This window comes from Stenotrophomonas sp. GD03877 (genome assembly GCF_029840555.1).
GTDB lineage: Bacteria > Pseudomonadota > Gammaproteobacteria > Xanthomonadales > Xanthomonadaceae > Stenotrophomonas > Stenotrophomonas geniculata.
This window is the reverse complement of record NZ_JAOCCT010000027.1, coordinates 1-54446: the sequence shown is the minus strand read 5'-3', so window position 1 is coordinate 54446 and position 54446 is coordinate 1. Positions and strand designations below refer to the sequence as shown.

54 protein-coding genes, 1 pseudogene and 1 riboswitch are annotated in these 54446 nt (G+C 67.2%); of the genes and pseudogenes, 29 read left to right on the top strand and 26 right to left on the bottom strand.

What is annotated here, in order from left to right:
- Window positions 1-79 precede the first annotated feature (79 nt).
- The 6 genes from glnA to N5D20_RS18070 all read left to right on the top strand — a co-directional run bounded on the left by glnA (window position 80) and on the right by N5D20_RS18070 (window position 6250).
- Window positions 80-1489 (top strand): type I glutamate--ammonia ligase, encoded by a 1410-nt coding sequence (glnA, locus tag N5D20_RS18095; RefSeq protein ID WP_005407550.1) that lies wholly within the window; start codon window positions 80-82, stop codon window positions 1487-1489.
- Between the two features lie 324 nt (window positions 1490-1813).
- Window positions 1814-2152: a P-II family nitrogen regulator gene (locus N5D20_RS18090; protein ID WP_004134334.1), complete on the top strand. Its 339-nt coding sequence runs from the start codon at window positions 1814-1816 to the stop codon at window positions 2150-2152.
- A gap of 21 nt (window positions 2153-2173) precedes the next feature.
- The gene (gene amt, locus N5D20_RS18085) at window positions 2174-3604 is read left to right on the top strand and encodes an ammonium transporter (RefSeq protein WP_049435399.1); all 1431 of its coding nucleotides are present in this window, start codon (window positions 2174-2176) and stop codon (window positions 3602-3604) included.
- Window positions 3605-3861: 257 nt separating this feature from the next.
- Window positions 3862-4608: an N-acetylmuramoyl-L-alanine amidase gene (locus N5D20_RS18080; protein WP_054170676.1), complete on the top strand. Its 747-nt coding sequence runs from the start codon at window positions 3862-3864 to the stop codon at window positions 4606-4608.
- A gap of 67 nt (window positions 4609-4675) precedes the next feature.
- On the top strand, window positions 4676-5851 hold the full coding sequence (locus N5D20_RS18075; RefSeq protein ID WP_197578549.1) for an MltA domain-containing protein: 1176 nt from the start codon (window positions 4676-4678) through the stop codon (window positions 5849-5851).
- A gap of 84 nt (window positions 5852-5935) precedes the next feature.
- Window positions 5936-6250, top strand: coding sequence for a hypothetical protein (locus tag N5D20_RS18070; RefSeq protein WP_049435403.1), 315 nt, complete (start codon window positions 5936-5938; stop codon window positions 6248-6250).
- Between the two features lie 63 nt (window positions 6251-6313).
- Here the strand turns inward: N5D20_RS18070 and N5D20_RS18065 are convergent, their stop codons facing one another.
- Both N5D20_RS18065 and N5D20_RS18060 read right to left on the bottom strand, forming a co-directional pair.
- Complete coding sequence (locus tag N5D20_RS18065) at window positions 6314-6610, bottom strand: HigA family addiction module antitoxin (RefSeq protein ID WP_088023180.1); 297 nt, start codon at window positions 6608-6610, stop codon at window positions 6314-6316.
- A 13-nt stretch (window positions 6611-6623) separates the two neighbouring features.
- Complete coding sequence (locus tag N5D20_RS18060) at window positions 6624-6905, bottom strand: type II toxin-antitoxin system RelE/ParE family toxin (protein ID WP_088023182.1); 282 nt, start codon at window positions 6903-6905, stop codon at window positions 6624-6626.
- 135 nt (window positions 6906-7040) lie between these two features.
- Between N5D20_RS18060 and N5D20_RS18055 the strand changes: the two genes are divergently transcribed.
- From N5D20_RS18055 to N5D20_RS18040, 4 genes are all read left to right on the top strand, one after another.
- Complete coding sequence (locus tag N5D20_RS18055; protein ID WP_049435405.1) at window positions 7041-8102, top strand: ATP-binding protein; 1062 nt, start codon at window positions 7041-7043, stop codon at window positions 8100-8102.
- Window positions 8095-9543 (top strand): nitrogen regulation protein NR(I), encoded by a 1449-nt coding sequence (ntrC, locus tag N5D20_RS18050; protein ID WP_197578550.1) that lies wholly within the window; start codon window positions 8095-8097, stop codon window positions 9541-9543. Before N5D20_RS18055 ends, ntrC begins: the two co-directional genes overlap by 8 nt.
- 93 nt (window positions 9544-9636) lie before the next feature.
- Window positions 9637-10206 (top strand): superoxide dismutase family protein, encoded by a 570-nt coding sequence (locus tag N5D20_RS18045; RefSeq protein WP_010487189.1) that lies wholly within the window; start codon window positions 9637-9639, stop codon window positions 10204-10206.
- A gap of 31 nt (window positions 10207-10237) precedes the next feature.
- The gene (locus N5D20_RS18040; RefSeq protein WP_019336498.1) at window positions 10238-10864 is read left to right on the top strand and encodes a superoxide dismutase family protein; all 627 of its coding nucleotides are present in this window, start codon (window positions 10238-10240) and stop codon (window positions 10862-10864) included.
- Between the two features lie 151 nt (window positions 10865-11015).
- On the opposite strand, the gene N5D20_RS18035 is transcribed toward N5D20_RS18040, so the two are convergent.
- Complete coding sequence (locus N5D20_RS18035; protein ID WP_049435410.1) at window positions 11016-11903, bottom strand: hypothetical protein; 888 nt, start codon at window positions 11901-11903, stop codon at window positions 11016-11018.
- Window positions 11904-11996: 93 nt separating this feature from the next.
- Here N5D20_RS18035 and N5D20_RS18030 point away from each other — a divergent pair, with 93 nt between their 5' ends.
- Window positions 11997-13292 carry an acetyl-CoA C-acetyltransferase gene (locus tag N5D20_RS18030; protein ID WP_029550824.1) on the top strand — a complete coding sequence of 432 codons (1296 nt, stop codon included), beginning with the start codon at window positions 11997-11999 and terminating at the stop codon, window positions 13290-13292.
- A gap of 50 nt (window positions 13293-13342) precedes the next feature.
- Here the strand turns inward: N5D20_RS18030 and N5D20_RS18025 are convergent, their stop codons facing one another.
- From N5D20_RS18025 to N5D20_RS18015, 3 genes are all read right to left on the bottom strand, one after another.
- Window positions 13343-14638, bottom strand: a complete 1296-nt coding sequence (locus N5D20_RS18025; RefSeq protein ID WP_197578551.1) for a heme biosynthesis HemY N-terminal domain-containing protein — start codon at window positions 14636-14638, stop codon at window positions 13343-13345.
- Window positions 14639-14644: 6 nt separating this feature from the next.
- Window positions 14645-15622, bottom strand: a complete 978-nt coding sequence (locus N5D20_RS18020; RefSeq protein WP_054170683.1) for a uroporphyrinogen-III C-methyltransferase — start codon at window positions 15620-15622, stop codon at window positions 14645-14647.
- 104 nt (window positions 15623-15726) lie between these two features.
- Window positions 15727-16536 (bottom strand): uroporphyrinogen-III synthase, encoded by an 810-nt coding sequence (locus N5D20_RS18015; RefSeq protein ID WP_197578552.1) that lies wholly within the window; start codon window positions 16534-16536, stop codon window positions 15727-15729.
- A gap of 35 nt (window positions 16537-16571) precedes the next feature.
- Between N5D20_RS18015 and N5D20_RS18010 the strand changes: the two genes are divergently transcribed.
- The 5 genes from N5D20_RS18010 to N5D20_RS17990 all read left to right on the top strand — a co-directional run bounded on the left by N5D20_RS18010 (window position 16572) and on the right by N5D20_RS17990 (window position 19656).
- Window positions 16572-17039: a YiiD C-terminal domain-containing protein gene (locus N5D20_RS18010; RefSeq protein WP_005407593.1), complete on the top strand. Its 468-nt coding sequence runs from the start codon at window positions 16572-16574 to the stop codon at window positions 17037-17039.
- Between the two features lie 32 nt (window positions 17040-17071).
- A complete protein-coding gene (locus tag N5D20_RS18005; RefSeq protein WP_159359645.1) occupies window positions 17072-17497 on the top strand; it encodes a hypothetical protein in 426 nt (141 codons plus the stop codon).
- 57 nt (window positions 17498-17554) lie between these two features.
- Window positions 17555-17992, top strand: a complete 438-nt coding sequence (locus N5D20_RS18000) for a rhodanese-like domain-containing protein (RefSeq protein WP_004153552.1) — start codon at window positions 17555-17557, stop codon at window positions 17990-17992.
- 99 nt (window positions 17993-18091) lie between these two features.
- Window positions 18092-18610, top strand: a complete 519-nt coding sequence (secB, locus tag N5D20_RS17995; RefSeq protein WP_004153553.1) for a protein-export chaperone SecB — start codon at window positions 18092-18094, stop codon at window positions 18608-18610.
- A gap of 20 nt (window positions 18611-18630) precedes the next feature.
- Entirely contained in the window at window positions 18631-19656 is a 1026-nt protein-coding gene (locus tag N5D20_RS17990) for an NAD(P)H-dependent glycerol-3-phosphate dehydrogenase (protein WP_010487166.1), read from the top strand.
- Between the two features lie 142 nt (window positions 19657-19798).
- On the opposite strand, the gene N5D20_RS17985 is transcribed toward N5D20_RS17990, so the two are convergent.
- Window positions 19799-20251: a nuclear transport factor 2 family protein gene (locus tag N5D20_RS17985; RefSeq protein ID WP_197578572.1), complete on the bottom strand. Its 453-nt coding sequence runs from the start codon at window positions 20249-20251 to the stop codon at window positions 19799-19801.
- Window positions 20252-20386: 135 nt separating this feature from the next.
- On the opposite strand from N5D20_RS17985, the gene N5D20_RS17980 reads away from it, so the two are divergent.
- Window positions 20387-21061: a hypothetical protein gene (locus N5D20_RS17980; protein ID WP_197578553.1), complete on the top strand. Its 675-nt coding sequence runs from the start codon at window positions 20387-20389 to the stop codon at window positions 21059-21061.
- A gap of 60 nt (window positions 21062-21121) precedes the next feature.
- On the opposite strand, the gene N5D20_RS17975 is transcribed toward N5D20_RS17980, so the two are convergent.
- From N5D20_RS17975 to N5D20_RS17955, 5 genes and pseudogenes are all read right to left on the bottom strand, one after another.
- The gene (locus tag N5D20_RS17975; protein WP_279914791.1) at window positions 21122-21496 is read right to left on the bottom strand and encodes a hypothetical protein; all 375 of its coding nucleotides are present in this window, start codon (window positions 21494-21496) and stop codon (window positions 21122-21124) included.
- Window positions 21497-21986: 490 nt separating this feature from the next.
- Complete coding sequence (arsB, locus tag N5D20_RS17970; RefSeq protein ID WP_279914792.1) at window positions 21987-23018, bottom strand: ACR3 family arsenite efflux transporter; 1032 nt, start codon at window positions 23016-23018, stop codon at window positions 21987-21989.
- Between the two features lie 13 nt (window positions 23019-23031).
- Window positions 23032-23535 (bottom strand): arsenate reductase ArsC, encoded by a 504-nt coding sequence (locus N5D20_RS17965; protein ID WP_049480513.1) that lies wholly within the window; start codon window positions 23533-23535, stop codon window positions 23032-23034.
- Window positions 23536-23571: 36 nt separating this feature from the next.
- Window positions 23572-23991, bottom strand: a pseudogene (arsN2, locus tag N5D20_RS17960) (arsenic resistance N-acetyltransferase ArsN2); the annotation flags it as partial.
- Window position 23992: 1 nt separating this feature from the next.
- Complete coding sequence (locus N5D20_RS17955) at window positions 23993-24322, bottom strand: metalloregulator ArsR/SmtB family transcription factor (protein WP_010487154.1); 330 nt, start codon at window positions 24320-24322, stop codon at window positions 23993-23995.
- A 17-nt stretch (window positions 24323-24339) separates the two neighbouring features.
- Here N5D20_RS17955 and arsH point away from each other — a divergent pair, with 17 nt between their 5' ends.
- Entirely contained in the window at window positions 24340-25068 is a 729-nt protein-coding gene (gene arsH / locus N5D20_RS17950; protein ID WP_049480467.1) for an arsenical resistance protein ArsH, read from the top strand.
- A 23-nt stretch (window positions 25069-25091) separates the two neighbouring features.
- On the opposite strand, the gene N5D20_RS17945 is transcribed toward arsH, so the two are convergent.
- The 3 genes from N5D20_RS17945 to N5D20_RS17935 form a co-directional block, all read right to left on the bottom strand.
- On the bottom strand, window positions 25092-25778 hold the full coding sequence (locus N5D20_RS17945; RefSeq protein ID WP_049480469.1) for a hypothetical protein: 687 nt from the start codon (window positions 25776-25778) through the stop codon (window positions 25092-25094).
- A 157-nt stretch (window positions 25779-25935) separates the two neighbouring features.
- On the bottom strand, window positions 25936-26208 hold the full coding sequence (locus tag N5D20_RS17940; protein WP_010487149.1) for a hypothetical protein: 273 nt from the start codon (window positions 26206-26208) through the stop codon (window positions 25936-25938).
- Window positions 26209-26420: 212 nt separating this feature from the next.
- Complete coding sequence (locus N5D20_RS17935; protein ID WP_099559720.1) at window positions 26421-27371, bottom strand: DUF2268 domain-containing putative Zn-dependent protease; 951 nt, start codon at window positions 27369-27371, stop codon at window positions 26421-26423.
- Between the two features lie 206 nt (window positions 27372-27577).
- Here N5D20_RS17935 and N5D20_RS17930 point away from each other — a divergent pair, with 206 nt between their 5' ends.
- The 5 genes from N5D20_RS17930 to N5D20_RS17910 all read left to right on the top strand — a co-directional run bounded on the left by N5D20_RS17930 (window position 27578) and on the right by N5D20_RS17910 (window position 31081).
- Window positions 27578-28153, top strand: a complete 576-nt coding sequence (locus N5D20_RS17930) for an Ax21 family protein (protein ID WP_004134798.1) — start codon at window positions 27578-27580, stop codon at window positions 28151-28153.
- A 123-nt stretch (window positions 28154-28276) separates the two neighbouring features.
- Entirely contained in the window at window positions 28277-29044 is a 768-nt protein-coding gene (locus tag N5D20_RS17925; protein WP_143993692.1) for a DUF6597 domain-containing transcriptional factor, read from the top strand.
- Between the two features lie 68 nt (window positions 29045-29112).
- On the top strand, window positions 29113-29481 hold the full coding sequence (locus N5D20_RS17920; RefSeq protein ID WP_019338378.1) for a VOC family protein: 369 nt from the start codon (window positions 29113-29115) through the stop codon (window positions 29479-29481).
- 121 nt (window positions 29482-29602) lie between these two features.
- A complete protein-coding gene (locus tag N5D20_RS17915; protein ID WP_010487139.1) occupies window positions 29603-30577 on the top strand; it encodes a Dyp-type peroxidase in 975 nt (324 codons plus the stop codon).
- 84 nt (window positions 30578-30661) lie between these two features.
- Entirely contained in the window at window positions 30662-31081 is a 420-nt protein-coding gene (locus N5D20_RS17910) for a hypothetical protein (protein ID WP_019338379.1), read from the top strand.
- Between the two features lie 106 nt (window positions 31082-31187).
- Here the strand turns inward: N5D20_RS17910 and pnuC are convergent, their stop codons facing one another.
- The 7 genes from pnuC to N5D20_RS17875 form a co-directional block, all read right to left on the bottom strand.
- A complete protein-coding gene (gene pnuC / locus N5D20_RS17905; protein ID WP_019338380.1) occupies window positions 31188-31757 on the bottom strand; it encodes a nicotinamide riboside transporter PnuC in 570 nt (189 codons plus the stop codon).
- 8 nt (window positions 31758-31765) lie between these two features.
- On the bottom strand, window positions 31766-33955 hold the full coding sequence (locus N5D20_RS17900; protein WP_019338381.1) for a TonB-dependent siderophore receptor: 2190 nt from the start codon (window positions 33953-33955) through the stop codon (window positions 31766-31768).
- A 70-nt stretch (window positions 33956-34025) separates the two neighbouring features.
- Window positions 34026-34121: riboswitch (TPP riboswitch) on the bottom strand.
- A gap of 43 nt (window positions 34122-34164) precedes the next feature.
- Window positions 34165-35289: a phosphotransferase gene (locus tag N5D20_RS17895; RefSeq protein WP_019338382.1), complete on the bottom strand. Its 1125-nt coding sequence runs from the start codon at window positions 35287-35289 to the stop codon at window positions 34165-34167.
- Window positions 35290-35417: 128 nt separating this feature from the next.
- Window positions 35418-35825, bottom strand: coding sequence for a glycine zipper 2TM domain-containing protein (locus tag N5D20_RS17890; RefSeq protein WP_049480481.1), 408 nt, complete (start codon window positions 35823-35825; stop codon window positions 35418-35420).
- A 246-nt stretch (window positions 35826-36071) separates the two neighbouring features.
- Window positions 36072-38063 (bottom strand): peptidoglycan-binding protein, encoded by a 1992-nt coding sequence (locus N5D20_RS17885; protein ID WP_029380126.1) that lies wholly within the window; start codon window positions 38061-38063, stop codon window positions 36072-36074.
- 111 nt (window positions 38064-38174) lie between these two features.
- A complete protein-coding gene (locus N5D20_RS17880) occupies window positions 38175-38945 on the bottom strand; it encodes a hypothetical protein (protein WP_279914793.1) in 771 nt (256 codons plus the stop codon).
- A gap of 378 nt (window positions 38946-39323) precedes the next feature.
- Window positions 39324-39962, bottom strand: coding sequence for a response regulator transcription factor (locus N5D20_RS17875; protein ID WP_010487129.1), 639 nt, complete (start codon window positions 39960-39962; stop codon window positions 39324-39326).
- A 74-nt stretch (window positions 39963-40036) separates the two neighbouring features.
- Here N5D20_RS17875 and N5D20_RS17870 point away from each other — a divergent pair, with 74 nt between their 5' ends.
- A complete protein-coding gene (locus tag N5D20_RS17870) occupies window positions 40037-43633 on the top strand; it encodes a transporter substrate-binding domain-containing protein (RefSeq protein WP_279914794.1) in 3597 nt (1198 codons plus the stop codon).
- Here N5D20_RS17870 and N5D20_RS17865 read toward each other — a convergent pair.
- Both N5D20_RS17865 and N5D20_RS17860 read right to left on the bottom strand, forming a co-directional pair.
- On the bottom strand, window positions 43627-44028 hold the full coding sequence (locus N5D20_RS17865) for a c-type cytochrome (RefSeq protein ID WP_019338385.1): 402 nt from the start codon (window positions 44026-44028) through the stop codon (window positions 43627-43629). The genes N5D20_RS17870 and N5D20_RS17865 overlap by 7 nt on opposite strands.
- 65 nt (window positions 44029-44093) lie before the next feature.
- Complete coding sequence (locus N5D20_RS17860) at window positions 44094-45770, bottom strand: electron transfer flavoprotein-ubiquinone oxidoreductase (RefSeq protein WP_279914795.1); 1677 nt, start codon at window positions 45768-45770, stop codon at window positions 44094-44096.
- Between the two features lie 257 nt (window positions 45771-46027).
- Between N5D20_RS17860 and N5D20_RS17855 the strand changes: the two genes are divergently transcribed.
- On the top strand, window positions 46028-47191 hold the full coding sequence (locus tag N5D20_RS17855; protein ID WP_043400717.1) for an acyl-CoA dehydrogenase family protein: 1164 nt from the start codon (window positions 46028-46030) through the stop codon (window positions 47189-47191).
- Window positions 47192-47491: 300 nt separating this feature from the next.
- Here the strand turns inward: N5D20_RS17855 and N5D20_RS17850 are convergent, their stop codons facing one another.
- Together N5D20_RS17850 and N5D20_RS17845 are read right to left on the bottom strand one after the other, a co-directional pair.
- Entirely contained in the window at window positions 47492-47971 is a 480-nt protein-coding gene (locus tag N5D20_RS17850) for a tRNA (cytidine(34)-2'-O)-methyltransferase (protein WP_005407625.1), read from the bottom strand.
- A 69-nt stretch (window positions 47972-48040) separates the two neighbouring features.
- Window positions 48041-48517 (bottom strand): hypothetical protein, encoded by a 477-nt coding sequence (locus tag N5D20_RS17845; protein WP_010487121.1) that lies wholly within the window; start codon window positions 48515-48517, stop codon window positions 48041-48043.
- A 414-nt stretch (window positions 48518-48931) separates the two neighbouring features.
- On the opposite strand from N5D20_RS17845, the gene N5D20_RS17840 reads away from it, so the two are divergent.
- The 4 genes from N5D20_RS17840 to N5D20_RS17825 all read left to right on the top strand — a co-directional run.
- A complete protein-coding gene (locus tag N5D20_RS17840) occupies window positions 48932-51781 on the top strand; it encodes a pitrilysin family protein (protein WP_171954760.1) in 2850 nt (949 codons plus the stop codon).
- A 202-nt stretch (window positions 51782-51983) separates the two neighbouring features.
- Window positions 51984-52301, top strand: coding sequence for a DUF4156 domain-containing protein (locus tag N5D20_RS17835; RefSeq protein ID WP_005407628.1), 318 nt, complete (start codon window positions 51984-51986; stop codon window positions 52299-52301).
- Between the two features lie 102 nt (window positions 52302-52403).
- A complete protein-coding gene (locus tag N5D20_RS17830; protein WP_010487115.1) occupies window positions 52404-53420 on the top strand; it encodes a 3-oxoacyl-ACP synthase III in 1017 nt (338 codons plus the stop codon).
- 140 nt (window positions 53421-53560) lie between these two features.
- On the top strand, window positions 53561-54446 hold an 886-nt coding region (locus N5D20_RS17825), incomplete at its 3' end, for an alpha/beta fold hydrolase (RefSeq protein WP_279948133.1).

The window sequence follows — 54446 nt, the reverse complement described above, 5'->3', positions numbered from 1 at the left end:
ATGACTTGCGGCTAGCGAAAAGTTGGCACGGTCGTTGCTCTACCTCAGCAGGCATTCATCCCCATCCGAGGTCGTACCGATGTCCGTGGAAAACGTTGAGAAGCTGATCAAGGACAACCAGATCGAGTTCGTCGACCTGCGCTTTGTCGACATGCGTGGTGTCGAGCAGCACGTGACCTTCCCGGTCAGCATCGTCGAGCCGTCGCTGTTTGAAGAAGGCAAGATGTTCGATGGCAGCTCGATCGCCGGCTGGAAGGGCATCAACGAGTCGGATATGGTGCTGCTGCCGGATACCGCCAGCGCCTACGTCGACCCGTTCTACGCCGATCCGACCATCGTGATCAGCTGCGACATCCTCGACCCGGCCACCATGCAGCCGTATGGCCGTTGCCCGCGCGGCATCGCCAAGCGCGCCGAGGCCTACCTGAAGTCCTCCGGCATCGCCGAAACCGCGTTCTTCGGCCCGGAGCCGGAATTCTTCATCTTCGATTCGGTCCGTTTCGCCAATGAAATGGGCAACACCTTCTTCAAGGTCGATTCCGAAGAAGCCGCCTGGAACAGCGGCGCCAAGTACGACGGTGCCAACAGCGGCTACCGTCCGGGCGTGAAGGGCGGTTACTTCCCCGTGCCGCCGACCGACACCCTGCACGACCTGCGCGCCGAGATGTGCAAGACCCTGGAACAGGTCGGCATCGAAGTGGAAGTGCAGCACCACGAAGTGGCCACCGCCGGCCAGTGCGAGATCGGCACCAAGTTCAGCACCCTGGTGCAGAAGGCCGACGAACTGCTGCGCATGAAGTACGTGATCAAGAACGTCGCGCACCGCAATGGCAAGACCGTCACCTTCATGCCCAAGCCGATCGTCGGCGACAACGGCAGCGGCATGCACGTGCACCAGTCGCTGTCCAAGGGCGGCACCAACCTGTTCTCCGGTGACGGCTACGGCGGCCTGAGCCAGCTGGCGCTGTGGTACATCGGCGGCATCTTCAAGCACGCCAAGGCCATCAATGCCTTCGCCAACTCGGGCACCAACAGCTACAAGCGCCTGGTGCCGGGCTTCGAAGCGCCGGTGATGCTGGCCTATTCGGCCCGCAACCGTTCGGCCTCGTGCCGCATTCCGTGGGTCTCCAACCCGAAGGCACGCCGCATCGAAATGCGCTTCCCGGACCCGATCCAGTCGGGCTACCTCACCTTCACCGCGCTGATGATGGCCGGCCTGGACGGCATCAAGAACCAGATCGACCCGGGCGCACCGAGCGACAAGGACCTGTACGACCTGCCGCCGGAAGAAGAGAAGCTGATCCCGCAGGTCTGCTCCTCGCTGGACCAGGCCCTGGAAGCGCTGGACAAGGACCGCGAGTTCCTGAAGGCCGGTGGCGTGATGAGCGATGATTTCATCGACGGCTACATCGCGCTGAAGATGCAGGAAGTGACCAAGTTCCGCGCGGCCACCCACCCGCTGGAATACCAGCTGTACTACGCCAGCTGACCGGGGGGCGATGGCGGTGGGCTTCCCCCTCCCACCCGCCGCCATCGCTTCCGTTTTCGCGGCTGGGGAGCCGCGGTCAGATCGAGGTCGGATCCCATTCGTCTACGAATGGGATCGGACCCCAGATCCAGGGGCAAGAGAAAGACCGGATACGCGACCAGGGCCGCCCTCCCTCCCGCGTCGGTCGTGCAAGGAGAGAGGCACGGCCGTCCCGGCCCTGTACGTGTCCGGTGCAACAGCCACGGCCATCACCCTGATGGCCGCTGGTTGCCTGATGCCAACGCGCGCTGGCGCGCTGGCCCCATCCACCCTCGGGACATGCGCATGAAACTGATCTCCGCCATCATCCGGCCGTTCAAGCTCGACGAGGTCCGCGAGGCCTTGTCCGACGCGGGCGTGTCGGGCATCACCGTGACCGAAGTGAAAGGCTTCGGTCGCCAGAAGGGCCACACCGAGCTGTATCGCGGCGCCGAGTACGTCGTCGATTTCCTGCCCAAGATCAAGATCGAAACCGTGGTCACCGACGAGCGTGCCGACGCGGTGATCGAAGCGATCCAGTCGTCTGCAGGCACCGGCAAGATCGGTGACGGCAAGATCTTCGTCACCGCCGTCGAACAGGTCATCCGCATCCGCACCGGCGAAATCGGTGCCGACGCGCTGTAACCCCCTTCCGGAGACTCCCCCATGAAGATGCGCCTTCTCACCGGGTGGCAAGCCCGGTTCCACCTGGTGTGCCTGTTGATGTTGCTCAGCGCGCTGGCTGCCGGTGCCTGGCCGGGCAGTGCCCATGCCCAGGTGCAGGTGTCGCCGCTGCCGAGCGAAAGCGTGGCCGTTGAACCGCTGCAGGATCCGGTTGCCACAGCCGCTGCGCCGGCCGTGGCCGAAGCGGCGGCCGCCTATGATCGCGGCGATGTGGCCTGGATGCTCACCTCCACCCTGCTGGTGCTGTTGATGGTGGTGCCGGGCCTGGCCCTGTTCTACGGCGGCCTGGTGCGTTCGAAGAACGTGCTGTCGGTGCTCAGCCAGATCCTGGTGGTGTTCTCGCTGGTGCTGCTGCTGTGGGTGGCCTATGGCTACAGCGCGGTGTTCAGCGCGGGCAATCCGTTCTTCGGCTCGTTCACTGAATTCGCCTTCCTCAAGGGCTTCACTCCCGAGTCGGTGGGCAACACGCCGATCAAGGGCCTGCCGGATTACTTGTTCGTGGCCTTCCAGTCGACCTTCGCGGGCATCACCACCGCGCTGATCGTTGGTGCCTTCGCCGAACGCATCAAGTTCCGAGCGGTGCTGCTGTTCTCGGCGCTGTGGTTCACCCTCAGCTACATCCCGATGGCGCACATCGTCTGGGGCGGCGGCTATCTGGGTGAAATGGGCGCGATCGATTTCGCCGGTGGCACCGTGGTCCACATCAATGCGGGCGTGGCTGGTCTGGTGGCCGCGTGGTTCGTCGGTAAGCGCCTGGGCTATGGCCAGACCGCGCTGAAGCCGCACAACGTGCCGTTCACCTATATCGGCGCGATGCTGCTGTGGGTGGGTTGGTTCGGCTTCAACGCTGGCTCCGCCGCCGCGGCCGATACCGTGGCTTCGCTGGCTTTCCTCAACACCGTGCTGGCCACTGCCGCAGCGGTGCTCGGCTGGACCCTGGTGGAAGCCATCGGCAAGGGCAAGCCGTCGGCGCTGGGCGCGGCCTCGGGTGCGGTGGCCGGCCTGGTCGGCATCACCCCGGCCTGCGGCACCGTCGGCCCGCTCGGCGCGATCGTCATCGGCTTCGTCGCCGGCGTGGTCTGCGTGTGGGGTGTGACCGGCCTGAAGCGCCTGCTGAAGGTGGACGACACCGCCGACGTGTTCGGTGTGCATGGTGTCGGCGGCATCGTCGGCGCGATCCTTACCGGCGTGTTCAGTGCACAGTCGCTGGGCGGCACCAAGGCCGATCTGGATATCGCGCACCAGGTCTGGGTGCAGGTGGTCAGCGTCGGCCTGACCGTGGTGTGGTCGGCGGTGGTGACCACGCTGATCCTGCTGGTGGTGCGCAGCGTGGTCGGCCTGCGCGTGACCGAAGAGGCCGAACGCACCGGCCTGGATGTGACCTCGCACGGCGAATCGGCCTACGAGGCCTGATGCATGACGGGCGGCCCTGCGGGGCCGCCTTTGCGTTTGGTGGCTGCCAGGCAAGCCTGGCACTGCTCCTGCTCTGGTGGGTGCCAGGCTTGCTTGGCACAGGGTCTGGGACTGCTCTGGTGGGTGCCGACCGTTGGTCGGCACAGCTGGTAGCCCATCCACGCATGGCGTGGATCTACCGCATCCTCTCTGGTGGGTGCCAAGCTTGCTCGGCACGGCGGCATGCATCATCGCGGCTGATCGCGCACAATCAGGCCATGCACCCGATCCGCACGTCCCTGATGCTCTCGGCCTGCCTCCTGCTGGCCGCCTGTGCCTCCGCGCCGCAGGAAACCCGCAACCCGCTCGCCACCTGGGTGCCATCACCCAACCAGAACGCGCGCACGCCGGTCATCATCGTCATCCACCACACCGAGCAGAAATCGGTGCAGCAGAGCCTGCACACGCTGCGCACGGCCAACAGTGGTGGACCGGTCAGCGCGCACTACCTGATCGGCGCCGATGGCCATCGCTACCAGCTGGTGGCCGATGTGCGCCGCGCCTGGCATGCGGGGGCCGGACGCTGGGGCACCATCACCGATCTCAATTCGGCCTCGATCGGCATCGAACTCGACAACGATGGCCGCAGCCCGTTCAGTGCGGCGCAGATCGAATCGCTGATCGTGCTGCTTCGCGATCTCACTACCCGGTTGAACATCCCGCCGCGCCAGGTGATCGCCCACGCCGACCTGGCACCGACGCGCAAGCAGGATCCGAGCCGCTTCTTCCCGTGGCAGCAGCTGGCCGAGGCCGGCTTCGGGGTGTGGCCGCGCGCCGCCGATGGTGCTGCGCCGGAAGGCTTCGACGCGTGGAATGCGCTGGCCCGCTTCGGCTATCCGCTGGACAACCGCGAGGCCACCGTCGCCGCCTTCCATCGCCGTTTCCGTGGCCGCGACGACCTGCCGAAGACGCTGGATGCCGAGGACGCCCGCATCCTGCATTCACTGCTGCTGCAGACGCCGTGACCCCGCGCATGAACGCTTGACCCCACGCTGGGTTGCCGCCCAGCGGCCGGCCCGCCACCATGGCGGCATGATCGATTCCGCCACCTTCTTCAAGCGCAGGCACTGCATCCTGCTGGCAGCGGCCTTGCTCGCCGGCTGCTCCACCACCGCCCCCCGCACCGGATCCGAAGTGCCGACGGCAGTCACACCGCCGGCGGCCACCTACGCCAAGGTCGCATGGAGCGCACTGCCGCCGGTCTCCGACAGCGATCTGCAGGCCGGCTTCGTTGCTTGGCGCAGCAGCTGCACCCGCCTGAAGAACGATGCGGTCTGGGCCAGACCCTGCGCCACCGCCGCGACTGTGGCGGACAGGGACCCGGCCGCGATCCGCCAGTTCCTGCAGCGCGACCTCGATGTCTACGCGCTGCGCGCCGGCGGCCACCAGGCCGATGGCCTGATCACCGGCTACTACGAACCCATCTACCCGGGCAGCCTCACCCGTACCGCCACGGCGACCGTGCCGGTGTACGGCACGCCGGATGATCTGGTGGTGGTGCAGCTGGAGAGCCTCTACCCGGAACTGAAGGGCAAGCGTTTGCGCGGGCGCGTCGAAGGCAAGGTGCTCAAGCCCTATGACGACGCCGGCACCATCGCGGCCAAGGGCGCCAAGGCGCCGGTGCTGGCCTGGCTGACCGACCCGATGGACCTGCAGCTGCTGCAGATCCAGGGATCCGGCCGGGTGCGCCTGTCCGATGGCAGGCAAGTGCGGCTGGCCTATGCCGAGCAGAACGGCCATCCCTATCGCGCGATCGGCCGCTGGCTGGTGGAGCAGGGCGAGCTGAAGAAGGAAGACGTCACCATGGGCACGATCCGCGCATGGGCGAAGGCACATCCGGCGCGGGTACCCGAGTTGCTGCGCAGCAATCCCAGCTACGTGTTTTTCGTGCGCAACCCGGACAGCCCGGAAGGTCCACGCGGTTCACTGAATGTGCCGCTCACCGCCGGCTACAGCGTGGCGGTGGACCGCAGCGTGGTGCCGCTGGGCAGCCTGCTGTGGCTGTCCACCACGCGCCCGGACGGCAGCCCGGTGGTGCGCCCGGTGGCCGCGCAGGACACCGGCGGTGCCATCGCCGGTGAAGTGCGCGCCGACCTGTACTGGGGCAGCGGCGATGCCGCCGGCAAGCTGGCCGGCGACATGAAGCAGAAGGGCAACATCTGGATGTTGTGGCCGAAGGGCGTGGCGTTGCCGGCGCCGGCCCAATGAAGCGCTCACCTGCGCGCTGCGAGGTCGGGCGATAATGGCGCCATTCCGAACTTTCCGGCCGCGTCTGCGGCCAGGACCTCTGCAATGACCTACGCAAAGCACAACGCAAAATCCGGCGCGAAATCCGCCGCAAAGAAGTACTACAAGCACTGGGCCGAATCGGGCCTGGGCAAGGGCAACGTGCTGATGGAAGCGCGTGGCGAGAAGATCGTGCGCCAGGTGGAAATCTACGGCACCAAGATGGTCTGGGCCGACGAGCATGCCCACAGCGACGACCGCTTCCTGCTGGCCGACCAGCCGGTGTCGTTCCTGGATTTCGACGAGGACGACGAAATCTCCGCGCGCGAATTCGAAAGCGCCTGGAAGAAGGCCAGGGAAGCCACCGGCTACCCGGTGTAACGCCGGCTGCCCGGGCTCGGATCCCTTTCCGCAGGGAAAGGGTTCTGACCCCGGGGCCAAGGCTCAGGCAGCCGCGTTGTAGGGTTCAATCCGGGCAAGCACGTCGGCCAGCTTTTCCTTGGTCATCGCGGCATCGAAGTCGGCCTGCAGGCCGATCCAGAACTTGTCGGAAACGCCGAAGTAGCGGGACAGGCGCAGCCCGGTGTCCGCAGTGACTGCGCGATCGCCGGAGACGATCTCGCCGATACGGCGTTGTGAGACGCCAATTGCCTTGGCCAGCCGGTATTGGGTGATGCCCAGAGGCTCCAGGAATTCATGCAACAGGATCTCGCCGGGAGCGGGATAGGGGGCGGTTCGCACTCGCGCGACTCCTTCAGTGGTAATCGACAATTTCGACCTCGGCAGGACCTTCCCGAGACCAGACAAAGCACAGCCGGAACTGGTCATTGATGCGGATGCTGTACTGGCCGCGCCGGTCCCCATGCAGCGATTCCAGTCTGTTCGCTGGCGGCAAACGCAGATCCCGCAGATCAGCTGCCACATTGAGCATGGCCAGCTTTCGCAGCGCGGCAGCTTCAATGTGGTGCCATCTCTGCACGCGATGACCTTCAAACAGTGCCTGCGTACGTTTGCAGGCAAATGATTGGATCGGCATATTGATAACGTGTGGCGATAGTATCGTAAGGCGTTAGTATTCCCTCGGCAAGCGTGGCGCGTAATTCCCGGGCGCGACGGCGACGCATTCGATGCGATCTGATGCTGGACCCGCGTTTTGCACTACATTGGTGCAATGTCCGACCCCGCACCCCCGCCGTCCCTCGATGCCCTCGGCACGCCGCTGGCCTGGGCCGGGGCCGATGGCTGCATTGCCGGCTGCAATCCGGCCTTTGCCCGCTGGCTGGGTGTCAGTGTCCGGCGACTGCTGGGCCGGCCGCTGGCCGCACTGGAAGTGCAGGGCGAGGCACTGGCCCATTTCCTGGCCCGCGATGAGCGCGATAGCCTGCGCCTGAACCGGCTGGCGCTGGCGGTGCCCGGCGAGGCCCCGCGCTTTGCCGAGGGCTGGATGAGCCGCCGCGACGATGGCGGCTGGCTGCTGGAGGCGCATCCGGTCGATGAATTCCCCGGGCTGGACCCGACCCAGGCCCTGCCCAGCGCGCTCAGTGCAGCGCTGAAGGGGCTGGCCCACGAGCTGCGCAACCCGCTGGCCGGGCTGAAGGGCGCGGCCCAGCTGCTGGCCCGCCGTGCGGCCCAGCGCGACGCCAGCGAACGCGAGCTGATCGAACTGATCGGCTCGGAGATCGAACGCCTCAATGGCCTGCTCGACCAGCTGCTGTCGCCGGCCCCGGCGGCGCCGCACGCCGAACTGAACATCCATGCCGCGCTGGAGCGCGTGCTGCGCCTGGCCGAGAACGAGGCCGGCTGGGCGGTACGCCTGCAGCGCGACTACGACCCCAGCATTCCCGAATTCCATGGCGACGCCGACCGCCTCACCCAGGCGGTGTGGAACCTGGTGCGCAACGCGATCCAGGCCGGTGCCGGCAGCATCACCCTGCGCACCCGCGTGGAGCATGGCGTGCGCATCGCCGAGCAGCTGCATACGCTGGCGCTGCGCCTGGAGATCGCCGACGACGGCCGTGGGGTGCCCGAGGAACTGGCCGAACACCTGTTCCTGCCTTTGGTGAGTGGCCGCGCCGAAGGCACCGGGCTGGGCCTGGCGCTGGCCCAGCAGGTCGCGCGCGAGCATCGCGGCACGCTGACCTACCGCTCGCGCCCGGGCCATACCGTGTTCACCCTGCTGCTGCCGATCGTCAGTGGCGCCGCCCCGGCCGAGGAGGCCCCGCGCGATGTCTGAGTCTTCTTCGTCCCCGCAGCGCATCTGGGTGGTCGACGACGATCGTGCCGTGCGCTTCGTGCTGTGCACCGCGCTGCGCGAGGCGGGCTACCAGGTCGTCGATTTCGACAGCGCCGCCCCCGCCCTGCAGGCGTTGAGCGATGGCCCGCCGCCGGCGTTGCTGTTCACCGATGTGCGCATGCCTGGCGACGATGGCCTGGTGCTGCTGGACAAGCTCAAGGCCGCGCTGCCGCAGCTGCCGGTGGTGGTGATGTCGGCCTATACCGATGTGGCCAGCACGGCCGGTGCGTTCCGTGGTGGCGCGCATGAATTCCTGTCCAAACCGTTCGACCTGGACGACGCGGTGGCGCTGGCGCAGCGTGTGCTGCCGGCAATTGCGCCGGCACTGGCGGCGCCCACACCTGCGGCGGAAGCGCATAGCGACCAACCGCCGCAACTGGTGGGCGATACCCCGCCGATGCGCGCGCTGTTCCGGGCCATCGGCCGCCTGGCGCAGGCGCCGCTGGCGGTGCTGATCACCGGCGAGACCGGCACCGGCAAGGAGCTGGTGGCCAATGCGCTGCATCGCGAATCGCCGCGCGCGCAGGGGCCGTTCGTCGCGCTCAATACCGCTGCAATCCCGTCAGAGCTGCTGGAAAGCGAGTTGTTCGGCCACGAGGCTGGTGCCTTCACCGGCGCGCAGCGCCGCCATATCGGCCGCTTCGAGCAGGCCAACGGCGGCACCCTGTTCCTTGATGAAATCGGCGACATGCCGTTGCCGTTGCAGACGCGCCTGCTGCGCGTGCTGGCGCAGGGCGAGTTCTTCCGCGTGGGTGGCCGTGAACTGATCCGCGTCGACGTGCGCGTGGTTGCCGCCACCCATCAGGATCTGGAAGGGCTGGTTGCACAGGGGAAGTTCCGTGCCGACCTGCTGCACCGCCTGGATGTGGTGCGCCTGCAGCTGCCGCCGCTGCGCGAGCGCCGCGAGGACATCGCGCAACTGGCCAGCACCTTCCTGGCCGCCGCCGCACGCAAGCTGGATACGCCGCCGAAGCGCCTGACCGCTGCCGCACTGCAGGCGCTGCGCGAACACGACTGGCCGGGCAACGTGCGCGAACTGGAAAACGTGTGCTGGCGGATGGCGGCGTTGGCCGCCGCCGACACCATCGGCGTGGCCGACGTCGATACCGCGCTCAACCGCACGCGCGGCCGTCGCAGCAGCACCAGCGGTGCCGATCCAGGCCAGTGGGAAGCGCTGCTGGCCGAATGGGCACGCCGTCAGCTGGCCGAAGGCGTGGAAGGGCTGCACGCGCAGGTGCGCGAGCGGGTCGACCATGCCCTGCTGGAGGCCGCGCTGCAGATCACCCATGGCCGTCGTGCCGAAGCCGCTGCCCGCCTGGGCCTGGGCCGCAATACCCTTACCCGCAAACTGGGCGCTGGCCGCCGCCGCGGGGGCCATTGAACGGTCCCTGCACGCGATCCTCGCGCCCGCTTGCCGAACCGTTGATCGTTCATGGACGATGCCGTCCGTAGTGTCACCTGCAAGGAGTCTTCGATGCGTCTGTCCTTCGCCATCCTGCCGTTGTCCGCCGCCGTGCTGCTGTCTGCCTGTGGCAGTGCGCCGAAGAAGGCCGAGCCCACCCCGCCGCCACCGACCGTGGTCAGCGCCGCGAAACAGGCCGAGGCCAATCTCTCGCCGGCCTCGGCCAGTATCGTCAGTGGCCGCATCGCGCTGATGGTGGAGCCCGGTGGTCTCCACATCACCGGCCTGATCGGTGGCCTGCAGCCGATGCAGCAGGCCGGCTTCCACATCCATGAGCGTGGCGACTGCAGCGCGGTGGACGCCAGCAGTGCCGGCAATCACTTCAATCCCGGTGGCGCTGCGCATGGCCGCGCCGGCACCGGCAAGCACCACCTGGGCGACATGGACAATCTGCGTGCCGACGCCCAGGGCCGCGCCAACGTCGATATCCACCTCAAGGGCGTTACCCTTGGCGGAGGCGCCGCCACCGATATCGCCGGACGTGCACTGGTCGTGCATGCCAACGCCGACGACTATCGCAGCCAGCCCGCCGGCAATGCCGGCGTCCGCATCGCCTGTGGCGTGATCCGGGTTGTCCGCTGATCACTGCAGGCATCATCCAGGGAGAGATTCCATGCGTTTGATCCACACGTCGCTGTTCGCAGCCATTGCTGCACTGGGCCTGGCGGCCTGCAACCAGCAGCCGGCCGCGCCGCAGGCTGAAACCCCGCCGGCCGCACCGGCCGACGGCGCCACCACCGAACCGGCCGCAACGCCGGCGCCGGCCGCTGCAGCGGCCACCGATGCCACCGCCACCGCCGAACTGGCACCGACCCAGGGCAACGAGACCAAGGGCAGCGTCACCTTCAAGGTGGTTGACGGCAAGGTCCACGTGACCGGCCAGATCAGCGGCCTGAAGCCGGGCAGCGAGCACGGCTTCCACATCCACGAGAAGGGCGACTGCAGCGCCCCGGACGGCATGAGCGCCGGTGGCCACTTCAACCCGGGCAAGCAGGATCACGGCAGCGTGTCCGCTGATCCGCACCACGGTGGCGACATGCCCAACATCAAGGCCGACGACAAGGGCGTGGCCACCATCGACGGCCCGGTGTCGAGCAACGTCAACATCGGCAAGGGTGATGACTTCGACATCATCGGCCGTGGCCTGATCGTCCACGCCGACGCGGACGACTACAAGACCCAGCCGACCGGCAACGCCGGCGCGCGCCTGGCATGTGCGGTGATCCAGAAGGCCCCGTAAGGGCGATCCTGCTGGGAACGGAAAACGCCGGCGCAAGCCGGCGTTTTTCTTTGCATCGCTTCCTGTAGAGCCGAGCCCACGCTCGGCTGTGCTTCCGGCGGCCTGAGCCGAGCATGGGCTCGGCTCTACAACACGCGGCGCCCGTTTCCTGTCAGCGCGCCAGCAGCTCGCGCGCGTCCTGCCCTGCCTCGCAGTGCACGAACAGCACCGGCACGCCGTGCGCTTCCAGCACGGCGGCCATCTGCCGCTGGCGCATCAGGAACTGCTCGTAGATGCCCTTCAGGCGGTCGCAGTCGTTCTTGCCATGATCGTAGTGCGCGCACCAGCCGGCCGGGTCGAACAGCGCCATGCGTGCCTCGCCATGGGTATAGCGCAGCAGCGGCTCGGGCGCGGCATTGAGCCACTCGTCCTCGCCCGGCGCCATGATCGCCGTCTCGATCAGCGGCCACAGCGCGGCCAAGCCCTGGTTGTCGTACTGCATCGACATCATCGCGGCCAGGTCGTTCACGGTGAAATAGCGCGCGTGCTCGATGCGCGCACCAAAGGTGTTCTGCGCCATCAACGCGGTGTCGGCATGCGCCATGCCGTTGGCCAGCAGCGTCTCTTCCAGCGCCTCGGCCACCGCATTGGTGGTGGCCACGTCACTGCCGGTCAGCAGGAACGGCACCACACGCAGGCCACCGCCCACCAGGCTGGCATCGGCCTGGAACGGCAGTGGCACGTCACCCTGGGCGTCAGTACCGAACGCCAGCAGGCGCGGCCCCTGGTTGCGGCCCGGCGCACGCATCTGCAGTTCTTCCAGGCGGCGATGGATCGGCCAGCCCGGGCGCAGTACTTCGGCCGGGTCGAAATGGGCGGCGGCGAACACCAGGTCCAGCTCGGCCACCTGCGGCACCAGCTTGGACAGGTCGCGGCCGACGCGATCGGCCAGTTCACCGGCCTGTTCAGCGCTGAGCACCGCCTGGCGGGGGATTTCGCCGCCGGCCAGTTCCAGGGCCAGCACGCCAAGGGCATTCATCGCGGGGTCGGGTTTGCTCATGGTTCCACGGTTGGCCCATCACAGGGCGGCAGCTACACTTGGCTCCATTATGCCTGCTCCGTCGTGCAGGCCATGTTGCAGACACCCTCATCCATGCCAGGTATCTCCATGCCCAACGCTCGTCCCGTCGCCATCCTCGGTGGCGTCCGCATTCCGTTCTGCCGCCAGAACACCGCGTATTCGGATGTCGGCAACCTCGGCATGTCGGTCCGTACGCTGGGCGCGCTGGTCGAACGTTTCGGCCTGCACGGCCAGCAGCTGGGTGAAGTGGCGATGGGTGCGGTGATCAAGCACTCCAGCGACTGGAACCTGGGCCGCGAAGCCACGCTGTCCTCCGGCCTGTCGCCGCTGACCCCGGGCATCACCCTGCAGCGCGCCTGCGGCACCTCGCTGGACAGCATCATCACCGTCGCCAACAAGATCGCGCTGGGCCAGATTGAATCGGGCATCGGCGGTGGTTCGGACACCACCTCCGACGTGCCGATCGTCTACGGCAAGAAGCTGCGCGCGCGCCTGCTGGCCGCCAACCGTGCCAAGAGCACCGGCGACAAGATCCGCGCGTTGACCGCCGGCTTCAAGTTCTCCGAACTGAAGCCCGAGTTCCCGGGCGTGGCCGAGCCGCGCACCGGCAAGAGCATGGGCGACCACTGCGAGGACATGGCCAAGGAATGGAACATCTCGCGCGACTCGCAGGACGAGTGGGCGGTGTCGTCGCACAAGAAGCTGGCTGCCGCTTATGAGCGTGGCTTCTTCAACGACCTGATCGCACCGTTCCGCGGCGTCGAGCGCGACAACATCCTGCGCCCGGATACCTCGCTGGAAAAGCTGGCCACGCTGAAGCCGGCCTTCGACAAGGTCTCCGGCCGCGGCACGCTCACCGCCGCCAACTCCACCCCGCTGACCGACGGCGCCGCCGCCGTGCTGCTGGCCAGCGAAGAGTGGGCACGTGCGCACGGCCATGAGCCGCAGGCCTATCTGCGCGATGCGCATGTCTCTGCGGTGGACTTCGTGCATGGCGAGGGCCTGCTGATGGCACCGACCGTGGCTGTGCCGGAAATGCTCAAGCGCAATGGCCTGACCCTGCAGGACTTCGACATTTACGAGATCCACGAAGCCTTCGCCGCGCAGGTGCTGTGCACCCTGCGTGCGTGGGAGAGCGAGGATTACTGTCGCAACCGCCTGGGCCTGGACGCACCGATGGGGCGCATCGACCCGGACAAGATCAACCTGCTGGGTTCGTCGCTGGCCACCGGCCACCCGTTCGCTGCCACCGGCGCCCGCGTGATTGCTACGGCCGCCAAGCAGCTGGCCGAACGCGGCGGCGGCCGCGCGCTGGTGTCGATCTGCACCGCCGGCGGCATGGGCGTGGTGGCGATCGTCGAACGCTGATCGCATCCATCGGTGGGTGCCGACCGTTGGTCGGCACACCTCAGCCATGCTTACGTCAACCGCGGATTACCGAATTCGTCGCGCTCTTCGTTGGCGTCATACACCGGCGGCTGCACTGCGATCGGCTGCTCCTCCACCGTGGCACGTGCAGGTGCCTCAATGCCGCGCACCAGCTCCACGCTGTCCTCGCCGCGCTGCAGTCGCAGCGCGTTGGCCAGGCACTGCGCGGCCAGCGCGTGCTCGCCACGCTGCGCGAACAGCTCACCCAGTGCCTCCCACGCCTGGGCACCGGCGCCGGCGGCGATGGCCTCATGCAGGAACGCATCGGCGGCATCCCACTGCTGCTGGGCCAGGGCCACGCGGCCCTGTGCCAGGCGCAGCGCGGCCGACTCGTCATGCACGTTGCGCCAGCGCGCCAGGTTGCTCTGGCGGGTGGCCAGGCGCTCGGCCGGCAGGCGGCCATACAGCGCCACCAGTTCGTCGTCCCAGCGATGGTCCAGGGCCTGTTCCAGCGCCAGCAGCGCCGGCTCGTCCCAGTTCAGGGCTACCGCGCGGCTGGCATAGGCGCCAACCACGTCCGGGGTGGGGCGCAGCGCCTTCGGCGTGGCTTCCCATTGCGCGGCCAGCGCGTTGACGTCGGCCGCTTCCAGCAGCGCCTGTGCCGCCAGGCGTGCTTCCAGCTCGCTGTTCGCGTCGGTCGGCAGCACCTTGCTCTGGCGCAGTGCACCCAGCTGGCCATACGCCTCGTGGGCGCGACCGGCCTGTGCCAGCGCTTCGGTTCGCAGCCATAGACCACGCGGCGGCAGCGGCTGGATCGCCGCCACATCCAACGTGTTGATCGCATCCACCGGCAGGTCGCGCGCCAGCAGCTGTTCGGCGCGCAGCAGCGCCTGCAGGGTGGCATCGCTTTCGCCCAGGCGCTGCAGCAGCGCTTCACCGGCGGGGCCGTCGGCACGCGCCTGCGCACTGCGCACGGCGTTGGCCAGCGCCACCGCGCTCACTTCCGGATCCTTGGCGGCGCCGTCCAGCAGCTTCTCGGCACGCTGCCACTGGCCGTGCTCATAGGCCTGCAGGCCGTCGATCAGGCGCACCCGGCCCTGCTTGCGGCGGTAGCGGCCCCAGGCGCGGAACGGTGCAGCGATCAGGCTCCACAGCAGCCACAGCACCAGCACCGCAATCACCGACAGCAGCGCCACCTTCGGCAGGTTGCTGTGGTAGTCGTAGCCGCCGTAGCGCAGGGTCACTTCGCCGAAGCGGTTGAGGTCATCGGCGCCGAGCCATTGCGCGGCAACCACGCCGATGGCCACGGCCAGCAACAGCACGACCAGGGATTGCAAGGGTTTCATGGGGGATTACCTCCGGTCGGTCTGGGTACGCAGCTGCTGCAGGGTGCTGCCAAGAACAGCGTTGCTGGCCTGCAGCGGAAGCTCGCGCAAGGCCTTCAGTTCAGCACGTTGCGCGCGCAGGGCCGGTGAATCCGGCCAGCGCCGTTGCGCCCAATGCTCCACGCGTGCCAGCGCAGTATCGCGGCCGGTGCGGTCGCCACGTTCGATCGCGGCGCGCGCCAGGGTCAGTTCCAGTTGCAGTGCATCGTCTGCATTGCGGCGCTCGGCGGCCGTCAGCGGACCGTTCTGGCGGCTGGGGCTGATGTCCACGAACGGGGCCAGCGTGGCCTGCCACCAGGGCTTGCCGGCGCCGGGCGCGCTGCCGCCTGTTACCTGCGAGGGCAGGCCCTGCAGGGCTTTGGCCAGGCTATCCAGGCGCTGCAGCGATTGCGCGCGCGGGCCGGCACCAAGGGAATCCAGTGCATCGCGCTCCTGCACCAGGGCCTGGCGCAGATTCAGTCCGTCGCTGTCGGGCAGATCGGCCAAGGCGGTGGCGGCCTGTGCATACAGGCGGCGTGCGCCGTCCACGTCGTCGGCGTAGTTCAGTCGCTGTGCCGCCTGGGTCAACAGCAGCTCGGCCTCATCGCGCTGTACCGCCTGGCGGCCCTGGTTGGCGCTGTCGGCCAGCTTGGCCAGGTTCTCTTCCAGCAATGCACTGCGCTGCGAAAGGCCCAGCATCTCGTCGCGCAGCACGCGGTTGGTGGTCGCCGCATCCTGCAGGCGCTGGCTGGTCGCGCGCTGGTCGCGGCGCAATGCATCCAGCGTCGCCTGCAGGCCCTGCAGCTGCACGGCCGTGGTCTGTGCCTGCGCTTCCTGTTCGTGCTGTTGCTGTTGCCAGACGTACCAGCCGGCATAGCCGCCCACGCCAAGCACGACCACCCCGGCCAGCGGCAACAGCCAGCGCACGGGTCGACGGGGCGGGGAAACGGGCGGAGTCTCGTTCATGGGGCTTCCTTGTCGGCAACGTCGCCGGTCAGGTTCCGGCAGGCCGCGTTGTGCACAGCATCACTGTTGCCGACCACAGCGGCAAGCGTGACCCACGTCCCTGTTCAGGTCGCTGCCGGGACGGTGAGCGTGGCGTGTGCAGCGGCCACCAGTTGTGCCGTGGTGGGCCCGGCCGCGCGCGCCACGCGTTGCAGCCCCAATGCGTGCGCCTGTTCGCCGAGCCGTTCGCTGGCCACGACCACGGTGGCGTGTGCCTGAAAGCGTTGCTGCAATGCCGGCGGAAGCTGCTGCCAGAAATGCAGCAACGCCTCACCACTGCTGACCGCCAGCACCCACGGCTGCGCTGAATACGCCAATCGAGCCAGCGTGCGGGGCGACAGGCGCAGCAGGTAGCGCTGATAGACATCGGCACGTTCGATCGTGGCGCCGGCGGCCTGCAGGTGTGCAGCAATCAGGCCGCGCCCGCCGGGGGCGGTGACCAGTCCGATGCGCAGGCCCTGCACCTCGGCCAGCACCGGCAGCGCCAGCAGGCCCTCGCTGTCCATCCGCTGCGGTGCATGTACCTCGGCGACGCCCTGCGCCCGCAGCGCGCGCGCGGTGCCTTCGCCCACGGTCAGCCACGGGCTGCGTTGTGCTTCGGCCAGTGGCAGCAGGGTGGCGGCCGCAGTAACGGCGGCCGGGCTGGTGAACACCACCCGATCGCAGTTCAGCGTGCGTTGCAGCTGACGCACCACTGGCGTGCCGTTCAGGCGCTGCAGACGCCAGGGCGGCAGGGCCACCACATGCCCGCCCAGCCCAGCAACGGCGCGGCGCAGCGCGGAATTCTGGCCCTGCGGCCGCAGCGAAATGAAGGTCCAGCCCGGCTCGGAACCGGCGGCGCCAGTGGGTATCGTATGGTCGGCCATTGCCTGCATTATGCGGGCCCTTCGTTGTCGTGGTCTCTGCTCCGATGTCCGTTGATGCTCTGACTTCCTCGCTGGCCGCCCTGCAGGACGTGCTGGACTGCATGCCGGCGGTCCGCGCCATGCAGATCCAGCTCGACGGCTATGCCGATGGCGTGCTGCGCATCACCGCGCCGCTGGCCGCCAACGTCAACGACAAGGGCAACGCTTTCGGTGGCAGCTTGGCCTCGGTGCTGACCCTGTCGGGCTGGGCACTGGTCAGCCTGCGCCTGCGCCTGGCCGGCCACGATGCCGAGGTCTACGTGGCCGACAGCAACCTGCGCTACCTGGCGCCGGTCTACGAAGACCTGCACGCCCACGCCGAAGCGGCCGAAGCCACCGGCTGGGATGCCTTCCTGAATACCTTCCGGCAGCGCCGCAAGGCCCGCATCAGCATCATCGCCACCCAGCCCGGTGCCGATGGCAAGCCCGCCGCCGAGTTCAGCGGTCGCTTCGTTGCCTTCGCCAAAGGGTAGGATGGCAGGCTGACGTTCTGGGGAAACCACCGATGCGCCGCCTCATCCAGTTCCTGATGTGTTCCCTGCTGCTGGTCAGCGCCGTGGCTTCGGCCGACGACCTCAGCCGCAAGCAGCGCAAGCTGCTGGAAGAGACCCAGATCGCCTACGGCGCCACCATCCGCTGGGGCAGCATGGACGATGCGATCGGCTATCTGGACCCCACGCTGCGCAAGGAAAAGCCGCCCACCGAGTTCGAGCTCAACCGCTACGCGCAGCTGCGCGTGTCGTCCTACCGTGAGCGCAGCAGCGCCTCGCTGGACGGGGGCCTGGTCGAGCGCCGGGTCGAAATCGGGGTGATCAACCAGAACACCCAGGCCGAACGCACCGTGGTGGTGGTCGAGCGCTGGCGCTGGGATGCCGAGGCCAAGCGCTGGTGGCAGACCGCTGGCCTGCCGGACCTGTGGAAGGGGCAGTGACGGGCCGCGTCCGGCTTGTGCGACAATCGGCGCCCGCTTAATCGACCCGTGACCTGAGTGAATTACGAAGAGTTGCTGGCCTTTGCAGGCCGAAACCCGATGCTGTCCGCGGCCCTGGTCGGCCTGACCGTGGCCATCATCGTCACCGAGATCCGCCGCCTGTTCCGGGGCTTCAAGGGCATCAAGCCCGCCGAACTGACCCAGCTGATGAACGCGGGTGGCACGGTGGTGGTCGACCTGTCGGCCAGCGGTGACTTCGAGAAGGGCCACATTGCCGGCAGCCGCAACGCCCAGGCCAGTGCCTTCGGCCCGGACAACAAGCTGGTGGCCAATGCCAAGCAGTCGCCGGTGGTGCTGGTGTGCCGCAGCGGCAACGCTTCGGAAACCGCCGCGAAGGCGCTGAAGAAGGCCGGTTTCGAGAAGGTCTACGTGCTCGACGGCGGCATTCCCGCCTGGCAGCAGGCCGAGCTGCCGCTGGTCAAGGGCCGCAACTGATTGCCGCAGGTGGCGTATCCGGCCTTGTATGGGCCTGATCCCGCCCCCATCGCAGTAGTTCGACCATCGTTTTCATTGCATTCATTGGAGTTACTGGAAATGTCCGAAGAGATCACCAACGGCGCCGCTGCGCCGGTCGATGCCGCCACCGGCCCCGCTTTCACCGTCGAGAAGATCTACGTCAAGGACGTCTCCTTCGAGTCGCCGAACGCTCCGACCATCTTCAATGACCAGGTGCAGCCGGAGCTGCAGCTGAACCTGAACCAGCAGGTGCAGCGCCTGGGTGAGAACGCCTTCGAAGTCGTGCTGGCCGTGACCCTGACCTGCCAGGCCGGTGAGCGCACCGCCTACGTGGCCGAAGTGAAGCAGGCCGGCGTGTTCGGCCTGGTCGGCCTGGACCCGCAGTCGATCGACGTGCTGCTCGGCACCCAGTGCCCGAACATCCTGTTCCCGTACGTGCGCCAGCTGGTCAGCGACCTGATCCAGGCCGGCGGCTTCCCGCCGTTCTTCCTGCAGCCGATCAACTTCGAAGGCCTGTACGCAGAAACCCTGCGCCAGCGCCAGGAGCAGGGCGACGCACCGTCGCTGGCTGACTCCGAGCCGGCTGGCAACGCCTGATTCCTGCCGCGACGTCACGGATGAGCACTCCCGCTGACAAGATCGCCGTGCTTGGCGCCGGTTCCTGGGGAACCGCGCTGGCCAGCCTGCTCGCACGGCACGGTCACCCGACCGTGCTGTGGGGGCGCGACGCTGCCGTGGTCGAAGCCATCGACCAGCGCCACGAGAACCCGCGCTACCTGCCGGGCATCCCGCTGCCGGACAGCCTGCGTGCCACTACCGACCTGGCGTCGGCGGTGGAGGGCGCGGCCTGGATCCTGGTGGTGACCCCGTCGCACGCCTTCGGTGAAACCGTGCGTGCGCTGGCGCCGCTGCGTCCGGCCGGTGCCGGCGTGGCCTGGGCCACCAAGGGCTTCGAACCCGGTTCGGGCCGCTTCCTGCATGAAGTGGCGCGCGAAGTGCTGGGCGAGGACGTGCCGCTGGCCGTCGTCACCGGACCGTCGTTCGCCAAGGAAGTGACCCAGGGCCTGCCGACCGCGATCACCGTGCACGGCGACGTGCCCGAGTTCGCGCAGACGGTGGCCGAAGCGATGCATGGCCCAGCGTTCCGCGCCTACACCGGCGACGACATGGTCGGTGCCGAGCTGGGCGGTGCGATGAAGAACGTGCTGGCCGTGGCCACCGGCGTGGCCGATGGCATGCAGTTGGGCCTGAACGCCCGTGCCGGCCTGATCACCCGTGGCCTCAACGAGATGCTGCGCCTGGCCGCTGCCATCGGTGCCAAGCCGGAAACGCTGATGGGCCTGGCGGGCCTGGGCGACCTGGTGCTGACCTGCACCGGCGACCTGTCGCGCAACCGCCGCCTGGGCCTGGCCCTGGGCCGTGGCCAGACGCTGCAGGATGCCGTGCGCGAAATCGGCCAGGTGGTCGAGTCGGTGCAGACCGCCGACGAAGTGATGCGACAGGCACGCCGCCATGGCATCGACCTGCCGATCTCCGACCGCGTGCGTGCCGTGCTGCACGGCGAGCAGACACCGGAAGAAGGACTGCGCGCGCTGCTGGCGCGGGAACAGAAACCGGAGTACCCGGACACGCTGTTCAAGTGAATCGAAAAACCCCGGCCACGCGCCGGGGTTTTTTGTGCGCGCCCCATCCACGCATAGCGTGGATCTAGGACGGAACCCGCTTCTGGTAGCTGCCAACCTTGGTTGGCGCCCGGTAGCGCCGGGCCATGCCCGGCGGCATTCATCACCGCGCGCGCGGCCGCGCGTTGCTGTTGTCCATGTCCGAGAAGATCATCCACGGCCCATTCCCCTCACGCTTCAGCGTGAGCGTGAACTTGCCGGTATCGCCCACGTTGTTGCCGTAGCTGTACGCACCGATGATGTAGCCCGTATTCCCCTCCACCGCATACGCCAACGCACGCAGCCGTAACGGACTGCTGCCCTGGCCGGCATACGCGGCCTCGATCGCGCTGCGGCCGCGCACCGGCGGCTGGTTGCTCTGCAGCACAAAGCCATCTTCGGCGAACAGCGCAGCCAGTGCCTTGACATCACCGGTGCGCCACGCCTGCTCGTAATCGCGCAGTACGCGATCCAGCGGTGCGGGCAGGGGGGTATCGGGCAGGCGCGCAGGCGTCGAGCCTTCAGCTCCGAACGCCATTGCGGGCGTTGCAAGCAGCAGGGCACTGCAGAAGATCATGGCGAGTGGTGTACGGCGCATGCGTCCGGCTCCAGGCGATGACGGGAAGCTACGAACGCATCCTAGCGCGGTGCTGGTTAGAATCACGCGGCCGCCAATTCGGCGAATGCAGCGCAGATCAGACAAGGACACGCGATGAAGATGCGAATCACAGGGATGGCGATGATGGCCGCGCTGCTTGCAGCCTGCGGACAGGCACCGGAGAAGACTGGTGAGACTGCACCTGCTGCGGCGACAGCGCCGACCACCGAAGCACCGGCCGCCACGGCCACCGTGGTCGAGAAGGAACCGTCCATCGAAGAAGGCGTGGATCCCGCTGTGTGGGACAACGAAGGCGAACCGGAAGACCCGAGTGCCGGCGGCGAACTCACCTGCAAGGACAACCCGCTGGCGACCCACTTCTTCACCTTGGTCGGCGGCAACACCGTGGACGACTGCGGCCGCAAGGACCCGAAGGTGCTGGCAGCGTTCGATGCGCTGATGAAGGGCACGCAGGACGCCGAATCCACCGACAAGGACATTCCGTCGCTGCGCAAGCGCCTGTTGAGCGGACCCAGCGGCCCTGGCGAGCTGCTGGTGCTGCAGGGCGAGCCGTGGTGGTTCTACACCGCCTGCCAGGCCCACGATTGCCCCGGCACCGCGTTGGCGATGTTGTACTCGCCCAATCAGTCGAAGCTGGTCGGCCGTCTTACCGCGCGCTGCCGTGTGTGGTGGCTGGGCGAGCCGACGGCGGAACAGCGTGCGCAGATCGAACAGCGCCAGCCACTGCAGGATGCCGCGTTGAAGGAAGACAGCGCGCTCTGCGAGTGATGTGGCGCGCTCCGCAGCGCCGGGCCGTGCCCGGTGCTGCAGTGAGCGTTGTTCCCCGTATTACCCTTCCGGCCGCATGCGCGCGCTGACCTGTGCGGCCAGCGACAGGCTGGCCATCATCAGGCCCTCCATCACGCGGTCGCCTGCGTACTCCTCGTCGGGTCCGTTCTGGCGCACGCGCTCGGCAGCCAGCAGCATTTCCAGCGCCACGCGCAGCCCGGCCAACGCACAGTCCGCGTCGGCCAGCGCCATGCGGCGCCCTGGCATCTGATGACGTTCGGGCCAGGGCTGGCCGTCGGCGGCCGCGCCCTTGCCGATGCGGTCGAGCGTGGCGATGAAACCGTGCGGATCGTGCGGGTGCAGTGCTTCCGAGGGCGCGTCCGCGTTGGCGGGCACGTACTGCGCGCGCAGGCGGGAGGATTCGGGTGTGCTCATGGCAAGGGCTCCGTGCAGGACAGACGGTAACCGCCACATAGAGGTGGCGGGCGGAGACGTGGCTCGAAAACCGGGAGATCACGAACAAGACCGGCAGGCGCAAGGCCTCCACGCTCCGCCCGCCATAGCCGGCAGACGGAATGCCAGCCGGCGCCACGCGGGGTGACGCCGGCTGGCAAGCGCAAACAACGTTCGTGATCTAACGGGTTTTCGAGGCCCGGCCACCCATTTTCCGGCGGCCCACCATCTGTACCGCCGTCGCTGCGCAACGCCAATCAGAACAGTTGCATTCAACGCTTGATCAAAGACGCTTTTGGCATTTTTGCATGCTGTTAAGCGGTCGCAGACGCAGGCGCCGCAACGTCCGTAGCGGCATGGGGAATATGCGACATGGGTCGAAGTTGATGACGTGGCGTACGGGCACTCCACCAGGCCGATGACGACAGTGCGGGGCGAAGAACGTAAATCGACTTCGGCGCACTCCGGTGTGTCAGTGCTCTTCGCGTCTCTCGTACCAGGCTTGAGTACGGTTCACGATCCGCACCACAGACAACATGACCGGCACCTCGATCAGTACACCAACCACCGTCGCCAGCGCAGCCCCCGAATGCACGCCGAACAGTCCCACCGCGGTGGCTACCGCCAGTTCGAAGAAATTGCTGGCACCAATCAACGCCGAAGGGCCGGCCACGCAATGCGCCACGCCCAGGCGACGATTGAGCAGGTAAGCCAGGCCGGAAGTGAAATAGACCTGGATCAGGATCGGCACCGCAATCAGTGCGATCACCAGCGGCTGCTTCACGATCTGCTGGCCCTGGAAGCCGAACAGCAGGACCAGTGTGAGCAGCAGCGCACACAGCGAGACGGGCCCAAGCTTGCGAAGCACCCGCTGCAACGCTGCCTCGCCACGACGCATCAGGATCCAGCGCCGCAGCAACGCAGCCACCAGCACCGGCACCACGATGTAGAGGCCCACCGACAGCAGCAACGTATCCCACGGCACGGTGATCGCCGACAGGCCCAGCAGCAGTGCAACCACCGGCGCGTAGGCCACCACCATGATCGCGTCGTTCAACGCCACCTGGCTCAGGGTGAAGTTGGCATCGCCACGGCACAGGTTGCTCCACACGAACACCATGGCGGTGCAGGGCGCGGCCGCCAGCAGGATCAGCCCGGCGATGTAGCTGTCGATCTGTGCTGCGGGCAACCAGTCGGCGAAGGCATGGCGCAGGAACAGCCAGCCCAGCAGTGCCATCGAGAACGGCTTCACCGCCCAGTTGATGAACAGCGTTACGCCGATGCCCTTCCAGTGCTGCTGCAACTGGCGCATCGCAGTGAAGTCGACCTTCAGCAGCATCGGGATGATCATCAGCCAGATCAGCAGTGCAACCGGCAGGTTGACCTTGGCCACTTCGGCGGAGGCCAGCACCGCGAAGGCATCGGGCAGGACATGGCCCAGCAGCGTGCCCATCGCAATGCACAGCACAACCCACAGCGTCAGGTGTCGCTCGAACAGGCTCATGGCAGTGGCACCGTCACTGCGCGCCGTCGGTCGGCAGCAGCCGGCCGATCCGGTCCAGCGCGTGCTGCAGCGTCGTGCGGTCGGACCACAACGATTCGGGCAGCGCGAGCAATGCACGCAGTCGCAGCTTCACGATGGCATGGGCCTGCGCGAATGCTGCGGCCTTGTCGGCATCGCTACCCGCGACGGCCGCCGGATCGGGCAGGCCCCAGTGGCTGCGGATGAAGTCACCGAACACCACTGGGCAAGCTTCGGCGGCCGCCGAATCGCATACGGTGATGACCAGGTCCATCGGGGCCGCGTCCACGAACACATCCCACGATTTGCTGTGCAGCCCATCGATCGGCATGCCTTCGGCCTGCAGCTGCGCCAGTGCGAACGGATTGACCTGGCCGGTGGGCTGGCTGCCGGCACTGAAGGCGGTGAAGCGATCGCCGCCCCAGGCACGCAAAGTGGATTCGGCAAGCACGCTGCGGGCGCTGTTGCCGGTGCAGAGGAAGAGGACATTGCGGGTCATGTGGCTTCCATGGTCAGTGAGCGGTTTGGACATGCAAAGCGCGCTGGCCGGGCAGAGACGAGTGAACTCGGCAGAGCTGCGGATCGCCTCCGCTATCTGCGCGCGATCACATCCGGCATAGCCGTGCCGCGCGAACCACGTGCCTGCCGATGTTGTCAGCAGCACCAGTTCCCTGACCTGCATACGGCAGGCCACCTCTTCGGCCACTGCCAGCAATGCGCGCCCAAGGCCGGTGCCGCGTCGGTCATCAGACACCACCAGGGAGCGGAGCAGCGCCGAGGCGCCGAAAACCTGCAATCCAACGGCGCCCACGGGGACGCCGTCGAGGTCTGCGACGAAAAACACGACCTTGCTGCTTTCCAGATCGGCCACGGGTAACTGCGCCTGCTGCAGAAGGTCCCGGATGGAGGACAGGTCGTCGCGTGTGCCGGCACGAATCACGGGGTCTGGCTTCATCTCAGCACCTGCATGCCGGTTCGCTCACCGCGCACCGCTCGTCCGGCGAGCCCGCGCAGCAGTTGTGCGTCAGGTACTCGATCAAGCCGTTCATGGCATCGAAGTTGGCCCGATAGCAGACATGGCGGCCCTGGCTTTCGCTCTCCACCAGCCCGGCCTGCACCAGCTCCTTCAGGTGGAAGCTGAGCGTGGCTGGGGGCACCTGCAGGGCCGTGGCGATGTCGCCCGCCATGCGCCCTGCCGGGCCAGCCTCCACCAGCAGGCGGAAGGCAGCCAGGCGGGTGGCATGACCGAGCGCGGTGAGGGCGGTGATTGCATTTAACGTTTCCATATTTCTAGAATAATCGAATGAATAAGCCAATCACAAGCCCTGATCTGCCCAATCTGGTGGAATCGTCATTGCCCCAGCCCAATCATCACCAGCTCGCCGCGGCAGATCTGGGGCCGCCACGCATCCTCCTGCTCTACGGCTCGCTGCGGCCGCAGTCGTTCAGCCGCAAGCTGGCGCTGGAAGCCGAGCGATTGCTGCGCCACCTGGGGTGCGAAACCCGCATGTTCGATCCGCATGCGCTGCCCATGCTCGACAGCGTGGACACGAGCCACCCTGAAGTGCAGCGGTTGCGTGCGTGGTCGCAGTGGTCGGAAGGCCAGGTCTGGGTCAGCCCCGAGCGGCATGGCACGGTCACCGGCGTGTTCAAGAACCAGATCGACTGGTTGCCGCTGGAAGATGGCAGCGTGCGCCCCACGCAGGGCAGGACGCTGGCGGTGATGCAGGTGAGCGGTGGCTCGCAGTCGTTCAACACCGTCAATACGCTACGCGTGCTCGGCCGGTGGATGCGCATGCTGACCATCCCCAACCAGTCATCGGTAGCCAAAGCCTGGCAGGAATTCGATGACGAAGGGCGCATGAAGCCCTCGCCGTACTACGACCGCGTGGTGGATGTGATGGAGGAGCTTGTGAAGTTCACGCTGCTGACGCGAGGGCGGTCGGACTACCTGGTGGACCGCTACAGCGAGCGGAAGGGCGACGCGCATGCCGCGGTATTGGCGCGGGCCGCAGGGGCTGCGGCTTCCTGAATTCCAATCTGCCGACGAGCGTATTACTTGCTTGCGCGCCGCGCGCCCTTCTCGTCTTCGTCCTTCGCATCCCCGCGGCTCTGCGCGAACTCCGGGAAGGTCTTCGTGATCGAATCCTTGTCCGGCAGGATGTAGAACACGCCGCCCTTCTCGAACATGGGCTGCACGATCTGCCCGTAGAACGCGGGCGAGACATTGATGCAACCGTGGGTGACGCGGTTGTCGTCCGGCGTGGGCGATGCCAGTCGTTCGGCACGCTTTTCCTTTGGGCTGCCCGGCGGCAGCGGGTGCATTGAAACCGCGGAATCGTAATCCACCCACAGCACGCGCCCGGCATCGTCGGAGGGGCCGTAGCCACCGATGAAGCGGCCGGCCGGCGTGGTGCGGTCGTGGCCGGGAATCGCGCTCAGTGCCAGCTTGGCGACGCCGGGTGCGGAATGATCGCCGATGGCCGAACCGAACAGCGCCGGTGCCGCGCCACGCAGCTTGCCGTCGCCGCTGAAGATCAGAACCTGCGCCGCCGCCTTGTCCATGACTGCGAACGGATAGCCCTGGTTGTCCTTGCTGGCGACGACCCAGCCGGCCAGCTCGATCACCGTTTCGGACACGCTCTGGTCAGCCGGAAGTTCATCAACGGCGGCTACCGGTGATGCAGGTGCGTCCTTGTCCCTGGCGTTGGCTACGCCGCTGCACGCAACGACCAGTGCCATGGCCAGTGCGGCATGGAGGGCGCGGCGTGCAGGGGAGGAGTAGGTACGAATGAGACGGCTCCTTGCAATGCAGTCTTGGGTGGAAGGACGCCAGTGGCCGGCGAAGGCCACTGGTTCCCGATACAGAGATGGATCAATTCAAGCAGTGAGGGAGCGATTACCCGCGCGGCTTGCGGCCGGCCGGTGCCCTTTCAAGCTGCTGCACGCGGCCTTCGATCTGGTCCAGACGCTGGTTGGCCTGCTGTGCGGACTGGTTGGCGGATTCCGCACTCTGCGCAGCACCCTGCACCTTGACGTCGAGCTGATCGAGACGCGAGTTGATGGTTGCAAACTCGTTCTTGTAAGAGGCGCAGGCGCCAAGGCTGACGGTGGCGATGAGCGCTACAGCAAGTGCGCGGGCCGTCTTCATGTGTTGCGGGTTCAGGTTCATTGCACTCCCTCCTTCGTCTGGGGAAGCTGGAATATAGCGGCGTTTGTTCCCGTCGCTACCAAGCGCTTTCAGCTGGAATTTGAGTACGTGGATGGGCTGTGAAGGCCTGTAAATCAACAAACCTTAACAAGCGGGATCAGGCGAGCTGATCTGCGCCGGCCAAGCGCCTTGTGCCTGTTCAATATCACCCATTCACCAGCATGAAGCCGGCATCACGGTATCTGCGCCTGCGCGCTTTCGCCTGCTGCGCACGCAGGTTGCCATCCACTTGCTTCCAGCAGCGCTGCAGCGTTTCCAGGCTGGACATTCAGCAGTTCGGCGATGGCGTTGCGCGTGTCGGGCGCGCGCGCAACGTAGGCATGGGCAATGCGGTAGCCGATCCAGTAGCCGAGATCTCCACGGCGCGCATCGTCGCCGGGGCCGTTGTACAGCCACCTCGAAAGATCGGTGCCCATGCTGTCCTGCAGGAACGCGCGCTCCAGCGCACACTCACGACCCTGCGTCCAACGCTGCAGATGCGCGTTGGCCGGTTGCCCGGAGATCCGTTCGGCCACGTACTCGGCGCCGCCTTCCAGCAGCGTCTGATAGAGCAGGGTGGGCTGCTCGACCTCCACGCGTGCACCAGGCTGTTGCACGTGCACATACTCATGGGCGATCAGATGCACGAAGCGGTCACTCACATCGGCCTGCATCCAGTCGGCGTTGCACAGCGCTTCCAGGCCGATGACCACGCCTGCTTCGGTGGTCACGCCACCACTGTTGCCGCGGCCCACCAGTACGGTGACCGGGGGAAAGCGCGCAGACGGCAACAAGGCGCCCAGCTGATCGACGGCAGCGGCGACGCGCGTGCGGATCGATGGCAATGCTGTCGCGCAGGTTCCCGCTTTCGCAAACAATGCCGGCTTGTCCTGGATGGCCCTGGCCAGCCGCTCCATCGAGCCGATACGGCTGTCGGTGAAGCTGCGCAGGGCATCCGTACCCGCATCCAGATAGCCGTGTTGCAGTTCATCGGCGCTTGGGCGCCCTTGGTTGGCGTCCATCACCTTGAAGAAGCGCGTGACATCGTCTGTCTGCACGACGATGTGCCCGGCAGAAACGATGCGCTCAGCCGCCTGTGCCTGCAGCAGCGCGACCGGCGAGGCGATCAGGATCAGTGCCCACATCAAGCATCGAGCGTGGTGCGTATAAGAAGCCGGCAGCGGTGCCATGCAGAGTTCCCTGAACGCCAGCCTTATTTATACACCAGTCAGTTCAATATTCAGGGTTGATTAGACCCCCTAACGGATAATTCACACCTGTCGACCGCCTCCTTTCTCTCCCCCTCCCGGGAGGCGGTCGACGAAACCAAAATAATTAAAGGTGTGTCCCGATGAACAAGAATTCGCTGCTTGCCCTGGGTCTTCTGGCTGCCCTGCCGTTCGCTGCATCGGCAACCGATGGCCTGTCGTACAACTACGTTGAAGGCGGCTACGTGAACACCGATGCCAAGGGCGGCGACGCCGATGGCTGGAAGGTGAAGGGTTCCGTTGCGGTGCACCCGAACTTCCACGTCTTTGGCGACTACAGCGCCCAGGAAACCGACAAGTTCAAGAATGACGTCGACCAGTGGCGCCTGGGTGTCGGCTACAACTACGGCATCGCACCGAACACCGATCTGGTGGCCCGTGTTGCGTACCAGAAGTACGACGAGAAGCGCGGCCTGGACTTCAACGGCTACTCCACTGAAGTGGGCGTGCGCACCGCGTTCAACCCGTACGTGGAAGGCTACGTGATGGCCGGCTACGAAGATTTCAGCAAGAAGCACGGTTACAACCCGGACGGCGAGTTCTACGGCCGTGTCGGCGCCACCGCCAAGTTCAACCAGAACTGGGGCCTGAGCGGCGAAGTGAAGCTGGCCAAGGCTGGCGACCGCGAGTGGTTCGTGGGCCCGCGCTTCACCTGGTAACAAACGCCTGTCGTTAGTGCGTGTTGTGCTGGCGTGTGACTCTCTCTCTCTCCCACACGCCAACCGAAGCCCGGCCTCGCGCCGGGCTTCACTTTTATGGGCCCTGTAGCGCGACAATGCGGCATGGGCGACTCTTCCCCCCTCGCAGGTACTGGCACGGCCTACCAGGAGCATCCGGCGCCTGCGCCGCTGCGCGGCCACTTTGGTCAGCTGTGGCAGAGCCAGCTTCCTGACGATGCCGATGGGCACATCACCGTACTGCCCGATGGCTGCGTGGATATCCTCTGGCGCGACGGTGCGTTGTTCGTGGTCGGCCCGGACCGCGTGGCCGCGCACCCGGCGCTGGCACCCGGTGCGCAGGTGCTGGGGGCACGCTTCCGTCCCGGCCAGGCATTGGCCGCGCTGGGCCTGCCCCTGGCCGAGATCATCGGCCAGGCCGTGCCACTGGCCGATCTGAAGGGCGCGTGGGCGAGCAAGGCGGCGGCCTCCATTGGTGACACCGCGCCTGCACAGCGCCTGCAGCGGATGGCGCACTGCCTGCAACAGCATATGGGTGCGTCCGCGCTCGATACCCCGGCGCAGCGTGCACATGCCCTGTTTCAGGCGCTCGCCATTGGTGACGCCACGCTGGATACGCTGGCGGCACGCCTGAGCCTGAGTCCGCGCAGCCTGCGGCGCTTCAGCCAGTCGCAGTTCGGCTATGGGGCGAAGACGCTGGAGCGGATCCTGCGCCTGCAACGTTTTCTTCGCCACAGCCGCGCGCTGCCACAGCACTCGCTGGCGATGCTGGCCGCCGAGGCCGGCTATGCCGACCAGGCCCATCTCAGTCGCGAGGCGCGTGAGCTGGGTGGCATGACCGCACGCGAACTGCGTCTGGAGTGGGGCCAATGATGGCCGTTTCGTTCAAGACCGCGATGCCACGTTGATTGAAGCTGGGGCTCCCACCACGGAGCCACGCCATGAGCCACGTCGCACCCCACGATGCCGAATGCCGCATCGACAACATTGAATTCAACGTCGCCGACATCGCCCGCAGCAAGCGCTTCTATGGCGAGGTGTTCGGTTGGCAGTTCACCGACTACGGGCCGGCCTATACCGAGTTCGACGATGGCCGCCTGAAAGGCGGCTTCGTGGCCGACGCGCCGGTGCGTGCCCACGGCGGGCCGCTGGTGATCCTCTACTGCGCGGACCTGGCCGATGCACAGCAGCGTGTGACTGCCGCTGGGGGCGAGGTGGTGCAGGCGGTGTTCGCGTTCCCCGGTGGCCGCCGCTTCCAGTTCCGCGATCTGGATGGCTACGAGTTGGCGGTCTGGAGTGATGTGGATTGAGGTCTTCGTACCTTCGCTGGTGGACGGAACGAGAACCGCTCCGTCCCCGGTCAGGTGGTTCCGCTATGATCGCCCGCACATCGCCACGCGATGCGCCCGCCTCAAGCCAGCAGGAACCGCCGTGAACTCCCAGCCCGCACCGATCACCGCCCTCAACCACACGCTCGACAACGAGCCGCAGCAGATCACTGCGCCACTGACCCATTCGGCGGCGTTCCTGGTGCTGAAGGTGAAGGACGACGAGGCGTCGATCGCGAAGGCACGCGAGGTCCTGGCCAGCACCGATGACCTGATCAAGAACACCGCCATCCGCGAGATCGAGCGCACCTTCACCTGCAACGTGGCCATTGGTCACCGCGTGTGGAAGCCGCTGGTGGGCACCACGCCGCCGCGTGAGCTGCAGCCGTTCCGCGAGATCAAGGGCGCGACCCACACCGCCGTGTCCACGCCCGGCGACCTGCTGTATCACATCCGCGCACGCACCATGGACCTGATCGTGGCGTTCGAGCGCAACCTGCTGATGGCCTTCGGCGATGCGGTGGAGACGGTCGATGACGTGGCCGGCTTCCGTTATTTCGATGGCCGCGATCTGCTCGATTTCGTCGATGGCACCGCCAATCCGGAAGGGCTGTCGCTGCCGGAAGCCACCATCGTGGGCGAAGAAGATCCCGAACATGCCGGTGGCAGCTATGTGGTGGTGCAGAAGTACCTGCACAACCTTGATGCCTGGCGCGCACAGAAGACCGAGGCGCAGGAAGCGATCATCGGCCGCACCAAGCACGACAACATCGAGCTGGATGATGCGCCGGCGGATGCGCAGAAGTCGCACAAGACCCTGTGCACCATTGAAGACGCCGACGGCGAGCACGAGATCCTGCGCGACAACATGCCGTTCGCCAACCCGGGCCGTGGCGAGTACGGCACCTATTTCATTGGTTACACCCGCCGCCTGTGGGTGATCGAGAAGATGCTCGAGCGCATGTTCATCGGCAATCCCGCGCCGCTGCACGACCGCATCCTCGATTTCTCCACCGCCACCACCGGCGTGACCTTCTTCGCGCCCTCGCGCAAAGTGCTGGCCGATCTGGGCGATTGATCGCGCCGGGCAGCGGCGACCGCCATCTGCCTGTCATCTACCGCCCCGACCATCTGCTGTTGGATGCGAGTGCAGGAGCAGGTGATGGCCATGGCAAGGAACACAACCGGCGCACGCCGCTGGTGGCGGCCGCTGGCCGCGTTGTTCGGTGCGCTGGCACTGGGGTGCGCCGCGGTGTCCGCGCAGGAAGCTCCTGCACACTGGATGGCCTATGCCGCCGCCGTGGGGGGCCAACTGCAGCAGCGCCTGCAGCAGGAGCAGGATCCGCAGGCGCAGCGCGTGCTGGAATGGCTGCAGGCACATCCGGACGCACCGACGCCGCTGCCGGTGAGCGTGTGGATCGCGGCGGATGGCCGCATCTCGAAGCTGGAATTTGACAGCCTGGGCGATGCCCAGGTTGATGCAGACCTGCGCGCGACCCTGCAGGCAGCGCCGCTGCAGGCGGCGCCACCGGCCGACATGCGCCAGCCGCTGCGGCTGGGGCTGGTGCTGGAGCCGAAGTAGATTCACGCCATGCGTGGATATGCCTGGTAGATGCCGACTTTGGTCGGCAGGCACGCCAACCAAGGTTGGCGACTACCGGTGGCCCCCAGCCACGCATGGCGTGGCTCTACTGCGTTGCCACCTGCGGTTCACGCGCGGCCGCGCTCCATGCGCGCAGGCCGAACACGGCCAGGCCGAGGAAGAACACGTACAGCGCGGCGGTCACGTGCAGCGACTTGAACAGGTACGCACCCACATAGACCACGTCCACCGCGATCCACACCCACCAGCAGGCCACGTGGCGGCGTGCCTGCCACCACTGGCCGACCAGGCTCAGCGCGGTCAGCATCGCGTCCAGCCAGGGCAGTGCGGCATCGGTGAAGGTATGCATGGCCGCACCCAGCGCCACGCCACCACACAGGCCGATGGCCAGGTCGCGCAGCAGCTTGCCGCGCGCCAGCGGCACGATGCGGATGCTGCCCTCATCGGCGGCATGCTGCCGCCAGTTGAGCCAGCCGTAGACCAGGAAGCCACCGAAGGCGACCTGCAGCAGGGTGTCCGAGTACAGCTTGGCCTCGGCGAATACCAGCCCGTACAGCGTCACCGACAGCAGGCCCACCGGCCACGCCACCAGCCGGCGCCGGGCCATCAGCCAGACGCCAAGGATGCTGCACAGTGCGGCGGTCCACTCGAGCATCACGCCGCTCACAGCGCGAACGTCACCGACAGGCGGGCCTGTCGCGGTGCGCCGGGGAACAGGTAGTAGTCACCGCCGCTGCTGCCGGTATCGCGCCAGTAGAAGCGGTTGAACACGTTGTCCACCGACAGGTTCCAGGTCACCGCACGCTCGTGCAGGCGATGCTGGAAGCGCAGACCAGCGTCGAACACCGAGTAGTCCGGTGCGCGCACGCCGCCGTCGGCACGTGCGACGTTGGCACCGGCATAACGCCAGCCGCCAGTGACATCCAGGCCCTGCACGAACGGCAGCGCATAGGCCACATGCACGCTGGCCCGCACCTTCGGCACATTCACCAGCTGATGGCCTTCATAAGCCGGCGTGCCGGTGTCGCGCGCACGCGCCTGCAGCACGCTGGCACTGGCCACGATCTGCAATGCATCGGTCAGCTGGCCGTTGGCGGTCAGCTCCAGGCCGGTGTGGGTCTGGGTGCCTTCCTCGACGAAGGTGTAGCCCACGTCGCTGTTGTCCGGCCTGGCGTACTGGTACGGCTGCGAAATGCGGAACACGGCCGCACCCAGGGTCAACGCCTCGACCGGTACGTACTTCACGCCCACTTCCAGCTGGCGCGACTGCACCGACGGCAGGAAGGTGTCGGCATTGCTGGTCCAGAACGGCGCTTCCTGGCCCAGCGAAATGCCGCGCACGTAACTGGCATAGGCGTTGAGCTGGTCGGTGGCCTTCCACACCAGCGCGGTCTGCGGCAGGAAGCGCGACAGGCGGCTGTGGCGCTGCGGGGTGCCGCGCTTGTCGTAGGCGCGCTCGTCGAGGCGCACGAAGCGGCCACCGGCCAGCCACTGCCAGTCGTCACCGAAGCTGATCCGGTCCAGCGCGAAGAAGGCGGTCTGGCGGCTGTCCAGGCGACGTGCGGACGGGCCGGGCATCTTCGGCGACGGCTCGAACACCGGCACCGGTGCCTCGTGGATGTTGGTGGTGCCGACGTACTCGTTGACGCTGGGGCGCTTGTCCACGGTGCGGCGGAAGTAGTCGGCACCGAGGGTCAGCTCATGGCCGACGCTGCCGGTCTCGAAACGGCCGCGCAGCTCGGTACGGGCCTGCTGGTTGCGGCGGGTGTCGCCCGGGCTGCGGTAGTCGTAGACGTCGTAGTCGCCATTGGGCGCGAAGTAGTTGCCCGGCACGGTGCCATCGGCGCATTGCGTGGCGTAGTAGCAGCCGTAGGCGAAGGCGACGTTGTCGTCGATCACCGACCGGCTGTGGCCGACCGACACGCGCGACTGCCAAGCGTCATTGAAGTCGTAGGTGTGCAGTGCGGTGATGTTGGTGCTGGCGATATCCACCGGGCGCTGCCACGGCTGGTAGCCGAGCAGGTGCTCGCGGTCGACGCCGCGCGGCAGGTCACGCGCGCCCAGCAGCTGGTAGCCGGACACCGAACGCTGCGAGCTGGTCTGGTAGTTGGCATCCACTTCCAGCTTGCCGCGTTCGCCGATCAGCCAGTCGGCCGCCAGCGAGTAGAAATTGCGGCGGCCATCGGCGTGCTCGACATAGGAATTGCTGGAATCCCACGCGGCATTCAGGCGCAGGCCGAAGCGCGGGGTGATCCAGTGGCCGACATCGACGGCGACGTAGCGCGAGCCTTCCGAATCGGTACCGAGCGTGGCGGTGCGCACTTCGGCCGGGCGCTTGCCGATGTAGTTGATGATGCCGCCGGGCGCCATCACGCCTGCGGCCAGGCCGGCTTCACCCTTGAGGATCTCCACCGACTGCACGTTCTCCAGCGCCAGGCGCTGTTCGCCGGCGATGGACAGGCCGTTGAAGCGGTAGCCGGTGGCGGCGTCCAGCGCGAAGCCACGGATGGCGATGTTCTGGTAGTAGCCCACCGGCGCATACGCATCACCCAGCGAGGCATCGTTGCTGGCCAGCTCGGACAGCGAACGCACCTGGCGGCGATCGAGGTAGTCGCGCTCGAGCACGTTCACCGAGGCCGGCGTGTCCTTCCAGCTGCCGCCACCGAAGGCGTTCACGCGTGAGGTATCGGCCTTCGGTTTGCCGGCCTGCACGCGCACCGCTGCCAGTTCGGTCGGCGAGCGTTCGGCGCCGGTGGCAGCCACATCAGGGGACGCCTCGGCCTCGCGGGCATGCAGCGGCAGCGCGGCGCAGAGGGCGAGGGAGAGCAGGGTGGGGCGCAGGCAGCGGTTCATTCGATTCGTCTTCGGACAACAAGGGAGACGAAGCGACGGCGCGCAGGTGCACCGGCCCATGACGGGGGTGTGGCTGCGGCTCAAAGCTCCCTACGCCGGTGCAAACCGGATCAGGTTCCAAGGGACTCTCTCAGCCTGGCAGATCCAGGCACCCCCGCTTCAGGTGACCATTTCACTACAAATGGTACGGATTTGCGAGCCGGCGCCCTTCAGGCTGCCGCGTGCAGGGCCTGCAGCAGTGCCTGTCCCGGCGCGCTGTGGAACCACGCCGGGTGCCCCAGCATGAAGGGCTGCCACGCCACGTCGGCATTCGCGGTCGAGCCGGTGACACCTTCGAAGTACTCCACTTCGGACAGTGCGAAGTCGAAATGGACCATCGGCAGCAGGTCGGCCAGCAGGTGCACGCGTGCCGCCGACAGCGGCAGTACCTGGCGGTAGCCGTCGAGCAGGGCCAGCGCGATATCGATGCGCACCGCCTCCATGCCGCGCTCCAGCTCCAGCCACGCCACCGCGTTGCGCTCGATCGCGGTGGCGAGGTCGAACAGTGCGCTGGTGGGCGAGGCCAGGCCGAAATCCAGCACGGTGCTGATCTGCCCATCGCGCCACAGCAGGTTGGAAACATGCCAGTCGTTGTGGGCCCACAGCCGCGGCTCGTCGCGCAGGCGCCTGGCCAGGCCGGCATGCCACGGCAACACGTCACGCTGCAGCTGCGCTTCCCACGGAATGCGCGCGAGATAGCGGGCCAGCCCGGGGCGCTCGTGCAGCCCTGCCTTGACGGCCGCGATCGGATCGTCGGCGCGGATCAGATCGTCGCGCGCGACCAGCACATGGGTGCTGCGCTGGGGCGCGTGGTAGCTGGCTGCGGCACGGTGCAGCTGTGCGAGTGCGCGTCCGGCTTCACGGGCCTGCGCGATATCGGTCAGCAGCGACCACGACACCGCGTCGCGATACAGGTCCTCACCGACGCCAACCGCATGCAGCTCGAAGGTCCATTCGCCATGCTCGACGGCAGTGTGGCCATCGGTGGCCGGCAGCACCTGTACTACCGGCACCCCGGCGGCGGCGAGATGGGCGATGAAGTGGTGTTCTTCTTCCAGGCAGGCCGCACTGCGCACGCTGTGGTGGTGGCGCTTGATGAACAGCGCGCCGTCCACGCCGTCGACGATGGCGGCGGCCGACAGCGGTCGGGGGCTGTGCCAGCGCGGTTGGCTGTGCTCGCCCAGCTGCGGATAACGCCGGCGCAGCCACGCGATGTCCGCCGCGCTGATCGGTGGCCAGTCGGCAGCGACCTCGTCGTTGTTGAGGCCCTGCACGCGGTGGGAAGAAGAATTCATGCCGCAGCCCCGGTGGGGAAAGTCACATCCAAGGCTGCGCATTCAACGCCATGCACGCGGCCAACGCAAACGGGCGGGTCATCGACCCGCCCGTCCGTGCATCAGCTGCGGTGATGCCGCCGCGCTGCCTACCAGCCGCGATGGCGGCCGCGGTCGTGGTAGTAGCGGTTGTCGTAGTAGCGCTCGCGCTGCCAGCGACGGTCGTCACCGCGGTCGTAGTAGCCGCTGCGGTAGTAGCCACGGTCGTAACGGCGATCGTAGCGGTCGTCGTAACGGCGATTGTCGTAGTAACGACGGTCGCGGCGGTCGGAGGTCGTCAGGTTGCCGATCGCCCCGCCGGCCACGGCGCCGCCCACGGTGGCGGCAGGATCACCGTTGGAGAGCAGGTTGCCGGCCACGCCACCGACCACGGCGCCGACCAGGGTGCGCTTGTCCTTCCTCGACATCGCGCTGGCATCGCTGACCACGGCCACACTGGCCACCAGTGCCAGAGCCATCGCCAGACCACGGAAGCTGAGTGCGGAAGTACTGAGCATGTTCGTTCTCCTGTGAGGTGCATGCCACGCTGGGCAGGGAGGGCGTGGGGCGCCCCGGCTGCCGTGGTGTCCACGCTGGCGTTCCAACGTTGCCGGAACATTGCCTGGTCCACCGTGCGGCTTGCGCATTCATCTAGCGGCAGGTGGCATGAAGCGAGGCTGAAAGCGGCCTCGGCCGCTCAGCTGGCAGAAAGGGAAAAGGCCACGCGGACGTGGCCCTCCCTTCTCTCCCAAGGCGCTGCGGGCTTAGATGCCCATCGCCTTCTGTGCCTGCCGGGCCTGCTCCTGCTGGGCATCCTGCTGCTGGTGCAGCACGTTGGGCGCACCCTGCACGGCACCACTGCTGAGCGCAAGGCTCTGCTCGCTGGCGGCACGGGTATCCACCGCCACGCGGCTGGCGGCGGGGTCACCGATCGTGCCCTGCACGGCAAACAGGCGCTCACCGTTCGGGCTCGGCACCACCGTGTCGATGCGCTGCAGGCCGGCGGCATGCGCCTCCTTGGTCAGGGCCGCAGCGGCGCTTTCCAGCGCGTGGCGATCCTTGAAGGTGCCTGCCGGCATCAGTTCCAGACCCTTGCTGGCCTGGATGAACAATGGATTGCGCGGGTGCCGCTCGTCGTTCAGCAACGGCCGTTCGCGGGCGTCCTTGATCGCCTCCAGGGTCTTCGCCCCGACAATGCCGTCGGCCACCAGGCCGTTGTCTTTCTGCAGCTGGCGCACCGCCGCGTCGGTGTTGCGGCCGAAGCGGCCATCCTCGACCAGCGGCTTGCCGTCGGCACCGACGTAGCCGAGGTGGCCCAGCTGCTCCTGCACCCTGCGCACGCCCTCGCTGTGCGCACCCTGCTTGTACAGTTCGGCGTGCGGGGTGGCAGCGGCCTTGTGCTCGGCCGCAGGCTTGCCCTGTGTCTGCTCGTGCGACTGGGTGCGGTTTTCCAGCAGGTCGCGCGCCTTGGACAGCGGATCGGAGGCGTACAGCTTCCAGTTCGGGTGCTCCTTCACCTGCTTGAGGTAGTCCTCGACCGGCATGGTGTGCACGCCCTTGCTGCCGGTGGACTGGCTGATCAGCAGCTTGTCGGTGTTGGGGTCGCGCACCACCATCACAATGTGGTCGATGCCGTTCCAGTGCTCATGGCGGGTCTTGGCCGTATCCAAGCCGATGATCATGCCTTCCTTCAGCGCATCGGGCTTCAGGATCGCGTCGCGGTCCAGCAGCACGCCGGACTGGTCGAACGCCTTGCGCACGATGCCGCCGGAACCCAGGTTGCCCAGGTCGATGCGATCAGCCTTGCTGAACACCGCATGCCCGGCCTTCTGATTGATCTCGTCCATGGTCCGGTTCTGCAGCGTGCCGACCCAACCGGAACAGTCGATGTAACCCTGCTCCACGTTCTTGCCGGTCTTGCCCGGCACGTACAGCGCGTGACCCGGGATGTTGATGGCGTACTTGACGTGGTCGTACTTCACGCCGGCCTCGTAGGCGGCCTGCAGTTCGATGCCCGGCTTCGGCGCGGCAGCGGCTGTTGCGGTTGCCGCCAACGTGGCAGCACCGGCCGCTACGGCTGCGCTGACCTGTGCGGGCGCTGCCGCGGTCTGGCCCTGGCCCTGCGCCACCGCCTGCGGTTCGATGTTCTTTTCCGGAATGCTGATCGCCGCGTACTTGTGGATGTAGTAGCTGGAGAACGTCCGCGCCAGGTCGCCATCGTTCATGCCGCGCATCTCGGCCAGGGTGTGGCCGGTCAGCGCCTTCGCGTCGGAACCGATCTGGTTCAGCACGTTGCGGCGCATGTTGATCTCTTCGCCGTGGCTGTTGCGCACCACGCCGAAGGTGCCGGTGGCAATGGCGGTCTGCACCGAGCCATAGCCGGCGCTGCCCTGCTGGTGGGCCAGGTACAGGTCCAGGCCGGTGGGCGTGTTGCCCCCGGACAGGTACGGGTTGCCGGTGCGCTCGTTGCGGCGCGCCATCGAGTCCAGGTTGTCCTGGTACATCTGCGCGGCCGCCTCGGTGTTGCGGGTAGGGTCGAACTCGTGGCCGGTCAGGTGGTACTGGCGCGCGGAGCCGGGCACGAACTGGAACAGGCCCTTGGCGCCGGATGAGGTGTTGTGGGCGCGCTCGTTGAAGGTGCCGCCCGTCTCGATGTGCGCGAAGCGCATGAAGTCATCGACCGGAATGCCTTTCTGCCGGGCGACCTGCTCGACGATGTCCAGGACTTCCTTTCTGCTGTAGTCATGCTGTGCCATGACGTTTTCCTCGGGGTTGATGGAGCGGCGCATGCCGCGAATCGCCAACCGGACTCATCCGTGAGTCAAGAACATGTCGGTCAACAGGGAACCCGCGCGTGGCGGGTGCTATCAGGGCGCGACGTACTGCTGGGTCGCGCTGTCGAAGGTGTAGTGCACGGTGTCGCTGGCACCCAGGGCGCGGCTCTTGCCGGGGCCTTCGATGGTGGTGCCCTTGAAGGTCACGGTCAGGCGCGGCAGGCCGTTGCCCTCGGCAGCGAAGGCCAGTTCGCCGTCGCTGCCGGTGCAGGGCATCACGTTGCCTTCGTCGCAGGCCGCGCTGTTGTCCTCACCGGTGCGCACCGAGCCGACATAGCGCCAGACCTTGCTGTCCACGTCGTCTTCGCTGCGCTTGGGGTTGAACAGCAGCAGCGCATAGCCGGTGCTGCTGATGCCGCGGTCGAAGCTGCGGGTCGGCACCGCCAGCAGCAGGCGGCCGTCGGCGGTGCGATGTTCAAGTGGCTTGCGCCGGGTATCGACATCGTCGGCCTTGTCGTACGCGCCCAGTGCGCCGATGGTCCATTCCTGGCCACGGAACTTCCATGGCTTCCTGGCGTCGGTGCCGGCCAGCACGAAGGTGGCCTCGGCGAGGTTGGCGCGGTCATCCGGACCGGCCGGCGTCTGCTCGCCCGGCTTGCCGTAGTGCTCGCGGGTATCCCAGGAGAAACCCGTGTAGTACGTGGTGCCATCGAGGGTGAAGGTGTGGCCGAACCAGAAGGTCGCCACGCTGCCGTTCTGGACTTCGTAGGAGGTCGCGCCATCGCCGTCCACCTGATAGGTGAAATACATGACGGTCGGCGCGTCGGGCGGGATGACGGCGGCATCGGGGGTGGGGGTCTGCATCGGGGCAACATCCTGTCGGGGCGCATTGGCAGCCTGCGCAGGGGCGCCAGGCTGGGAGGACGAGGGGGCCGGATCGGCGGCGCTGCAGGCGGCAGCGGAAAGAGAGACGAGCAGGCACGCCGCGAATGCGCGCAGGGGCCGCACCGGCAGGGTCCAACGTAGCTCAGGGGGGGGATGCATGCGCCTCTCCATGGTCAGCGTTGCCGGGCCAGACGGCCGGCAGGAAACCGCACCCCATCCACCAGGGACGGGAGCGAGGACATGAGCCGGTCGATTCCTTCGACCTCGCATTGAGAACTCATGCCGGGCCATCTTGGCACAGATCGGCGGCGGGTCAAAGAGGGCGGTGGCAGATGCCCTTCTTGTGTGATCTGGCTCTCAGATATTGCCGTCGCGCAGGTAATCGAACAGCTCGGCGTCGCCCTTCAGGCCCAGTTTGAGCATGGCGTCACCCTTCTGCCGGCTGATGGTGCTGACGCTCTTGTGCAGCTGCAGCGAGATTTCCTTCACGGTCATGCCGGTGCCCAGCAGCCGCAGCACCTCCACTTCGCGTGGCGACAGCGGCTTGCCGTCGCCCTCGCGCATGCGCCAGCTGCCGGCGGCCTCGACCCGCTCGCGCAGGCTTCGGCTGATGTAGGGCTGGCCCCGGTAGACCGACTGGATGGCCTGCGGCAGTTCGTCCATCGACGAACTCTTGTCGACCAGGCCGAGCACGCCGCTGTCGAGCACCATGCGCAGGATCGCCAGATTGTTGGAGACACTGAGCATCAGTACAGGCAGGTCGGGATGGCGCCGGCGGATCATGCCGATCATGGCGAAGCCGTCGGCCTGTGGGCTGCCGGGCATGGAGTAGTCGGTCACCAGCAGGTCGCAGGGCTGGCTGCCAAGCAGGGCCATCAGCGCCTGTGCACTGTCGGCTTCGCCGACCACGCGGCCAACCCCGCTCGATTCGATGACGGCGCGGGTACCGATACGGACCACCGGGTGGTCGTCTGCGATGATGATGCGCAAGCTCATGCTCTAGTATGACCACCGGGCAGGCCGGGCCGCGACCATCGCGGCTCCTGGCAGATTCTAGGAGATCGACGCCGATGCGTAGCTGGGCTGTTCGCGGGCTGGTCCTGCTGCTGGCCGTGCTGGCGTTGCCTGCGGCGCTGGCACAGGCGGTGCCTGGACCGTTGCCGCTCACCCCGCTGCAGCGCGAGTACGTTGCCGCGCATCCGAGCATCGTCGTGGGCCAGTATGACAGTGGCTGGCCGCCGTTCGAGTCCCTCCGTGATGGCCAGCAGGTCGGCCTCGGACCCGATTATCTGTCGCTTCTCGCCCGTCAGCTAGGCATGAAGGTCGAGGCGAGGCGCTATTCAGACTGGACATCCGTGCTGGACGCGGCATGTCGTGGTGAGATCGACGTGGTGATGAATGTCGGTCTCAGTGCCGACCTCACCCGCTGCATGGTCTATACCGCCGCCTATGGCGAGGCGCCGCTGGCCCTGGTGGGACGCCCGGATGACCTGCGTGCCTCCGACATCCCCGACCTGGATGGACTGCGGGTGGTGATCGAGCAGGACTTCCTGACCGGCCCGCAGGTGCGGGCGCGCTTCCCCCGGGCACGACAGCTTGTCGCAAACAGCTCGCTGGCGGCGCTGGAGATGGTCAGAGACGACAAGGCTGACGTTTACATCGGCAATGCGTACGTAGCCACCGAACTGATCGCCCGCGAGGACCTGCAGGGGGTCGTGCTGCTGCGCCCCAGCGATCTGCCGCCCGAACGGCTGCACTTCGGCATTCCCAACAGCAAGCAGCCGCTGGCCGAAGCGTTGGACCTGGCGCTGGCCGCGACCAGCCAGGCCCAGCGCGATGCGCTGGTGCAGCGCTGGCTGCCACCTCCGCGGTGGTCGGCATCGGCACAGCTGGCGCTGAGCCAGGCCGAGAAGCGGGTACTGGAGCAGCCGTTGAAGATCGGCTTCGCGCCGAACGCGGCGCCGCTGTCGTTCGCGGACCAGGATGGCAGACCCAGCGGCCTGGCCAGCGAATACCTGCGGCGTTTGCTGCAGGCCGGCGCCAACCTGCAGGTGGAAAACAGCCATGACTGGTACGAGGTGCGCGAGAAGGCACGCCGCGGCGAGCTGCAGGCGGTAATGGGCATTCCTGCCGATTCGCGCTACCTGGGCCCGGACTGGGTGTTCAGCCAGCCCTTCATCAGCGTGCCGAACGTGATCGTCAGCCAGCGTGACAGCCCGGCGCTGCTGGGCCTGTCCGACCTGCAGGGCAGGCGGGTGCTGCTGTCCGATCCGGAGCGTGTGCGTGGCTATGTGCTGCAGCAGGCACCGCAGGCCCGGATCATCGCGGCGCGCAGCGCGGAACAGGCCCTGCAGCGCCTGATCAATGGCGACGCCGATGCCTATGTAGGCAATCTGGCCGTGGTTGACCATCTGCTGCGCAGCCGCTTCCCGGGGCGCCTGCAGGTGGCCGCACCGGCTGGCTTCAACGATCAGCTGGTGCTGGCTGTCGAGCGCCGCCATGCCGCCCTGGCCACTACTTTCGACCGCCTGCTGCTGCAGATGACCCCACGCCAGCGCGAGGCCCTGCGCGGCGACTGGCTGGCCGTCGAATATCGCAACGGGCTCGACTGGACCCGCGTGGCGCGCTGGGGCGTGCCGCTGCTGCTGGTGCTGCTCACCGCGCTGCTGGTGCACGCCATCGGGCATTGGCGGCTGCGCCGCGAGGTGGCCGGGCGACGTCATCTGGAACAGCGCCTGGCCGAAGTCACCGACAACCTGCCCGCCGTGGTCTATCAGGCGCGCCGTGCGGCAGACGGAACCCTCAGCTTCCCGTTCATTGCCGGTGACCTGCAGGCGTTGTTCGGAATCAGCCGGCAGCAGGCCGAACAGGATGCAACGTGCCTGCTGGAGCGCATCGAGGAAGACGACCGCGAGCACATCCTGCATGCGGTCGAGCAGGCGGCGCGCCAGTTCGCACCGCTCATTCTGGAATTCCGGCTGCGACCTGAAGGTGCCGGCGCGCGCTGGGTGCGCAGCCAGGCCCATCCCTATGCGGCCGAAGCAGGTGCGGTGACCTGGAGTGGTTACTGGGTGGATGTCAGCGAGGCGCGTGCGCAGGCCGAGGCCCTGACTGCGGCCAAGGCCGACGCCGAACAGGCCGCGGAAGCGAAGTCGCGTTTCCTGGCAACCATGAGCCATGAGATCCGCACGCCGATGAGTGGCGTGCTGGGCATGCTGGAGGTGCTGGCGCATTCGCCGCTGGATGCCGAGCAGCAGCGCATCCTGGGGGTGATCGAGGATTCGGCGCAGATGCTACGGCAGATCCTCGACGACATCCTCGATTACTCGCGGCTGGAGGCCGGCGCGCTGCGCCTGGAACCGGTGCCGCAGCCGCTGCGGCCATTGCTGGAAAGCGTGTGCCGGTTGTTGTCGGCGCAGGCCAGTGCGCGTGAGCTGGACCTGCACGTGCAGATCGACCCGCAGCTGGCGGCCGCGCACGAAGTGGATGGTGTGCGCCTGCGTCAGATCGTGTTCAACCTGCTCAGCAACGCCATCAAGTTCACCGTGCGCGGCGAAGTGCGGCTGCAGCTGGAAGTGCTGGGGCCGACCGCCGAGGACGGCAGCCAGCCGCTGTGCCTGAGCGTCACCGACACCGGCATCGGCATCGCACCGGAAAAGCTGCAGCACCTGTTTGCGCCGTTCACCCAGGCCGGTGCGTACATCCAGCGCGACCATGGTGGTACCGGCCTGGGCCTGAGCATCTGCCAGCGCCTGATGCAGATGATGGATGGCGAGCTGGAGCTGCACAGCACGCTGGGTGAGGGCACCCGCGCCGAGGTGCGGCTGTCGCTGGTGGAAGCCAGCAGTGGTGATGTTGAAGCGTTGGTCGCTGAGCAGGAACAAGCGGCGCTGCTGCCGTCGGCGCTGCGCGAGGCACGCGTGCTGGTGATCGAAGATCATCCGACCAACCAGGCGATGATGGCCTGGCGCCTGCAGCAACTGGGCGTGCCGCATGTGCTGGTCGGCGATGGCCAGCAGGGGCTGGATCGGTTGGCGTCGGAGTCGTTCGATCTGGTCATCACCGATTGCCGGATGCCGGTGCTGGATGGCTTCGCATTCACCCGCCTGCTGCGCGAACGCGAGGGCCGCAACGGCCAGCCGCGGCTGACCGTACTGGCGCTGACCGCCAGCGTACTGGACGACGATGCGCGTCGTTGCCGCGAGGCCGGCATGGACGAAGTGCTGGCCAAGCCGTTGTCACTGGCCACGCTGCGTACCGCGCTGCTGCGCTGGTTGCCGCAGGCGCAGGGACAGTCGTTTGAGGAGCTGGCCGAGTCCGCTGCCGACGATGGTGGGACGCTGCCCGATCTGGACAGCCTGCAGCGGCGCTTCGGCTCGCGCGCGGTGGCCGAGCAGCTGCGCGACAGCCTGTTGCAGGCCAGCGAAGGTGATCTGGCGGGCGTACGGCGCGCCGTGCAGGCCGGTGACCGCATGTCTGCCGCACTGCACCTGCATCGCCAGGCCGGTGGATTGGGTGCGGTGGGGGCGACGGTGCTGGCCGGGCAGGCCAATGCCCTGGTCGAGCGCCTGCAGGACGCAGCCGAGACCGATCCGGAGCCGTTGTTCGAGGCGGTGGCGGGGTTCGTCGCGCGGCTGCAGCAGCAACTGCGGCGCCTGGCTCACTGAGCCGGCTGCTGCTGCAGGTAGGCGATCACCAGCGCGCGGCGTTCGGCGCTGGGGAAAGCGTTGTACATGCGCGTGCCGGGCACCACGTGGGTGGGCGACTGCAGGAACGCATCCAGGGTCTGCGCGGTCCAAGTGATGTCGGCGCGGCGCATGCCCTCGGAGTAGCCGTAGTCGGGCAGGCTGCCGGCGCGACGACCGATCACGCCGTGCAGGTTCGGTCCGAAGCGGTGGATGCCGCCGGGCTGTACGGTGTGGCAGCCGGCACACAGTTCAAACGCGCGCTGCATGGCCTGCTGGTGCGCCTGTTCCGGCGTGGCCGGAGCCGCAGGCGGGCGCTGGCAGGCCGTGGCCGCCAGGGCCACGACAACGGTGATGGGCAGGCAGAAAGCGCGCATGGGCGGGCAGGATAGCGACGCTGCGGGGCAGGCGGGCTGCGACACGCCGTCGCAGCCCGGAGCAATCACATGCCCGAATAGTTCGGGCCGCCGCCGCCCTGCGGGGTCACCCAGACGATGTTCTGGGTGGGGTCCTTGATGTCGCAGGTCTTGCAGTGCACGCAGTTCTGCGCGTTGATCTGCAGCCGCGCGCTGTCGGCTTCGCCGACGAACTCGTACACGCCGGCCGGGCAGTAGCGCGCTTCCGGACCGGCGTACTCGGCCAGGTTCACCTTCACCGGAATGCTCGGATCCTTCAGCGTCAGGTGGCTGGGCTGGTTCTCGTCGTGGTTGGTGCTGCTCAGGAACACCGAGCTGAGACGATCGAAGGTCAGCACGCCATCGGGCTTGGGGTAGGCGATGCGGGTGTGCTTGGACGCCGGTTCCAGGCAGACATGATCCGGCTGGGTGCGGTGCAGCGTCCACGGCGGATTGCGCACGCCCAGCTTGGGCAGCAGCCACTGCTCCACGCCGGTCATCAGCGTGGCCACGGTCTGGCCCTTCTTGAACCACTGCTTGAAGTTCTTGGCCTGCTGCAGTTCGGTGAACAGCCAGCTGGCTTCGAATGCCTTCGGGTAGGCGCTCAGTTCATCGTGCTGGCGGTCGGCGGCCAGCGCGTCGAACGCGGCGTCGGCGCACAGCATGCCGGTCTTGATCGCCGCGTGGCTGCCCTTGATGCGGCTGGCGTTGAGGTAGCCGGCCTCGCAGCCGACCAGTGCGCCACCCGGGAACACCGTCTTGGGCAGCGACAGCAGGCCACCGGCGGTGATCGCACGCGCGCCGTAACCGATGCGGGTGCCACCCTCCAGGTGCTTGCGGATGGACGGATGTGTCTTGAAGCGCTGGAATTCCTCGAACGGGCTCAGCCACGGATTCTTGTAGTCCAGGCCGACCACGTAGCCGATGGCGACCTTGCCGCCGTCGGCGTGGTACAGGAACGCACCGCCGTAGGTATCGCTGTCCAGCGGCCAGCCGGCGGCATGCACCACCAGGCCCGGCTCATGCTTGGCCGGGTCGATCTGCCACAGCTCCTTGATGCCGATGCCGTAGGCCTGCGGGTCCTTGCCTTCATCCAGCCTGTAGCGGGCGATCAGCTGGCGACCGAGGTGGCCGCGCGCGCCTTCGCCGAAGATCGTGTACTTGGCATGCAGGGCCATGCCACGCTCGAAGGCGGGGCCGATGCTTCCGTCCTTCTCGATGCCCATGTCGCCGGTGGCTACGCCGATCACTTCACCGTTGTCGCCGTACAGCACTTCGGCGGCGGCGAAGCCGGGGAAGATGGCCACTTCCAGCGCCTCGGCCTGCTGCGCCAGCCAACGGGTCACTTCGCCCAGACTGATGATGTAGTTGCCTTCGTTGTGGAAGCACTCCGGCAGCAGCGCGTTGGGCGTGCTGCGTGCGCCGGTTTCGCTGAGGAACAGGAATTCGTCGCGGGTGACCTTCTGCTTCAGCGGTGCGCCGCGCTCGGCCCAGTCCGGGAACAGTTCGGTCAGCGCGCGCGGGTCCATCACCGCACCGGACAGCACGTGGGCGCCTGGTTCGGAGCCCTTTTCCAGCACGCACACCGACAGCTCGCGGCCGGCTTCGATCGCGCGCTGGCGCAGGCGGATCGCGGTGGCCAGGCCGGCGGGGCCGGCGCCGACGATCACCACGTCGAACTCCATTACTTCACGCGGGGGCAGGGCGTTGGCTTCAGCGCTCATCGATTGCATGACTCGTGGGTAGGGCCGGCATCGGGGCCACCGGCGGTGCCTGGGAATCGCGCGTGCGGCCACGGGCGAAACGGTTGTTTGAATGTGTCAGGGTACCGGGACGCGCGTGATCGAGCTAGATAGACGCCGTTCACCGCACGATTGCTGCAGCGCAGCGTAGTGCCTCAGCCCTGGTGGGGGCTAACCCTGGTCGGCACGCGCTGCCCGGATGACCGACAATGGCCGGGTCCTGACTGCGTGTGAGTGCCATGGCTTTGCATCCGTACGATCTGTTCGATGTCCGTTCCCTGCTCAACGAGGAAGAGCGTGCGGTGCAGGAGAGTGTCGCCCGCTTCACCAACGAGCGCGTGCTGCCGATCATCGGCGATGCCTTCGACCAGGCCCGTTTTCCGTCTGAACTGGTGCCGGAGATCGCGTCACTGGGCCTGCTGGGTGCAACGCTGCCGGCCGAGTACGGCGGCGGTGGCCTCGGCGCGGTCAGCTACGGCCTGATCTGCCAGGAGCTGGAGCGCGGCGATTCGGGCCTGCGCAGCTTCGTCTCGGTGCAAAGCTCGCTGTGCATGTACCCGATCTACGCCTATGGCAGCGAGGAACAGCGCCAGCAGTGGCTGCCGGCGATGGCGCGCGGCGAGCTGATCGGCTGCTTCGGCCTGACCGAGGCGCATGGGGGTTCCGACCCGGCCAGCATGAAGACCCGCGCCGTGCGCGACGGCAGTGACTGGCGCATCAGCGGCAGCAAGATGTGGATCACCAGCGGCCCGGTGGCCGATCTGGCCATCGTCTGGGCGCAGACCGAGGACGGTATCCAGGGCTTCGTGCTGGAGAAGGGCATGGCCGGCTTCACCACGCAGGAAATCAAGCACAAGATGAGCCTGCGCGCCTCGCTGACCGGCGCGCTGTTCTTCGACGACGTGCGCGTGCCCGACAGCCACCGCCTGCCGAACGTGAAGGGCCTGAAGGGGCCGCTGGGCTGCCTGACCCAGGCCCGCTATGGCATCAGCTGGGGCCCGATCGGCGCGGCGATTGCCTGCCTGGATGAAGCGCTGGGCTACGCCAAGGAGCGCGTGTTGTTCGGTCGCCCGCTGGCGGCGACGCAGAGCGCGCAGATCAAGCTGGCCGAGATGGCCCGCCGCATCACCACCGCGCAGCTGCTGGCCTTGCAGCTGGGCCGCCTGAAGGAAGCCGGCCAGCTGCAGCCACAGCAGGTCAGCCTGGCCAAGTGGAACAACTGCCGCATGGCCATCGATATCGCCCGCGAGTGTCGCGATCTGCTCGGTGGGGCTGGGATCACCACCGAGCATGTGGCGATCCGGCATGCGTTGAACCTGGAATCGGTGATCACCTATGAAGGCACCGAGACCGTGCACCAGCTGGTGATCGGGCGCGAACTGACCGGCATCAACGCGTTCTGAAACCTGGTTCCGGTGGGTGCCAACCTTGGTTGGCACACCTCTCCGGAAGTTTCTGCAGGCCCCTGGACCTGCTTTTGGTAGGTGCCAACCTTGGTTGGCACATTCCTTCAGCGCGCGACCGGGCGTCGGTGCGGACCCAGGTCCGCACCCACCAGAAGCAGCCCACAGCCACCGGAAGTTCTCAGCAGTCCCCTGGACCTGCCTTTGGTGGGTGCCAACCTTGGTTGGCACATTCCTTCAGCGCGCGGCCAAACATCTGTGCGGACCAAGGTCCGCACCCACCACAAGCGGTCTGCGGCGTTACGCCCCGCCGGCAAACCCGTGCTGCCGCCACGCTTCGTACATCACCACGGCAACGGTGTTGGAAAGATTGAGGCTGCGGTTGTCCGGCCGCATCGGCAGGCGCAGGCGGCGGCCATCGGGCAGGGCATCGAGCACGTCCTGCGGCAGGCCGCGGCTTTCGGGGCCGAACAGGAATGCATCACCGTCTTCAAAGGCCACGCTGTCATAGCGGACGCTGGCACGCGTACTCAGGGCGAACAACCGTTTCGGTGCGATCCGCGCCAGCGCGGTATCCAGGTCGGGGTGCACCTGCAGGCGTGAATACTCGTGGTAGTCCAGCCCGGCGCGCTTGAGCTGCTTGTCTTCCAGTGCGAAGCCGAGCGGCTCGACCAGGTGCAGCTGCGCGCCGGTGTTGGCACAGAGCCGGATCACATTGCCCGTGTTGGGCGGGATTTCCGGTTGGAACAGGATCACGTGGAACTGGGGCGCGGCATTCATCGGCGCAGTGTACCTGCGACGGCGGCCGCCTTTACGGCGCACGCCCTGCGCTGGGCAGGGCGGCACCGCTTACGGGCGCAGCAGGACCTGGGCGGTTTCGGTGGCCAGGGCCTGCAGGTCGGCGGCGCTCGGACGCACCTGCAGGGCAGGCAGGTTGACGATGACCGAGTGGGCAACGTTGGTGGCGGCGGCAGCCAGGGTGGCGGCGTAGCGCTGGGCTTCCAGTTCGGCGGCCAGGGCGACGCGCTGTTCCAGGCTCGGGCGCACTTCCACCGAGGCCAGGGTGGTGATCGGCATCGCGGCCGCAACCGGGGCGGCGACGTAGCCGCTGCGCTCGGCCAGCTGGTCGGCGCTCGGGCGCACTTCCACGGTGGCCAGGGTCGGGATGCCGCTGGCCTGTTCCCAGGCCTGCTGGGCCAGCTGGTCGGCGGCCGGGCGGACCTGCACGGTGGACAGCGTCTTGATGGATTCGGAGGCCTGCACCGACGAAACAACCGCGGTGCCGGCGATCAGGGCGATGGCGATGGCAATGGTCTTGGCGTTCATGACGGGGCCTGTTTAGTGTTGGTGATCAGTGGTGTGGTAGTAAGGTAGTACACCGATTCTGGGCATGCAAGGAAAATTTTCGATTTCCTGCATTTGTTCAGTCTTCAGTCAGCTTTCGTCTGAAGCCCTTCCTGGCGCAGGAAGTACCAAGCAATCCCCGTGCCAACTTTTAGTTGTTGATTTACAAGGGTTTTTTCGCGCCGGAAAGTGTCCGGTGGGCGGACACCTGTCCATTCGATGCGCCGCGGACACTGTCCGGACGTTCCTGGCGGGCGCATGTGACGGGTCAGGCAGGGCAGATCGGCGCCGCGGATGGGGCACAGGGGCAAACACCCCCAGTGACTGCTGGCCGATTCCTGCCGCTGCGTGCGCAGGCTAGGATCGGGGTTCACCTATGTGACCAAGGATCCGGATATGTCTCTCGCCCTTCGCCCGCGCGCTGCACTGCTGGCCGTCGCCCTCAGCACCGCCCTGGGCACGCTTGTGCCTTCCCATGCGCTGGCGGCCAAGCCGGCCGCACCGGCGAAGGTCGATATCCCGTATGAGCAGTTCACCCTGCCCAACGGCCTGCGCGTGATCGTGCATACCGATCGCAAGGCGCCGATCGTCGCGGTCAATGTCTGGTACCACGTGGGCAGCAAGGACGAGCCGGCTGGCCGTACCGGCTTCGCGCACCTGTTTGAACACCTGATGTTCCAGGGCAGCGAAAACCACGACGGCGAATTCTTCGAACCGTTCAAGCAGGTCGGTGCCACCAACCAGAACGGCACCACCAATACCGACCGCACCAACTACTTCGAGAACGTGCCCACCACCGCGCTGGACATGGCGCTGTGGATGGAATCGGACCGCATGGGCCATCTGGTCGGTGCGATCGACCAGGCGGCGCTGGACGAGCAGCGTGGCGTGGTGCAGAACGAGAAGCGCCAGGGCGAGAACCAGCCCTACGGCCAGGCCTGGGACCAGCTCAACAAGGCGCTGTACCCGGTTGGCCACCCGTACCACCACGGCGTGATCGGTTCGATGAACGATCTGAACGCGGCGTCGCTGGATGACGTGAAGACCTGGTTCCGCACCTGGTACGGCCCGAACAACGCGGTGCTGGTGCTGGCCGGCGACATCGACCTGGCCACCGCCAAGGAAAAGGTCGGCAAGTACTTCGGCGCCATCCCGGCCGGCCCGACCATGGCGCAGCCGGCAGTGAACGTGGCCAAGCGCAGCGCCGACACGCGCGAGACGATGACCGACAAGGTGCCGCAGGCGCGCATCTACCGCGCCTGGAACGTGCCGCAGGTCGGCACCACCGAGGTCGATCAGCTGCAACTGTTCGCGCAGGTCCTGGGCGGTGCCAAGTCCTCGCGCCTGAGCCAGCGCCTGCAGCACCAGGACAAGCTGGTGGACAGCATCGCGTCGGGCCTGTCGACGTCGCAGCTGGGTTCGAACTTCGTGATCATGGCGACGGTCAAGCAGGGCCAGGACCCGGCCAAGGTCGAGAAGATCATCGACGAGGAACTGGACCGCCTGATCAAGCAGGGCCCGACCGCGGCCGAGCTGGAGCGCGCCAAGACCAGTGCCCGCGCCGGTTTCATCCGCGGCATCGAGCGCATTGGTGGCTTCGGCGGCAAGGCCGATGCACTGGCGGAGTGCGCGGTGTTCACCGGCGACCCGGGCTGCTTCCGCACCTCGCTGGCCAACATCGAGAAGGCCAGTGCTGCTGATCTGAGCCGGCTGGGCGCGCAGTGGCTGGACACGGGCAGCCACACCCTGGTGATCGCACCGGGTGAGCGCGTGGCGCTGAAGGAAGACCCGAGCCAGGCGCCGAAGCCGTTCAACGTGCCGGCGGTGGACCCCAAGTACAGCACCCTGCCCGAGCAGGTCGACCGCAAGGCCGGCGTGCCGCAGACCCGCGAGTTCCCGCAGCTGAAGTTCCCGGCGCTGCAGCGCGCCACGCTGAAGAACGGCACCCAGGTGATCCTGGCCGAGCGCCACGAGATTCCGGTGGTGCAGTTCAGCTACCAGTTCCCGGGCGGCTTCAGCGCCGACCAGGGCCGCAAGCCGGGCACCGCCAACTTCACCATGAGCCTGATGACCGAAGGCGCCGGCAAGCTCGGCTCACTGGCCTTCGCCGATGCCGCCGACGCACTGGGTGCCAGCCTGGATGCCTCGGCCGGCCTGGACTCGATGAGCGTGGACCTGTCGGCGCTGAAGGAAAATCTGGCACCGTCGCTGGCGCTGTACCGCGACCTGCTGCGTGAGCCGCGCTTCGAGCAGGGCGAGATCGACCGGGTCAAGGCGAGCTGGATCGCCGGCATCCAGCAGGAGAAGGTCAACCCGGGTGCGGTGGCGATGCGCGTGCTGCCGCCGCTGCTGTACGGCAAGGGCCACCCGTATGCCATTCCGTTCACCGGCAGCGGCGACGAAGCGGCGATCAATGGCCTGACCCGCGAAGACCTGGTCGACTTCCACCACGACTGGCTGCGCCCGCAGAACGGCACCCTGATCGTGGTCGGTGACACCACCCTGGCCGAGATCGTGCCGCTGCTGGACAAGCAGCTGGGCGACTGGAAGGCCAGTGGCGACGCCCCGCAGGTGAAGGCGGCCACCGACGTAGCGCTGCCGAAGGGCCCGCGCGTGTTCCTGATCGACCAGCCGGGCGCGGTGCAGGCCAACCTGTTCGCCGGCCAGGTGGTGGCGCCTTCGAGCGCTGCCAGCTCGACCCGCTTCGACATCGCCAACGGCGTCATCGGCGGTGACTTCACCTCGCGCCTGAACATGAACCTGCGTGAAGACAAGCACTGGTCGTACGGTGCACGCAGCAGCGCGGTCAACTCGGTGGGCCAGCGTCCGTGGATGGCCAGCGCGCCGGTGCAGATCGACAAGACCGGTCCGGCGATGGCGGAAATGCGCAAGGAAATCGCCGCGTTCGCCGATGGCAGCAAGCCGGCCACCGCCGACGAGGTGAACCGCATCCGCAACATCCAGACGCTGAGCCTGCCCGGTGCCTACGAGACCGCCAGCGCGGTGGCGTCGACCATCGGTTCGATCGTGCAGTTCAAGCGCCCGGACGACTACGTGCTGCGCCGCAAGGCCGAGATCGAGTCGATGACCCCGGCACAGGTGCAGCAGGCCGCCGCCGAGATCAAGCCGCAGGCCCTGACCTGGGTGGTGGTGGGTGACCTCAAGCAGACCGAAGCGGCCGTGCGTGCGCTGAACCTGGGCGAGGTGACGGTGATCGATGCCGAAGGCAACCCGGTCAAGAAGTAAGGGATGTGCCTGCCCGCCTCGGCGGGCAGGCCTCCTGTGGTAGCGCCGGGCCATGCCCGGCGGTTTTTCGGCGGCCAGCGAGGCCGCGCTGCGCGCTCGCCGGGCATGGCCCGGCGCTACCGGGGGATCCGACCCCACCCCCGGCTACCCCCGATTCAGGCTGTTCAGGCAGAATCCCCCCATACCCTTCCAGGATCTGCCCATGCGCGTTCTGCTGCTTTCCTCCCTGCTGCTCACCGTCACCGCCTGTACCTGGGTGCCGATCGAACCGGCCGGCAAGGCGACCCGCGTGCTGCCGGCAGGCCCGGTTCCCGCCGGCTGCATCGCCAAGGGCGAGGTGGTGGTCACCGTGAAGAGCAAGGTCGGCTTCTACAACCGCAACCCGCTGCGGGTGCAGGAAGAGCTGGAAACCCTGGCCCGCAACGAGGCCCCGAGCGCCGGCGCCAATGCCGTGCAGGCCGCTGCGGCCCCGGCCGATGGCAGCCAGCGCTTCGCCGCCTTCCAGTGCCCGCCGCGCTGAACGCTTCACCATACGGGCAAGGCTGAATTCGTAAAGATGCGGTGAAAGCCCGGGGGTTATAGAATAGCGCCCCCTTTTGCCTGAGCCTTGGCGCTAACCTCGATGCTCTTCAAGAATGTCTCGATCGCCGGCCTGGCACACGTCGACGCGCCGCATACGCTGACGACCAAGGAAATCAACGAACGCCTGCAGCCGACGTTGGATCGCCTCGGTATCCGCACCGACGTGCTCGGCGATATCGCCGGCATCCATGCCCGCCGCCTGTGGGACAACGGCGTGCTGGCGTCGGACGCCGCCACCATGGCCGGCCGCAAGGCACTGGAAGACGCGGGCATCACCGCGACCCAGGTCGGCCTGCTGGTCAACACCTCGGTCAGCCGTGACTACCTGGAGCCGTCCACGGCCTCCATCGTGTCCGGCAACCTCGGCGTCAGCGACGAATGCATGACCTTCGACGTCGCCAATGCCTGCCTGGCCTTCATCAACGGCATGGATATCGCGGCGCGCATGATCGAGCGCGGCGATATCGACTACGCGCTGGTGGTGGATGGCGAGACCGCCAACCTGGTGTACGAGAAGACCCTGGAGCGCATGACCGCCCCGGACGTCACCGCTGACGATTTCCGCAACGAGCTGGCGGCGCTGACCACCGGTTCGGGTGCTGCGGCCATGGTGATGGCGCGCTCGGAGCTGGTGCCGGACGCCCCGCGCTACAAGGGCGGCGTGACCCGCTCGGCCACCGAGTGGAACCAGCTGTGCCTGGGCAACCTGGACCGCATGGTCACCGACACCCGCCTGCTGCTGATCGAAGGCATCAAGCTGGCGCAGAAGACCTTCAGCGCGGCCAAGATCGCACTCGGCTGGGCTGTGGAAGAGCTGGACCAGTTCGTGATCCACCAGGTCAGCCAGCCGCACACCGCCGCGTTCATCAAGAACTTCGGCATCGACCCGAAGAAGGTCATGACCATCTTCGGCGAGCACGGCAACATCGGCCCGGCCTCGGTGCCGATCGTGCTGAGCAAGCTCAAGCAGCTGGGCAAGCTGAAGAAGGGCGATCGCATCGCGCTTCTAGGTATCGGCTCGGGCCTGAACTGCTCGATGGCTGAAGTGGTCTGGTAAGCAGCCCGCTGCCCGACCTCCTGTAGAGCCGAGCCATGCTCGGCTCACGCGCGCAGCGCGGCTCTTCCGCAGCGGACCGGAGAGCAGCCGAGCATCGGCTCGGCTCTACACCGCGCCGCGATTCTCCTTAGGTGCTCCGCATGCGCGATCTCCCCGGTTACCCCGCCCACCCGCAGCGCTTCGAAGTGCGCCCTGGCCTGTCGATGAACTATCTCGACGAAGGCCCGCGCGACGGCGAGGTGGTGGTGATGGTGCACGGCAACCCGTCGTGGAGCTATTACTGGCGCACGCTGGTGGCTGGCCTGTCGGACACGTACCGCTGCATCGTGCCGGACCACATCGGCATGGGCCTGTCGGACAAGCCGGACGACAGCCGCTATGAGTACACGCTGCAGTCGCGCGTGGACGATCTCGATGCACTGCTCAGGCACCTGGGCATCACCGGCCCGGTGACCCTGGCCGTGCACGACTGGGGCGGCATGATCGGCTTCGGCTGGGCGCTGTCGCACCACGACCAGGTGAAGCGCCTGGTGGTGCTCAACACCGCCGCCTTCCCGATGCCGGCCGCGAAGAAGATGCCGTGGCAGATCGCGCTGGGCCGCCACTGGAAGATCGGCGAGTGGATCATCCGCAGCTTCAACGCATTCTCGTCCGGCGCCTCGTGGCTGGGCGTGGAGCGGAAGATGCCGGCCGACGTGCGCCGCGCCTACGTGTCGCCGTACAACAGCTACGCCAACCGCATCAGCACCATCCGCTTCATGCAGGACATCCCGCTGTCGCCGGCCGACAGGGCGTGGTCGCTGCTGGAGCGTGCCGGCAAGGCGCTGCCGTCGTTCGCCGACCGCCCCGTCTTCCTCGGCTGGGGCCTGCGCGACTTCGTGTTCGACCACCACTTCCTGAAGGGTTTCCAGGCCGCGCTGCCGAAGGCCCAGGTGCATGCCTTCGAGGATGCCGGGCATTACGTGCTGGAAGACAAGCACGAGGTGCTGGTGCCGGAGATCCGGGCGTTCCTGGACAAGAACCCGA

What these genes read in the sequence shown, in the direction of transcription:
- glnA (WP_005407550.1), top strand. Translation starts at nt 80, where the DNA reads ATGTCCGTGGAAAACGTTGAGAAGCTGATCAAGGACAACCAGATCGAG.
- N5D20_RS18090 (WP_004134334.1), top strand. Translation starts at nt 1,814, where the DNA reads ATGAAACTGATCTCCGCCATCATCCGGCCGTTCAAGCTCGACGAGGTC.
- amt (WP_049435399.1), top strand. Translation starts at nt 2,174, where the DNA reads ATGAAGATGCGCCTTCTCACCGGGTGGCAAGCCCGGTTCCACCTGGTG.
- N5D20_RS18080 (WP_054170676.1), top strand. Translation starts at nt 3,862, where the DNA reads ATGCACCCGATCCGCACGTCCCTGATGCTCTCGGCCTGCCTCCTGCTG.
- N5D20_RS18075 (WP_197578549.1), top strand. Translation starts at nt 4,676, where the DNA reads ATGATCGATTCCGCCACCTTCTTCAAGCGCAGGCACTGCATCCTGCTG.
- N5D20_RS18070 (WP_049435403.1), top strand. Translation starts at nt 5,936, where the DNA reads ATGACCTACGCAAAGCACAACGCAAAATCCGGCGCGAAATCCGCCGCA.
- N5D20_RS18060 (WP_088023182.1), bottom strand. Translation starts at nt 6,905, where the DNA reads ATGCCGATCCAATCATTTGCCTGCAAACGTACGCAGGCACTGTTTGAA.
- N5D20_RS18055 (WP_049435405.1), top strand. Translation starts at nt 7,041, where the DNA reads ATGTCCGACCCCGCACCCCCGCCGTCCCTCGATGCCCTCGGCACGCCG.
- ntrC (WP_197578550.1), top strand. Translation starts at nt 8,095, where the DNA reads ATGTCTGAGTCTTCTTCGTCCCCGCAGCGCATCTGGGTGGTCGACGAC.
- N5D20_RS18045 (WP_010487189.1), top strand. Translation starts at nt 9,637, where the DNA reads ATGCGTCTGTCCTTCGCCATCCTGCCGTTGTCCGCCGCCGTGCTGCTG.
- N5D20_RS18040 (WP_019336498.1), top strand. Translation starts at nt 10,238, where the DNA reads ATGCGTTTGATCCACACGTCGCTGTTCGCAGCCATTGCTGCACTGGGC.
- N5D20_RS18035 (WP_049435410.1), bottom strand. Translation starts at nt 11,903, where the DNA reads ATGAGCAAACCCGACCCCGCGATGAATGCCCTTGGCGTGCTGGCCCTG.
- N5D20_RS18030 (WP_029550824.1), top strand. Translation starts at nt 11,997, where the DNA reads ATGCCAGGTATCTCCATGCCCAACGCTCGTCCCGTCGCCATCCTCGGT.
- N5D20_RS18025 (WP_197578551.1), bottom strand. Translation starts at nt 14,638, where the DNA reads ATGAAACCCTTGCAATCCCTGGTCGTGCTGTTGCTGGCCGTGGCCATC.
- N5D20_RS18020 (WP_054170683.1), bottom strand. Translation starts at nt 15,622, where the DNA reads ATGAACGAGACTCCGCCCGTTTCCCCGCCCCGTCGACCCGTGCGCTGG.
- N5D20_RS18015 (WP_197578552.1), bottom strand. Translation starts at nt 16,536, where the DNA reads ATGCAGGCAATGGCCGACCATACGATACCCACTGGCGCCGCCGGTTCC.
- N5D20_RS18010 (WP_005407593.1), top strand. Translation starts at nt 16,572, where the DNA reads ATGTCCGTTGATGCTCTGACTTCCTCGCTGGCCGCCCTGCAGGACGTG.
- N5D20_RS18005 (WP_159359645.1), top strand. Translation starts at nt 17,072, where the DNA reads ATGCGCCGCCTCATCCAGTTCCTGATGTGTTCCCTGCTGCTGGTCAGC.
- secB (WP_004153553.1), top strand. Translation starts at nt 18,092, where the DNA reads ATGTCCGAAGAGATCACCAACGGCGCCGCTGCGCCGGTCGATGCCGCC.
- N5D20_RS17990 (WP_010487166.1), top strand. Translation starts at nt 18,631, where the DNA reads ATGAGCACTCCCGCTGACAAGATCGCCGTGCTTGGCGCCGGTTCCTGG.
- N5D20_RS17985 (WP_197578572.1), bottom strand. Translation starts at nt 20,251, where the DNA reads ATGATCTTCTGCAGTGCCCTGCTGCTTGCAACGCCCGCAATGGCGTTC.
- N5D20_RS17980 (WP_197578553.1), top strand. Translation starts at nt 20,387, where the DNA reads ATGAAGATGCGAATCACAGGGATGGCGATGATGGCCGCGCTGCTTGCA.
- N5D20_RS17975 (WP_279914791.1), bottom strand. Translation starts at nt 21,496, where the DNA reads ATGAGCACACCCGAATCCTCCCGCCTGCGCGCGCAGTACGTGCCCGCC.
- arsB (WP_279914792.1), bottom strand. Translation starts at nt 23,018, where the DNA reads ATGAGCCTGTTCGAGCGACACCTGACGCTGTGGGTTGTGCTGTGCATT.
- N5D20_RS17965 (WP_049480513.1), bottom strand. Translation starts at nt 23,535, where the DNA reads ATGACCCGCAATGTCCTCTTCCTCTGCACCGGCAACAGCGCCCGCAGC.
- N5D20_RS17955 (WP_010487154.1), bottom strand. Translation starts at nt 24,322, where the DNA reads ATGGAAACGTTAAATGCAATCACCGCCCTCACCGCGCTCGGTCATGCC.
- arsH (WP_049480467.1), top strand. Translation starts at nt 24,340, where the DNA reads ATGAATAAGCCAATCACAAGCCCTGATCTGCCCAATCTGGTGGAATCG.
- N5D20_RS17945 (WP_049480469.1), bottom strand. Translation starts at nt 25,778, where the DNA reads ATGGCACTGGTCGTTGCGTGCAGCGGCGTAGCCAACGCCAGGGACAAG.
- N5D20_RS17940 (WP_010487149.1), bottom strand. Translation starts at nt 26,208, where the DNA reads ATGAACCTGAACCCGCAACACATGAAGACGGCCCGCGCACTTGCTGTA.
- N5D20_RS17935 (WP_099559720.1), bottom strand. Translation starts at nt 27,371, where the DNA reads ATGTGGGCACTGATCCTGATCGCCTCGCCGGTCGCGCTGCTGCAGGCA.
- N5D20_RS17930 (WP_004134798.1), top strand. Translation starts at nt 27,578, where the DNA reads ATGAACAAGAATTCGCTGCTTGCCCTGGGTCTTCTGGCTGCCCTGCCG.
- N5D20_RS17925 (WP_143993692.1), top strand. Translation starts at nt 28,277, where the DNA reads ATGGGCGACTCTTCCCCCCTCGCAGGTACTGGCACGGCCTACCAGGAG.
- N5D20_RS17920 (WP_019338378.1), top strand. Translation starts at nt 29,113, where the DNA reads ATGAGCCACGTCGCACCCCACGATGCCGAATGCCGCATCGACAACATT.
- N5D20_RS17910 (WP_019338379.1), top strand. Translation starts at nt 30,662, where the DNA reads ATGGCCATGGCAAGGAACACAACCGGCGCACGCCGCTGGTGGCGGCCG.
- pnuC (WP_019338380.1), bottom strand. Translation starts at nt 31,757, where the DNA reads ATGCTCGAGTGGACCGCCGCACTGTGCAGCATCCTTGGCGTCTGGCTG.
- N5D20_RS17900 (WP_019338381.1), bottom strand. Translation starts at nt 33,955, where the DNA reads ATGAACCGCTGCCTGCGCCCCACCCTGCTCTCCCTCGCCCTCTGCGCC.
- N5D20_RS17895 (WP_019338382.1), bottom strand. Translation starts at nt 35,289, where the DNA reads ATGAATTCTTCTTCCCACCGCGTGCAGGGCCTCAACAACGACGAGGTC.
- N5D20_RS17890 (WP_049480481.1), bottom strand. Translation starts at nt 35,825, where the DNA reads ATGCTCAGTACTTCCGCACTCAGCTTCCGTGGTCTGGCGATGGCTCTG.
- N5D20_RS17885 (WP_029380126.1), bottom strand. Translation starts at nt 38,063, where the DNA reads ATGGCACAGCATGACTACAGCAGAAAGGAAGTCCTGGACATCGTCGAG.
- N5D20_RS17880 (WP_279914793.1), bottom strand. Translation starts at nt 38,945, where the DNA reads ATGCAGACCCCCACCCCCGATGCCGCCGTCATCCCGCCCGACGCGCCG.
- N5D20_RS17875 (WP_010487129.1), bottom strand. Translation starts at nt 39,962, where the DNA reads ATGAGCTTGCGCATCATCATCGCAGACGACCACCCGGTGGTCCGTATC.
- N5D20_RS17870 (WP_279914794.1), top strand. Translation starts at nt 40,037, where the DNA reads ATGCGTAGCTGGGCTGTTCGCGGGCTGGTCCTGCTGCTGGCCGTGCTG.
- N5D20_RS17865 (WP_019338385.1), bottom strand. Translation starts at nt 44,028, where the DNA reads ATGCGCGCTTTCTGCCTGCCCATCACCGTTGTCGTGGCCCTGGCGGCC.
- N5D20_RS17860 (WP_279914795.1), bottom strand. Translation starts at nt 45,770, where the DNA reads ATGAGCGCTGAAGCCAACGCCCTGCCCCCGCGTGAAGTAATGGAGTTC.
- N5D20_RS17855 (WP_043400717.1), top strand. Translation starts at nt 46,028, where the DNA reads ATGGCTTTGCATCCGTACGATCTGTTCGATGTCCGTTCCCTGCTCAAC.
- N5D20_RS17850 (WP_005407625.1), bottom strand. Translation starts at nt 47,971, where the DNA reads ATGAATGCCGCGCCCCAGTTCCACGTGATCCTGTTCCAACCGGAAATC.
- N5D20_RS17845 (WP_010487121.1), bottom strand. Translation starts at nt 48,517, where the DNA reads ATGAACGCCAAGACCATTGCCATCGCCATCGCCCTGATCGCCGGCACC.
- N5D20_RS17840 (WP_171954760.1), top strand. Translation starts at nt 48,932, where the DNA reads ATGTCTCTCGCCCTTCGCCCGCGCGCTGCACTGCTGGCCGTCGCCCTC.
- N5D20_RS17835 (WP_005407628.1), top strand. Translation starts at nt 51,984, where the DNA reads ATGCGCGTTCTGCTGCTTTCCTCCCTGCTGCTCACCGTCACCGCCTGT.
- N5D20_RS17830 (WP_010487115.1), top strand. Translation starts at nt 52,404, where the DNA reads ATGCTCTTCAAGAATGTCTCGATCGCCGGCCTGGCACACGTCGACGCG.